At 43.1% G+C, this 41,510-nt stretch carries 33 protein-coding genes, 9 tRNA genes and 2 other RNA genes; 25 read left to right on the plus strand and 19 right to left on the minus strand.

The features are described from left to right. A partial coding sequence (locus tag ACUNWA_RS16890) for an MBG domain-containing protein (protein WP_445593109.1) occupies positions 1–1,865 on the plus strand: 1,865 nt, incomplete at its 5' end. A gap of 559 nt (positions 1,866–2,424) precedes the next feature. Here ACUNWA_RS16890 and ACUNWA_RS16895 read toward each other — a convergent pair. From ACUNWA_RS16895 to ACUNWA_RS16905, 3 genes are all read right to left on the minus strand, one after another. Next, positions 2,425–2,595: a DUF362 domain-containing protein gene (locus ACUNWA_RS16895; protein ID WP_082326626.1), complete on the minus strand. Its 171-nt coding sequence runs from the start codon at positions 2,593–2,595 to the stop codon at positions 2,425–2,427. A 216-nt stretch (positions 2,596–2,811) separates the two neighbouring features. Continuing rightward, positions 2,812–3,468, minus strand: coding sequence for an endonuclease III (gene nth / locus ACUNWA_RS16900; RefSeq protein WP_445593110.1), 657 nt, complete (start codon positions 3,466–3,468; stop codon positions 2,812–2,814). Positions 3,469–3,915: 447 nt separating this feature from the next. Beyond that, on the minus strand, positions 3,916–4,287 hold the full coding sequence (locus ACUNWA_RS16905) for a heavy-metal-associated domain-containing protein (RefSeq protein ID WP_445593111.1): 372 nt from the start codon (positions 4,285–4,287) through the stop codon (positions 3,916–3,918). Positions 4,288–4,358: 71 nt separating this feature from the next. Between ACUNWA_RS16905 and ACUNWA_RS16910 the strand changes: the two genes are divergently transcribed. After that, a tRNA-Thr gene (locus tag ACUNWA_RS16910) sits at positions 4,359–4,431 on the plus strand. A gap of 220 nt (positions 4,432–4,651) precedes the next feature. Here the strand turns inward: ACUNWA_RS16910 and ACUNWA_RS16915 are convergent. The 5 genes from ACUNWA_RS16915 to ACUNWA_RS16935 form a co-directional block, all read right to left on the minus strand. Continuing rightward, positions 4,652–5,188, minus strand: a complete 537-nt coding sequence (locus ACUNWA_RS16915; RefSeq protein WP_445593112.1) for a hypothetical protein — start codon at positions 5,186–5,188, stop codon at positions 4,652–4,654. 73 nt (positions 5,189–5,261) lie between these two features. Then, the gene (locus ACUNWA_RS16920; protein ID WP_445593113.1) at positions 5,262–7,046 is read right to left on the minus strand and encodes an efflux RND transporter periplasmic adaptor subunit; all 1,785 of its coding nucleotides are present in this window, start codon (positions 7,044–7,046) and stop codon (positions 5,262–5,264) included. A gap of 2 nt (positions 7,047–7,048) precedes the next feature. Further along, positions 7,049–8,281 carry a TolC family protein gene (locus ACUNWA_RS16925; RefSeq protein WP_445593114.1) on the minus strand — a complete coding sequence of 411 codons (1,233 nt, stop codon included), beginning with the start codon at positions 8,279–8,281 and terminating at the stop codon, positions 7,049–7,051. After that, positions 8,278–12,165, minus strand: a complete 3,888-nt coding sequence (locus tag ACUNWA_RS16930; RefSeq protein ID WP_445593115.1) for an efflux RND transporter permease subunit — start codon at positions 12,163–12,165, stop codon at positions 8,278–8,280. The genes ACUNWA_RS16925 and ACUNWA_RS16930 overlap by 4 nt, the downstream gene beginning before the upstream one ends. Positions 12,166–12,297: 132 nt before the next feature. Next, positions 12,298–12,678 (minus strand): HYC_CC_PP family protein, encoded by a 381-nt coding sequence (locus ACUNWA_RS16935; protein WP_445593116.1) that lies wholly within the window; start codon positions 12,676–12,678, stop codon positions 12,298–12,300. A 110-nt stretch (positions 12,679–12,788) separates the two neighbouring features. Between ACUNWA_RS16935 and ACUNWA_RS16940 the strand changes: the two genes are divergently transcribed. Both ACUNWA_RS16940 and ACUNWA_RS16945 read left to right on the plus strand, forming a co-directional pair. Further along, complete coding sequence (locus tag ACUNWA_RS16940; RefSeq protein ID WP_445593117.1) at positions 12,789–13,934, plus strand: aldose epimerase family protein; 1,146 nt, start codon at positions 12,789–12,791, stop codon at positions 13,932–13,934. A 253-nt stretch (positions 13,935–14,187) separates the two neighbouring features. After that, positions 14,188–14,985 carry a hypothetical protein gene (locus ACUNWA_RS16945; protein WP_445593118.1) on the plus strand — a complete coding sequence of 266 codons (798 nt, stop codon included), beginning with the start codon at positions 14,188–14,190 and terminating at the stop codon, positions 14,983–14,985. A gap of 147 nt (positions 14,986–15,132) precedes the next feature. Here ACUNWA_RS16945 and ACUNWA_RS16950 read toward each other — a convergent pair whose 3' ends face one another. Beyond that, on the minus strand, positions 15,133–15,708 hold the full coding sequence (locus tag ACUNWA_RS16950) for a pentapeptide repeat-containing protein (RefSeq protein ID WP_445593119.1): 576 nt from the start codon (positions 15,706–15,708) through the stop codon (positions 15,133–15,135). 116 nt (positions 15,709–15,824) lie between these two features. Here ACUNWA_RS16950 and ACUNWA_RS16955 point away from each other — a divergent pair, with 116 nt between their 5' ends. Together ACUNWA_RS16955 and ACUNWA_RS16960 are read left to right on the plus strand one after the other, a co-directional pair. Next, positions 15,825–16,631, plus strand: coding sequence for a phosphatase PAP2 family protein (locus ACUNWA_RS16955; protein ID WP_445593120.1), 807 nt, complete (start codon positions 15,825–15,827; stop codon positions 16,629–16,631). 161 nt (positions 16,632–16,792) lie between these two features. Continuing rightward, positions 16,793–17,950, plus strand: coding sequence for a hypothetical protein (locus tag ACUNWA_RS16960; protein WP_445593121.1), 1,158 nt, complete (start codon positions 16,793–16,795; stop codon positions 17,948–17,950). 120 nt (positions 17,951–18,070) lie between these two features. Here the strand turns inward: ACUNWA_RS16960 and ACUNWA_RS16965 are convergent, their stop codons facing one another. Then, positions 18,071–19,276: an L-serine ammonia-lyase gene (locus ACUNWA_RS16965; protein ID WP_445593122.1), complete on the minus strand. Its 1,206-nt coding sequence runs from the start codon at positions 19,274–19,276 to the stop codon at positions 18,071–18,073. 188 nt (positions 19,277–19,464) lie between these two features. Here ACUNWA_RS16965 and ACUNWA_RS16970 point away from each other — a divergent pair, with 188 nt between their 5' ends. The 5 genes from ACUNWA_RS16970 (at position 19,465) to ACUNWA_RS16990 (ending at position 24,032) form a co-directional block, all read left to right on the plus strand. After that, entirely contained in the window at positions 19,465–20,919 is a 1,455-nt protein-coding gene (locus ACUNWA_RS16970) for an aminoacyl-histidine dipeptidase (RefSeq protein WP_445593123.1), read from the plus strand. A 179-nt stretch (positions 20,920–21,098) separates the two neighbouring features. Next, positions 21,099–21,671 carry a YceI family protein gene (locus ACUNWA_RS16975; RefSeq protein ID WP_445593124.1) on the plus strand — a complete coding sequence of 191 codons (573 nt, stop codon included), beginning with the start codon at positions 21,099–21,101 and terminating at the stop codon, positions 21,669–21,671. Between the two features lie 41 nt (positions 21,672–21,712). Continuing rightward, positions 21,713–22,876 (plus strand): hypothetical protein, encoded by a 1,164-nt coding sequence (locus ACUNWA_RS16980; RefSeq protein ID WP_445593125.1) that lies wholly within the window; start codon positions 21,713–21,715, stop codon positions 22,874–22,876. Positions 22,877–23,018: 142 nt separating this feature from the next. Then, positions 23,019–23,594 (plus strand): YceI family protein, encoded by a 576-nt coding sequence (locus ACUNWA_RS16985; RefSeq protein WP_445593126.1) that lies wholly within the window; start codon positions 23,019–23,021, stop codon positions 23,592–23,594. 18 nt (positions 23,595–23,612) lie between these two features. Then, positions 23,613–24,032, plus strand: coding sequence for an RrF2 family transcriptional regulator (locus ACUNWA_RS16990; RefSeq protein ID WP_445593127.1), 420 nt, complete (start codon positions 23,613–23,615; stop codon positions 24,030–24,032). On the opposite strand, the gene ACUNWA_RS16995 is transcribed toward ACUNWA_RS16990, so the two are convergent. Beyond that, positions 24,033–24,407, minus strand: a complete 375-nt coding sequence (locus tag ACUNWA_RS16995; RefSeq protein WP_445593128.1) for an STAS/SEC14 domain-containing protein — start codon at positions 24,405–24,407, stop codon at positions 24,033–24,035. Between the two features lie 319 nt (positions 24,408–24,726). Between ACUNWA_RS16995 and ACUNWA_RS17000 the strand changes: the two genes are divergently transcribed. Beyond that, positions 24,727–26,379, plus strand: a complete 1,653-nt coding sequence (locus ACUNWA_RS17000; protein WP_445593129.1) for a SulP family inorganic anion transporter — start codon at positions 24,727–24,729, stop codon at positions 26,377–26,379. Positions 26,380–26,531: 152 nt separating this feature from the next. Here the strand turns inward: ACUNWA_RS17000 and ACUNWA_RS17005 are convergent, their stop codons facing one another. Then, entirely contained in the window at positions 26,532–27,674 is a 1,143-nt protein-coding gene (locus ACUNWA_RS17005; RefSeq protein WP_445593130.1) for an ATP-binding protein, read from the minus strand. A 201-nt stretch (positions 27,675–27,875) separates the two neighbouring features. On the opposite strand from ACUNWA_RS17005, the gene ACUNWA_RS17010 reads away from it, so the two are divergent. Continuing rightward, a complete protein-coding gene (locus tag ACUNWA_RS17010) occupies positions 27,876–28,310 on the plus strand; it encodes an arsenate reductase/protein-tyrosine-phosphatase family protein (RefSeq protein ID WP_445593131.1) in 435 nt (144 codons plus the stop codon). Between the two features lie 29 nt (positions 28,311–28,339). Here the strand turns inward: ACUNWA_RS17010 and ACUNWA_RS17015 are convergent, their stop codons facing one another. Further along, positions 28,340–29,725, minus strand: coding sequence for an aminopeptidase P family protein (locus ACUNWA_RS17015; protein ID WP_445593132.1), 1,386 nt, complete (start codon positions 29,723–29,725; stop codon positions 28,340–28,342). A gap of 184 nt (positions 29,726–29,909) precedes the next feature. Between ACUNWA_RS17015 and ACUNWA_RS17020 the strand changes: the two genes are divergently transcribed. Continuing rightward, positions 29,910–30,632, plus strand: a complete 723-nt coding sequence (locus ACUNWA_RS17020; RefSeq protein ID WP_445593133.1) for a cytidylate kinase-like family protein — start codon at positions 29,910–29,912, stop codon at positions 30,630–30,632. Here ACUNWA_RS17020 and ACUNWA_RS17025 read toward each other — a convergent pair. Beyond that, positions 30,629–32,110, minus strand: coding sequence for a family 16 glycoside hydrolase (locus tag ACUNWA_RS17025; RefSeq protein ID WP_445593134.1), 1,482 nt, complete (start codon positions 32,108–32,110; stop codon positions 30,629–30,631). The genes ACUNWA_RS17020 and ACUNWA_RS17025 overlap by 4 nt on opposite strands. A 55-nt stretch (positions 32,111–32,165) precedes the next feature. Further along, positions 32,166–33,506: an MFS transporter gene (locus ACUNWA_RS17030; RefSeq protein WP_445593135.1), complete on the minus strand. Its 1,341-nt coding sequence runs from the start codon at positions 33,504–33,506 to the stop codon at positions 32,166–32,168. A 167-nt stretch (positions 33,507–33,673) separates the two neighbouring features. Between ACUNWA_RS17030 and ACUNWA_RS17035 the strand changes: the two genes are divergently transcribed. Beyond that, on the plus strand, positions 33,674–34,804 hold the full coding sequence (locus ACUNWA_RS17035; RefSeq protein WP_445593136.1) for a hypothetical protein: 1,131 nt from the start codon (positions 33,674–33,676) through the stop codon (positions 34,802–34,804). A 53-nt stretch (positions 34,805–34,857) separates the two neighbouring features. Here ACUNWA_RS17035 and ACUNWA_RS17040 read toward each other — a convergent pair whose 3' ends face one another. Together ACUNWA_RS17040 and ACUNWA_RS17045 are read right to left on the minus strand one after the other, a co-directional pair. Then, the gene (locus tag ACUNWA_RS17040; RefSeq protein WP_445593137.1) at positions 34,858–35,811 is read right to left on the minus strand and encodes a glycosyltransferase family 2 protein; all 954 of its coding nucleotides are present in this window, start codon (positions 35,809–35,811) and stop codon (positions 34,858–34,860) included. A gap of 6 nt (positions 35,812–35,817) precedes the next feature. Further along, entirely contained in the window at positions 35,818–36,366 is a 549-nt protein-coding gene (locus tag ACUNWA_RS17045; RefSeq protein WP_445593138.1) for a DUF4199 domain-containing protein, read from the minus strand. Between the two features lie 210 nt (positions 36,367–36,576). Here ACUNWA_RS17045 and ffs (ACUNWA_RS17050) point away from each other — a divergent pair. From ffs (ACUNWA_RS17050) to ACUNWA_RS17080, 7 genes are all read left to right on the plus strand, one after another. Next, positions 36,577–36,676: signal recognition particle sRNA small type (gene ffs, locus ACUNWA_RS17050), an RNA gene on the plus strand. A gap of 2 nt (positions 36,677–36,678) precedes the next feature. Continuing rightward, a tRNA-Thr gene (locus tag ACUNWA_RS17055) sits at positions 36,679–36,752 on the plus strand. A 67-nt stretch (positions 36,753–36,819) separates the two neighbouring features. Then, positions 36,820–36,902: transfer RNA gene (locus ACUNWA_RS17060), tRNA-Tyr, on the plus strand. Between the two features lie 80 nt (positions 36,903–36,982). After that, positions 36,983–37,055 (plus strand) — tRNA-Gly (locus ACUNWA_RS17065). Positions 37,056–37,144: 89 nt separating this feature from the next. Further along, positions 37,145–37,218: transfer RNA gene (locus ACUNWA_RS17070), tRNA-Thr, on the plus strand. 66 nt (positions 37,219–37,284) lie between these two features. Continuing rightward, a tRNA-Tyr gene (locus tag ACUNWA_RS17075) sits at positions 37,285–37,367 on the plus strand. Positions 37,368–37,447: 80 nt separating this feature from the next. Beyond that, a tRNA-Gly gene (locus ACUNWA_RS17080) sits at positions 37,448–37,520 on the plus strand. A gap of 372 nt (positions 37,521–37,892) precedes the next feature. Here ACUNWA_RS17080 and ACUNWA_RS17085 read toward each other — a convergent pair. Together ACUNWA_RS17085 and ACUNWA_RS17090 are read right to left on the minus strand one after the other, a co-directional pair. Then, positions 37,893–38,984: a glycoside hydrolase family protein gene (locus tag ACUNWA_RS17085; RefSeq protein ID WP_445593139.1), complete on the minus strand. Its 1,092-nt coding sequence runs from the start codon at positions 38,982–38,984 to the stop codon at positions 37,893–37,895. Between the two features lie 111 nt (positions 38,985–39,095). Further along, a complete protein-coding gene (locus ACUNWA_RS17090; RefSeq protein WP_445593140.1) occupies positions 39,096–40,451 on the minus strand; it encodes a sulfatase family protein in 1,356 nt (451 codons plus the stop codon). Between the two features lie 683 nt (positions 40,452–41,134). On the opposite strand from ACUNWA_RS17090, the gene ACUNWA_RS17095 reads away from it, so the two are divergent. The 3 genes from ACUNWA_RS17095 to ACUNWA_RS17105 all read left to right on the plus strand — a co-directional run bounded on the left by ACUNWA_RS17095 (position 41,135) and on the right by ACUNWA_RS17105 (position 41,498). Next, a tRNA-OTHER gene (locus tag ACUNWA_RS17095) sits at positions 41,135–41,207 on the plus strand. A gap of 115 nt (positions 41,208–41,322) precedes the next feature. Then, positions 41,323–41,422, plus strand: an RNA gene (gene ffs, locus ACUNWA_RS17100) — signal recognition particle sRNA small type. A 2-nt stretch (positions 41,423–41,424) separates the two neighbouring features. Beyond that, a tRNA-Thr gene (locus ACUNWA_RS17105) sits at positions 41,425–41,498 on the plus strand. The last annotated feature ends 12 nt before the right edge of the window (positions 41,499–41,510 follow it).

Below are 41,510 nucleotides of genomic sequence, written 5' to 3' on the forward strand. Positions count from 1 at the left end.
CCATCAAGCAAAACACGCTGGACAATGCCAACTATAACATCGCTTATACCAGTGCGGATTTGACGATTGGGCAACTGGCGGTTACCGTTACTGCTGATGCACAAAGCAAAACTTACGGTGAACTTGATCCGGCGCTGACTTTCGTTTCGGTGCCGGCTGTTGGAAGTACTCTTCCAAATGGTGAGGTGATTGCCTTTACCGGTAAGCTTTCAAGAGATGCTGGCGAAACTGTTGGGAACTATGCCATCAAGCAAAACACGCTGGACAATGCCAACTATAACATCGCTTATACCAGTGCGGATTTGACGATTGGGCAACTGGAGGTTACCGTTACTGCTGATGCCATGAGCAAAACTTACGGAGAACTTGATCCGGCGCTGACTTTCGTTTCCAATCCGGCTGTTGGTACTGTTCTTGCAAATGGTGAAGTGATTGCCTTTACAGGAGCACTTTCAAGAGATCCTGGTGAAACTGTTGGCAACTACGCCATCAGGCAAAACACGCTGGATAATGCCAACTATAACATCGCTTATACCAGTGCGGATTTGACGATTGGCCAACTGGCGGTTACCGTTACTGCTGATGCCAAGCGCAAATATTGCGGTCAAATTGACCCAACTTTGACCTTTGTTTCAGACCCGGCTATTGGTACAATTCTGATAAATGGTGAAGTTATCGGGTTTAGTGGCGCCATAGACCGTATGCCTGGAGAAGATGTTGGCTCGCATACGATACTTCAGGGAAGCTTAGAGAACACCAATTATGCCATCACCTATATCCCTGCAATTCTTTCGATTGCTCCTGTTGCTATAGATGCCAGCGCCAGCAGTCAACCTGTTGCCGTTGGGTCTTCTGCCACCTTGAGAGCGACAGTAGTCGATGAAAACAATCTTCCGATTGAAGGGGTTGCTGTCACCTTTATAGTGACTTCATATGATGAAAACAACCAGGAACAGCTCGAACGAGAATCAACAGTGCACACCAACACGAATGGAATTGCAGCCATACCAAACGTTTCTGTTCCCGAAGTTAAAGTGTACAAGGTAACGGCTATGGCAGGTGAAGGTTGTAGTGAGTCAGTAGCTTATCTCCCTGTTTACGATCCTTCAGCAGGTTTTGTCACCGGTGGTGGCTGGTTCTGGTCACCGGAAGGAACATTGGCTGCCGCCCCCACTGCTGTAGGGAAAGCAAACTTCGGATTCAATGCCAAATACAAAAAAGGCAACAAAGAAGTCGATGGTCATACCGAATTCCATTTTAAAGCTGGTGAGTTGAAGTTTAATTCGTCATCGCACGATGCCATGACATTGGTAATTGCCAATTTCAAAGCCACCTATAAAGGAAAAGGATCCATCAATGGAGAACCCGGTTACGCTTTCATGGTTTCAGTTATTGATGGTGACGTGAAAGCAAAAGGAGATCCTGATTTGTTCAGAATAAAAATCTGGGTTGATGGATCACCTTCCGATGTTGTTTATGACAACCAGCTGGGTGTGGATGAAAATGCTGATGCAACGACCCTGCTTGGAGGTGGTTCTATTGTAATTCACGAAGTGAAGAACAATAGAAAAACGGCCGAGATTGCCGTTGCTCCAAACACAGTAACGTCTAGCTTCCTGGCCTATCCGAATCCATTTACCGACCGGCTGAAATTTGAATTTAGCTCGCCGGTAACGACCACAGCCCGACTGGATATGTACGATGCAAACGGTCGCCTGGTAAAGGTCGTATTCGATCAGCCTGTTGAAGCCGGGGTGAATTACAATGCTGAATTTGCTCCGAACTCGAACATGAGCAACCTGTACATTTACCGCCTGACCATGGGATCTGAAGTGATTAACGGCAAGGCGATGTACACCAGGTAATAACGATCAATCATTGAGTTATTTTGGAAAGGCGCACTTCGGTGCGTCTTTTCTTTTTGTGTGGGGAAATGCATTCAGCCTTAAAAATCAAAGCCACTTCAACTCATCGAAAATCTTCGGGAAGCCATCTTCGGCATGCCAGTATCGGGTTTGCAGCCGGGCAAGTCCGAATATCCCATGTAATTTCTATATATTTTCTAAGTATATTCTCTGTATTTGAACACAGAAGCAATACAGAAGATACCCAGAAGCAACGCAGAAGATCCGGAGATGAACCGGAGCAACTCCCGATAAAAAAACAGGAATGGAAGATTGCACATTACTGGAGTTTAATCACTTTGCAAGTGTACGATTGATTGATTGGATTGACCAATTAGCCGGAAACAATAGGCCCAACTGCCAGTGATTACCAAGCTGGCTTCAAAGAGTAGCAAGTTAACAGGATCTGTGCGTCAATTTTTTTCGTTCAATTTTGGAAACAGCGCACCTAAATCCGATTCTGAAGAGCAAAAAAGCCCGCTATCGAACGATAGCGGGCTAATAATTTTATGCTGTCCGATTATTCGGCAATCGAAATTGCATCAACCGGGCAAACCTCGGCACATGAGCCACAATCAGTGCACAGATCTGCATCAATTGTATAGATATCACCTTCTGCGATTGCGTCCACTGGGCACTCATCGATACAAGTTCCGCATGCGATACACTCATCTGAAATTACATAAGCCATAACACTTCTTTTTTAATAAGTTAGAGAATACAAGCAAAAGTACAAAGTTTGCTATAAAAACAAAGTACTCGATTACTAAAATTAATGCTGCAAAATTAAGAGATAATTTGAAATTAATATAGCTGGAAAATCAATTTATAATTGAACTAAATAAGTAGGCTTCATCCCGGCTTTTCCTGAAACACAGAATGAAATCACTCCCCTTTTGCCCATCCGCTATTTCGGCAGCTCTGTTTTCCGAAGCTTTTCATAGTACTTACACACTTCGGTTAAACCACACTTGCCACACTTCGGGTTTCGTGCCAGGCAAGTGTATCGTCCGTGCAAAATAAGCCAATGATGCGCCAGGGGCACAATCTCTTCCGGGAAATACTTCATCAACTCCCGCTCGGTTTGCAGGGGCGATTTGGAATTGGTGGTTAAGCCAATACGGTTGGCCACCCGAAAAACATGGGTATCGACCGCAAAGGCCGGCTTTTCATAAACCACCGAAGCAATTACGTTGGCGGTTTTTCGTCCCACCCCCGGCAGCTTCTGCAATTCGGTGATATCGTCAGGCACAACACCCTTGAAATCATTCACCAGCATCGTAGCCATGCCCACCAAGTGCTTGGCTTTATTGTTGGGGTACGAACACGACCGGATGTATTCAAACACCTCGGCTGCTTCCACCTCGGCCATCAATTCAGGCTTTGGGAAACGCTTAAATAGTTCGGGCGTAATCTGGTTCACTCGCTTGTCGGTACACTGCGCCGACAAGATTACGGCAACCAACAACTCGTAAGGATTGCCATACTCCAACTCCGTTTCCGCAATTGGCATGGCTCTCTGGAAATAGTCAATCACCCGTTGATAACGTTCTTTTTTTTGCATATCCGTAGTCTATTCTGAATTGAAGAAAACAAAAATAGCTATCCTGATTCAGAAAGCAACCCTGTGAATTTAGTTTTTGGGAAAGACCAGTCGTAAATCGCTTCAAGCATTTAGTTTCCCTGCATTCTGGCTCGATCGAAAAAACGGTGGTTGCCTTACCGTATGATTAGATCGGATGGTAAGCCACTTACCCTTCAACAAGCGATGCTAACGCGGAAGTAGGAGGCATTCTTATTTCATAGCTCGCTCAACTTCTCTTATTAGGCGAGCTAACCTGTTGTATCCATTTCTAAAAGGAGTATACTTCCAAAATCTCAGGCAGGTATCAGTCGGACTAGTTGGTAGAACTTATACCTCGCCCTAAAATAACAAAGCAGGCTGTCGAGAATCAACAGCCTGCTCCATAGTTAAGGGTTCATTAAACCACTCACAAACAAGAGTTCATCATTAATGGTCGTGATTATGATCGTGCTTTTCAGCGGCTTTTTCACTGCGATCGTATTGACAGCAACCGGGAAGTTCGCTGTACACTTCATCTTTTGCCTTGTGCATGGGGGTGTCGTGCCCCACTTTGGCAATAGCCATCTGTACTTTATGAACATCCGTTTTGCTTTCGTCAAAGCTTACGTCCATCATCTTGGTTTTCTTGTCCCAATCGGCCAGGGTCACTCCTTCAACCGATTTGGCTGCCTTTTCAATGCGTTTTTCACACATACCGCAGTTTCCTTTTACTTTAAACTTCTCGGTTTTGTTTTGGGCTAAAAGCGTTCCGGCCCCCATCATCATCAGGATTGCCAGCATCATCACTTTTGTTCTCATTACTTTCAATTTTAATGGTTATTACTTCTATTATTTCATCGAATAAAAAACTAATTTTATCCTTTACATTTGCCTCTTTAGCTCAGCTGGTAGAGCAGCTCATTCGTAATGAGCAGGTCGTGGGTTCGAGTCCCATGAGAGGCTCACTAAGAAGTTTTCAACACCAACTCACTAAAGATTCGTTGCTGTATTGTTTGTCCGCTTCTTTAAGCTTTGCCCTTCCCTTTAAATATCCAATAACGAATATTCAATTTCCAATTTTGAAAAAGAACACCTGCTGTCTCTAACATGCTATTTTACGAACATTTTAACGCGCGATGCCACGCTCTCAACATTCTCATTCCCCAAAACATCCTTACCGATATTATTCCTTAGCACCATGAAAATTCAGGAAATGGGTTGAATTCTGTTCAGTTATTTCAAATCGGTAACTGAAAGAGTGATTCGGCATATCAAATCCTCCGAAATGCTCATCTCCTTCCTGATGTTCATCAGACATGTGGTGCTCCCACTCGGTTTCTCCCTCATGCATATCACCCATCATGCCACCCATCATATGGCCTTGTCCTATGGAATGTCCATACCTATGTTCAAAGTCATCGCCGGTAAGGCACACCATCACACTGTCGTGATCTTCGAAATAGTTGAGCATGAACGTGGTGTCAAAGTCAACACTGTAACAATGCACTTCAATTTGTTCATCGTTGATTTTTGTCACCTCAGCTCTAGCATTACCGCTACCGGTCGACTCTGCCGAAGCGCTTTTTACCCCATCGGCAGTTAAAGTACCCACATACGTTCCTTCAATTGAATTATCAGTTGGTTCATCCGTTTTGTTGCAGGCTGTAAATCCGAAAACCACAGCTACCATTGCAATAAATAATTTTCTTATCGTTTTCATTTTTCTGTATTATTAAAGATTCATTTTAAAAAAGAACCGGAAGGAGCGGAAGCCCCTTCTCTGTCAATTTCTCCTATTTCAAGGTCTCCCTGTTCTCTCCGCATCCCAACATCATATCTCCAAAATAGGGATTGCGGATTTCCTCTGTTTCGCTAAACCAGTAAGCCCCTTTGTCTTCAATAGCCATCGGGCAATACTGAAAATAGGCGGTTGTGTTTACCAGTCCGAACATTTTCAGGCTTTTGTAAAAAGCCAGGTTGAACCGGGCAAATTCGGCTCGTTGTTTTTTAATGTCCATTAATTTGCTGATCGTGTTTATTGTACTCTCAAGTGTTTTCAACTGCTCCATCCAGGCCTTGTGAGCATCGCCTTTGAGTAGTCCCATGTCAACTTTTTTGAGCGATTTTTCGGCATTCTGAGCCGCAAGCATGACCTGATGTGCTTCAGATGCAACAAACGCGTCCTTCATTTTAAGGTAATCTTCATATACATTGGTCAATTGTTCCTTAAAAGCAGGATCGGTATTAACCGGTTCAACAGGCTTTGTTTTCTCAACCGTTGTTTCTGTTTCCATTTCCATCCCGCCATGGTTGTGGCCCGTCATTGCAGGCCCACCCTCAGGGCTCATCATGCTTGGTTTTCCGGCCAATTGGGCGGCGGCATCAATGCTAAATGTACCGTTAACAGCAATCTCCTCGCCTTCCTGTAATCCATCTTCAACAATAAAACTCTCGCCCAGGGCAGGTCCTAGTGTCACATTGCGCATCGTAAAATTCACGCCCTGTTCGGTGGTGTTTTTCACATACACGACCGAACGTTTGCCCGTCCACATCACAGCGGTTTTCGGAACCACAACCGCATTAGACTGATTGGGTAATTTTGCTTCTACCGTGCCCGAAGCAAACATCTCGGGTTTCAATTTTAACCCACGATTAATGACTTCAACCCGCGCTTTGGCCACCCGCGTTTTCTGATCGATTACAGGGTCGAGAAAGGAGATGGTTCCGGTAAACGATTCACCCGGAAGCGAGGCAATGGTAAATTCTACTTTGTCACCTTTGTTCACCCAGGGCACATCCGATTCATACACATCAAAAAGCACCCATACCTTTGACAAATCAGCAACTTCGTATAGGGCTTCCCCCTTGCCGATATAATCACCGGGATTGAGCATTTTTTTGGTAACATAGCCTGAAACATCGGCCTGCACATCAAAGGTTTCCATTGCGACTCCCGACTGTAATATCTGGTCAATCTGCCCCTCCGATAGTTTCCAGTTCTTTAACTTTTCTTTGGCTGAACTGAAAAGCTGTGGTTGTGATTCCTTTATTTTTTGTGCTTCAAACAATTCTTCCTGGGCAGTCATCAAATCGGGTGAATAAACGCTTGCAATGGCTTGTCCCTTGTTGACATATTCGCCTGTGAAATTCACCAGTAACTTTTCAACCCGCCCGGGAATGTGCGACGACTGAGAAAAAACCAGACGCTCATCGGATTGTACCTTGCCGTTTAAACGAACTGATTTTACAGGGGCTACCTCACCAACCCTTGCCGTACTTACACTGGCCAGTTTCATGGCCGTTGCCGACATACTGATAGCCATCGGGTCAATATCGCCATCGTTTTCATCTTCCAATGGAATTAAATCCATACCGCAAATGGGGCAATCGCCTGGCTCGCCTTGGCGAATCTGAGGGTGCATTGAGCAGGTCCAGGTTGTTTCGCCTGCCACTTCTGTTTCATGCTGGTGTTCATCTGTTGTTTCATTTCCCGACCCACCAAATATCAACCACCCCAGCAATAAACCTACTGCCAGCGTTAAAATGACTATGATTATTGTTTTTTTATCTGTTTTCATCGTTAATATGTTTTTGCAGTGATGTAATTCAATTTGGCCAAAGCGGTTTGATACTGAACTTGAGCTGTAGCTTTCATTTTTTCGTATTTCAGCAGTTGCTGCTGCATGCGCAGTACTTCTTCAAATTCCTTTCCCGAATTCCCGTAAGAAGTAAACAGTAAATCCAAAGATTGTTGTGATGTTTGAATTTGTTGTTCATAAAGCGATAAAAGCTGCTTTTGCTGCTGAATCTGAAACCAAACCATTTCATAGTTTGACAACAACGAATTCTCCATTTCATTTTTTTGAAGTATGTAGCTATCCCGCATCAATTGCGCTTCTTTTTTGGCCGCATCATACTTTTTCCTGAATATTGGGATACTCAATGACACCATGGGCATTAACACGTTTTTGCCATTATCGGCCACATCCATATCCGTTCGTTCACCAACCAGTACATAGTCCAGGCCAACACCTACCTTGGGAAGTCCCTGCTTTTGTGCTGTAATTTCACTAGCCTCGCTCGCTTTTATTTTGAAGTCAAGCGCATCCACCATCGGATTACCGGTCAGCAGGGAATCTTTTCGGAAATTATCCGGTAAAGATTCTGCAGGCAGAGAATCATTTATTGCTACCACCTCGTCTTCGTCCCTGTTCAGTAGTTTATTAAACGTGGTGCGAAGAGGTTTCTCCTTCTCATTCAAAATACTTAAACTGGTTTTAGCATCCTTCAGCATAATATCCACCCGTAATACATCCACCATCGGTGCAGACCCGTTTTTAAATTTTGAATTGGCAATGGTTTTATACGATTGTAGAATGTCAATGTTTTCCTGCTCAATCTGTTTCCACCGGCTGAGTTCGTAAAGCGGATAGTATGCCGCAGCCACCTGATAATGTAATTGGTTGCGGGCATCCAGAAACGACTGGTATTTGGCTTCCGCCATCAAGGTAACAACATCGCCCTGAGCTTTCAATGCTCCAAACCAGGGAAACATCTGGGTGAGTGAGAATTTGGCCCGTTGCGCCCCTACACGCGTTTCAACCGGCGAAACAAAATAGCCGAAAGAAAAAGTAGGGTCAGGCAATGTACTCACTTGCGGCACTTTTTGAAGTCCCGCTTCAAACTCCTTGTATTTGGCCTGTAATCCGGGGTTGTTTTCGGCCGCAGTCCTGAAATAATCATTCAGCGTTTGGGCTTGTCCGGCTGTAACCCCCAGAATCATTAATATGATGATATTTACTACGAACTTCATGATTGTATCTTTTTTAATTTTCTTTCTTCTCTCGTACTATACAATACCGGCACAATAAAATAAGTAATGGCGGCAAAAATCATCCCTCCGAAGGCGGGTATGGCCATGGGAATCATAATGTCAGCCCCGCGCCCGGTAGAGGTAAGAATTGGAAGCAGCGCGATAATAGTCGTAGCCGAAGTCATAGCTGCTGGTTTAATCCTTCGATAGCCCGCTTCCACCACTGCCGCCCTTATTCCTTTCAGGTTATCGGTTTTATTCCGGGCAAAACTTTGGTCGAGGTATGTTGCCATCAGAACACCGTCGTCGGTCGCAATTCCAAACAGGGCAATAAAACCGACCCACACCGCTACACTCAGGTTCACCGTGTGCATTTGAAACAGGTCGCGCATATTGGTTCCGAATAGGGAGAAATCGACAAACCAACCCTGACCGTATAGCCATATCATCATAAACCCACCGCTAAACGCCATGGCTATTCCAGAGAAGACCATGAAGGAGGTCGTTACTGACTTAAACTGGAAGTAAAGAATCAGGAACACAATGACCAAAACCAAAGGAACAATAACGGAAAGGCGTTTTTCAGCCCGCAGCTGATTCTCATAACTTCCGGAGAACTTGTAACTTATTCCTGAAGGCACATCTAAATCTCCGGCGTCAATCCTCGCTTGAATAGCATTCTGCGCATCATTGACCACACCAACTTCTGAAAAGCCCTCTCGTTTGTCAAACAGGACATAACCTACCAAAAAAGTATCTTCACTTTTTATAGCCTGCGGCCCTCTTACATACTCGAAATCAACAACCTGAGAGATTGGTATTTGTACGCCTGTTGGAGTTGGGATTAAAATTTGCCCCAACGTTTCCGGGTCGTCACGAAGTTCACGCGGATAGCGAACCCTGACTGGAAAACGCTCACGGCCTTCGACCGTAGAAGTGATTTTCATTCCGCCAATGGCGGTTTCAATGGTTTGCTGGACATCTTCCACGTTTAAGCCATAACGCGAAATCTCATCCCGGTTGATGTTTAGATGCAGGTAGGGTTTGCCAACAATTCGGTCGGCAAACACCGCTTCGGCTTTTACCGAAGGAACTTCTTTCAATATCTCCTCCAGTTGCTTCCCAAATGTTTCAATGGTTGGTAGGTCGGGGCCATACACCTTTATTCCCATGGGGGCGCGCATGCCGGTCTGTAGCATCACCAGTCGCGTTTCAATGGGCTGTAGTTTGGGCGCCGAGGTTACTCCGGGGATTTTGGCCACCTTCACAATCTCGTTCCAGATATCGTCAGGCGATTGGATTTGTTCGCGCCAGTTGCGGAAATAATTGCCCCAATCGTCCGGCACCAATTCTTCGCTGGTCACCCCGCGTTTCAGGGCTTCCTCATTGTTAAGCGTGTCTCCGCTGGCCAATATAAAACGGTCATCCTTATCCACCTTAAACCGCACGCGGTGCCCTTTTTCGTTTAGCATGTACTCCGGACGATAGTTGATCACGTTTTCATACATGGAAATGGGTGCCGGGTCGAGCGCAGATTCTACCCTGCCTAATTTCCCCACGGTAAGTTCGACTTCAGGAATGTTGGTCAACAACATATCCAGCTGCCCCAAAACCTTACGGTTGTACTCAAAACCCGAATGGGGCATGGAGGTAGGCATCAGCAAAAAGCTACCTTCGTTAAGTGAAGGCATAAATTCTTTTCCTATTGCAGGAAAAGTATGTGTTAGACCTGACCACACTTTAGTGGTCCGGACGTTCCATCCTACAGCATCAAAACCTTTGGCTACAAAGCCAAACAAAGAATTAAAACCGATAAAAGTTGTTGTTCCGAAGAGAATTAAAAAAGTAGGGATCAGCAGAAAGGTGACCTTATGCTCCAGGCACCATTTCAATATTGGTTTGTAGAAATACTCCAAAACGGTGAAGAACCCTAAAATAAGTATCACAATCAACGCGACGAAAACCACATTCATCACCAAACTTTTGGAGGGTCCCAGCGGAAGCCAGTATTTGGCCAGCAGCCAAATCACACCAATAACTACGAGGATGATTTCAGCATGCTTAAGCATCCAATAGACAAATGATTTTGCTTTTTGTTGAACTGATGTGGGGGTCGAAGTGACAGCTTCGTTGCCTGTTAATTTCTCATTCCCCGCGTCCAACTTTGCTCCGCTAAGCTCTTTAAAGGTACCAACAAGCCCAAAAGCAAGCAACATCATTCCGCCCCAGGTATGTCCGAATACAAGGGCAGCAATACCAACGGGAATTAGGATGATATTCAACCATTTCCTAATTTTTTGATTCTTGATTCTTGCGCCAAAAAACCAGTGGGACAGCATGGGCAAAATGAATAAAGAGACAATAAGTGCAGCGATCAGCGCGAAAGTTTTGGTAAAAGCCAGCGGCCCAAAGAGTTTTCCTTCGGCAGCCTGCATAGTAAATACCGGAATGAAACTCACAATGGTGGTCGAAACTGCAGTAAGTATTGCAGAGCTTACTTCGGAAGCACCATTATAAATGGTGGTGATTAGTTTTTGTCCGGGCGGAGCTTCATCCACGTGCTTGATGATATTTTCCGAGAGAATCACCCCTAAATCGACCATCGTTCCAATCGCAATGGCAATACCGGATAAAGCAACTATGTTGGCATCGACACCAAAATAGCGCATGGCGATAAACACCATCAGCACGGAAATGGGCAACAAACTGGAGATCAAAAATGAAGCCCGCAAATTATACACCATGACAATGACCACCAGAATCACAATCAGAATTTGAAGTGAAATGGCCTCTTCCAATGTCCCCAATGTTTCTTTTATCAATCCGGAGCGATCGTAAAAAGGCACGATCGTCAATTGGCTAACCACGCCATTCTCCAATGTTTTTTGTGGCAGTCCGGGTGAAATCTCCTTGATTTTGTCTTTCACATTGTTGATCACCTGCAACGGGTTGGCACCATAACGCGCCACCACGACACCGCCAACAACTTCGGCGCCATCTTTATCCAACGCCCCCCTGCGGGTTGCTGGCCCCAGGCTAACCACACCAATGTCCTGAATGCGAATGGGGACATTCTCCTGAACGGCTACCACCGCTTTTTCAATGTCTTCCACTTTTTTAATGTAACCCAATCCCCGCACCAGGTATTCTGCCTGATTGATTTCGATGGTTTTAGCGCCAACATCCCTGTTTGACTTTTGCACCGCCTGCATGACTTTATACAGCGGTATGCTGTAAGCCTTCAAGGCATCGGGGTTGACATCGATCTGATATTCCTGTACAAAACCACCAATGGAAGCCACTTCAGAAACACCTTCAGTAGCATTCAGTCCGTATTTCACATAAAAATCCTGAATCGACCGAATCTCATGCAAATCCCAACCGCCAGTTGGGTTTCCATTCTTGTCGCGGCCTTCGAGCGTATACCAATACACTTGCCCCAAAGCAGTGGCATCCGGCCCAAGCGCGGGCTGCACCCCTTCCGGCAGCAACCCCGAAGGAAGCGAACTCAGCTTTTCAAGAATGCGCGATCGTGACCAATAAAACTCAATGTCCTCTTCAAAAATGATGAAGATGCTGGAAAATCCGAAAATGGAAGAACTCCGGATGGACTTCACTCCGGGGATCCCCAGAAGATAGGTTGTTAACGGATATGAAATTTGGTCCTCAATATCCTGTGGCGAGCGCCCCTGCCATTCGGTGAAAACAATCTGTTGGTTTTCGCCAATGTCGGGAATGGCATCCACCGGAACCGGGTCTTTTGGTAAAATACCGGTATCCCAGCCAAACGGGGAAGTTACTACGCCCCATGTTACCAAGCCAGTTAAAAGCAGCATGGTAACCAACTTGTTTTCAAGAAAGTACTTTACAATTTTATTCAGCATACCGTCTCCTCGTTATGATATTCTTCAATGATGTTTATTCTAAAAATAAAAAAATAGCTTCACAGGTGAATCAAAAAAGCACCCGATCAACTCCGGATTTAAAAAATTCTAAACCCGGCAATCATTGAAAAATCATAAACGATAAACCTGAATATCGGCAAGAAAATGCAGCACATCCCTAGGAGGAGGCGATTCTCCCCTACTAGCCACACTTAAAAAATGGTTGGTTCCTCCCAGCGATTCGATCAGAAACTGGGGAACTTCAAAAATAACAAATGAAATGTAATTGACATGATTAATAACGACAGTAGAGGTGTACTCCTGATCCAATTGGTAGGTTTGCTCTTCATTGTGGCAGCAATCGCCTTCCGCTATATCACAGCATGTTTCTACATCGCCCGAAACAGAAAGATCAACTAAATCCTCTCCACAATAATGCTTTGTGATGGAAAACCCCATGGTGGAGACCATCATAATCACTAATATTGTAATATGAAGAATTTTCTTTATCATCTGTAGTAACAACGCAAAGCTATACAAATTTGTTTGGCTTCCTAAAAGTATTAACAACCTTTATCAAAATAACTCTTTATAAACAAGACTAATCAAAAATGAACAAACCGATGAAAAAACTCGTATTTCTTTTTCTGATCGCTGGAGTTGCCTGTCAGCAACCCGCTCAAAAAAAAGAGGAGCCTTTGTACTCCAAGGCCAATTTTGAAAGCACCATTGATGGCAAACAAACCACCTTGTACTCCTTGAAAAATGCCAATGGAATGAAAGTGACCTTAACCAACTATGGAGCAAAGATTGTTTCCATCCTGGTTCCCGATCGTGAGGGAAATCTGGCCGATGTAGCTTTAGGCTTCAAATCCATTGCTGAATACCAAACCCAGGATGCCGGGCAAGGCGCTGTGGTAGGTCCTTTTGCCAATCGAATTGCCAATGCTCAGTTTGAACTAAACGGAGAAGTGTACCAACTGGAAGTGAATAACCACAAGGCCAACTTACACTCCGGAACCCAAAGTTTTTACCGTCAGGTTTATGACGCTAAAGAACTAAAAACAGCTGACGGGCCAGCTGTTGCCATGACTTTAAACAGCCCGGATGGAGCTTCCGGATTCCCCGGGAATAAAGAGGTTACTGTAACTTACACCCTGACCGACAAGAATGAACTAAAAATCGATTATCAGGCCACAACCGACAAAGCCTGTCCGTTTAACCTGACCAACCATGTCTATTTCAATTTGAAAGGGGAAGGCAATGGCAATATTCTCGATCACATCATCGTAATTGATGCGGATTCGACCACCGAAGTCCTGAACAATGAGCTGATTCCAACCGGAAAAATTGTCTCCATCAAAAGTACCGATATGGATTTCAGTTCACCACACATCATTGGTGAGCGCATTGATTCAGAAATGCCTGCACTAGCCGTCGCCGGCGGATACGACCACAACTACATTTTGAATAAAGATCAGGAGTCTGACGAATTGACTTTCTGCGCCAGTGTATACGAGCCCAAATCAGGACGGTACATGGAAGTCTTCACCACAGAGCCTGCCGTCCAGTTTTACACCGGCAATTTTCTAAATGGCACTTTGACCGGACGCAGCGGAAAAACCTACAAGCGTCGTTATGGTCTGTGTCTGGAAACGCAGCATTATCCGGATTCTCCCAATCACTCCAATTTCCCCAATACAATTCTGGAGCCGGGTGACACGCTGAACTCAACAACGATTTACAAATTCGCAGTAAAAGAAGATTAAAACTCACATCGAGCATATGCAAAAAAGGCCGGAACTTTCATTCCGGCCTTTTTCTTTTTAGCCATTCCTTCAGCAAAACTTCTTTATTTCATGAGCACTAATTGCTTCCAATTTATCGCACCGCCAAGGCTTCTGGCTCGGGATACAACAGACAAGAGACGTAGAACATCCCACAATAAAAAGCAACATTGAATTTAACTTGACAAATAAAATTTTGTAAGTTTGGTCAGAAAATCAAAGATAACAATACATCATGCGAAAATTCCTCCTCCTTACTGGGCTGCTGGTTCTTAGTGTACTGGCATTTTCTCAGACCTCTTATAAGTATGTCATTATCCCAACCCAGTTCCCCGATTTTGCCGATGGCCTGAATCCCTATGGACTCAGCTCCTCCATTCAAAATGAATTGAATGCCAAGTCGATTGAGAACACCTTCCAGTCAGAACTAACCAACGACGATTTCTGCGACGTACTAACCGTGAGCCTGATGAAAGTAAACAACATGTTTAAGAACAAACTGAAAGTAGAACTCAAAGACTGCCGCAACCGCGTCGTTTGGTCACAGGAAGGAACCGGACGTTCAAAAGATTTTCAAAAAGGTTATGCTGAAGCGCTCGCCGAAGCCTTCAAGGATTTGGACAAACTGCCAATCAATCCCAACTCGGGCAGTCAAGCAGCGGTAGCTCCGGCATCCACTCCTGCACAAAAGATTGAACCAGCAGCTCCCGTGGCTCAGCCTCAAACAAACGAATCAGAAGCCTTATACAAGCCAGGCAACCTCTTTTACAACTACACCTACTTCATCGATTTGGTGGATCTTGATGGCGACCAAAAGCAATTGATCCTGCTCAATGGAAAACTGCTTGGCTACGATGATTTACAAGCGATTGGATCATTAGCACCTTCAGGAATCGCTGATGTTTATACGTTGGAATGGACAACCACCAATGGAGAAACCATCCGGGGGCTGGCTAACCTGACTGCTGGTGAACTGAAAATCTCGCTGCCCAAAGGCGACCAAAAAGAAGTGATCACACTTCATAAATATTAAACTCAGCTCGAATGAAGAGAAGATTCTAGTCGCTATCAGCTAGAGAAAAATTAAAAAATCCGTTCCCGTTTAAACCAGGAACGGATTTTTTCTATTTCGACGTTTAACTTAAGCTTATTCAAAATCCTCCGGAATGGAGGTTCTGGATTAATGCTCAATACGAATATTGTATTTCTGCAATAAGCCCGGCAAGCCATCTTTGGAAAAACGGGCCTTTTTTATTCGGTTTTCATCGGGATCGAAAGAAAAATCGGATGCTGTCCGGAAATCAGCTTTCTCCAGCTGGGTACGATAAAAAGTAGTGCCACTAAGCAGGCAATCGTCAAACACCGCTTCAGTTAAATCACACTCTGAGAAATCGGCCTGAACAATGGAGCAGCTAACAAAACGCGTTTTCCGCATTTTCTTCCCGGTAAATAAGGCATAATCCAATCGGCAGGAATCAAAGTCAAGCTGAAATAAGAAATCGTTACACAAACTAAAATCAAAGCCCGTCAGTTTGCAGCCTTTCATTCGAACATCTTTCAGCCCGGTCGCATTCAGGATAACCATCATAATCGTACAAGCTTCGAAACTGCAATTCAAAAATTCTGTTTGCGTCAAATCGCACTTCGTAAATGAACAATTGATAAACTGGCAGCCATCAAATTCTTTTCCCGCAAGAGTTTCTTCAGAAAAATCAACCTGCCGATAGATTTTATCGTAATTTGCGAATTCAAGCATATTGTTATTTTGGTGGCCAAAGTTACCCTAAATCAGTTGAAGTTCTGAAAATATCCGCGAAGATTTTAAATTTGCTTCCTACAGTAAAAGTTATCATCATTGCAACAGAATTCTCAATGAAGTTTATGCTAAAAAAGAATCTGCTCATCCTATTACTGCTAGCCCCTGTAGTCTTATCGGCGCAAATTGATACACTCAGGTTAAACCGCCAGTTTATCCAGAAAGGATGGCGTGATGCCAAAAACCTAGTGACAGCGCCGGCTCGATGGGATAGCCGCGACTGGGCAACAGCTGGTGTTTTAAGCGCTTCAATTGCCGCGATAACGCTGATTGATGAGCCGGTGCGTGATGCATTTCAAGACTGGCACGAACAAGCCGGCCGGTCAGGTGAGCGAATCACTGCGAATTTTCTGGAACCTCTGGGTGAAGAATATGCGCTGGCTGTCATTGGTGGCTTTATGGGCTATGGATTGCTGGCAAACAACTCCAAGAGTCAATCGACGGCACTACTGGCTGGCGAAAGTTTTGTATTGGCCAGCCTGCTTGCTCAAATCTCAAAACGCTTGATTGGGCGCGCCCGCCCTCACTCCGGAGCCGATCCTTTTCAGTTTAACGGACCATTCCAAGGAACTGGATTCCCTTCGGGACATACCACAGCCGCATTTGCCGTAGCATCCGTTATTGCCAACCAATATGCTGACACCCCTGCCGTCCCAATCATTTCGTATTCGATTGCTACAGCAGCAGGGCTGTCGCGTATCTACGACAACCGCCATTGGCTGAGCGATGTTGCAGGAGGGGCCGTACTAGGAATTCTTGTGGGGAACTTGGTCTCCGAAAAGCATAACAAAAGTTCACGTGTTGCGCTGACCCCTTTTCGGTCAGGATCCATCCAGGGACTGAAATTAGCTTATACCCTATAACACAAAAAGGAGTAAGGACAGAAAAAAAAGTTATTTTTGACAAAATTCAATAAAAATCAACTTCAACCGATTGAAGCAAACCGAAAAATCAAGCTGCAAATCAAACTTCTGCAGTTAAAAAAACGGACGTGGCATCGGTTACCATTGAAAATAAAAACATTATGTGGAAGAAAAACTGGGGATATTTAATTGTTGTTCTATTTTTGCTTGGCGCCTGTTCTTCAGGTAAAAAAGCACTGGAAAAGGGTAATTACATTGAAGCGATTGAAAAGGCCGTGAACCGGCTCAGTAGTGATCCGAACAATAAAAAAGCCCAGGCGGTTGTTCGCAATGGCTACTCTATGGGAATGGATTATTACCAGGAAGAGATCGATCATATACTTAGTGGAAATGATCCGTTTAAATGGGGTAAAACACTCAACATTATGAATCGGGTAAACCATTTGAGTAACTTGATCCGACGAGTACCTGCCGCTCGAAAAATTGTATCCTCCCCAAAAATGTATTCCTCTGAGCTGAGTGAGGCCACCAACCGGGCCGCGGAAGAACGCTATCAGGCAGGCTTGATCAGTTTAGCCAGACCTGCGCGCGAGGATGCCAAAGATGCCTATTACCATTTTGCCCAAGCCGACCAGCTAGTGCCTTCGTACAAAGATGTATTGGAAAAAATGTACGAAGCCAAAGACCGGGCAACCATTCATGTCATTCTGGAATCCATTGCCTTTCCGCTGCGGAAATATGAGTTGTCGGCAGAATTCTTTTACGAGCAGGTTATTAACCGGATGAAGCAACTTTACCCCAGCTCCAGCTTTGTAGCGTTTTACACGCCTATTGAAGCCGAGAAACAACAACTTGACTATCCGGATCTGGTGGTGCGGATGGAATTTTATGATTTTTTTGTGGGACAACCACAACACTTCGAGAAGCAGGAAAATCTCGATCGTATCGTAGAACGGGAAGTTGAAGTAAAAGTAGGTCGCGACTCGACACGCATTGAAAAACGGCAGGAGCGCCTGAAAGGTAAAATCAAAATTATTAGCGATGAAGTCGTGTCCCAAGGATTGTTGAATGTAAAAATTGAAGAGTTCCGGACACAAAAACTGATATTAAGCGAAGAAGTACCAGGTGAATTTTTATGGCGAAACCAGTACGGGATTTTTGTTGGAGACGAAGGCGTATTAACCAAAGAACAAATTCAAATTCTAAATAATAAAGCGGTTCCGCCGCCTGCTCCACAGGATTTGTTTGTTGAATTTACACGCCCCATTTATGCTCGGCTTACCGACCGGCTGAACAGCTATTTCAGAAAATATAACTAAGTATGAGTCTGGCAAACCAGGCTCATCTACTGACAAGCAGGAAGACCAACCACTTTAGGCAAGGATCAAAATCCGCCGGCATTACCGCTAAATCAGAAGTAATTGGTCTTCTTTTTTGCTCTAGTATTTTGGAAGGGCCTGGTAACGCGCCAAGCCACCTTTACTGGTTTCCTTATAGTGATTCGACAAATCTTTGCCGGTCTGGTACATCGTTTCCACCACCTCATCAAAACTGATCCGATGCTGCCCATCGCTCATCAGCGCATAGGTGTTATGAGCCAGCGAACGTTCAGCAGCCATAGCATTACGCTCAATACAAGGAATCTGCACCAGGCCGGCCACCGGATCACAAGTTAGTCCCAAGTGATGCTCCAGCCCCATTTCAGCAGCATATTCAACCTGATTTACCGTGCCCCCCATCAGCTGGGTGGCTGCGGCTGAGGCCATGGCGCAAGCTGTTCCTACTTCACCCTGGCAGCCCACTTCTGCACCAGAAATAGAGGCATTGTGTTTCACCAAATTGCCAATCAGTCCGGCAGTAGCCAATGCCCGCAGAATATGTTTCAGCTCCTTTTTATAAACTTTCTTATAATATTTCAACACCCCGGGAACGACGCCACAGGCACCACAAGTTGGAGCGGTTACGATTAGGCCACCACTGGCATTTTCTTCTGAAACGGCCAAGGCATAAGCAAACAACTGCGACCGCTTTTTAAACGGTCCGGTAAACTGGTCCGCTTTCTGCTTAAACATAGCTGCTTTGCGTGGCAGGTGCAATCCACCCGGCAAGGTTCCTTCTTGTTCCATCCCGCGCTTGATCGAATCATTCATTATTTTCCAGACCTGCTCCAGGTATTTCCAAATTTGAGGTCCCTCATTAAATTCGACGTATTCCCATAGATGCTTCTTATGAGTTTGGCACCAAGTCAATATATCATCGAGCTTCGTTAATTCATAAACCTTTCTCGTTTCCTTTTCCTGTCCTTCCTCCAACACAGCCCCTCCCCCAATACTGTAATAGATTTTCTCATTCAGTTTCTCACCATCCTCTTGATAGGCCTCAAACTTCATGGCGTTGGGATGAAAAGGAAGAAATGTATCGGGCTCCCAAAGAATTTCCAATGGGTAACTTTTAAACACCTCATCTACGGCAAAATCCGTCAGGTGTCCTTTGCCTGTAGCTGCCAGGCTGCCATAAAGCGTACATTTAAAGTTACCGGCTCCCGAATGGGCTGCCAGAAATTGCTCTGCTGCGATTCGGGGACCCATGGTATGGCTACTTGAAGGTCCGTAGCCCATGCGATATATTTCACGAATAGATTCCATAAACTGAATTTTGGGCAAAATAAGCGTTAATGAAAGGCTACAAAGCAAACAAAAATCAGGTTTTGCCAATTTCCTTCAACATGTTTCAAAAAGTTATGTTTTCAGAAAAGAGGTTCGTAATTATCCATTAACTTTGGGGATCGTTTAAAAATCAGGAAACTCCTTTCCGTTGTCAAATATAGTGAGCTATGAATAAATTGAAAAATCTGCATCCACAACCTCTATGGAATAATTTTGAAGCTATTTGCCAAGTTCCCCGTCCATCAAAAAAAGAAGAAAAAATCAGAGCTTTCTTGCTTGATTTCGCAGCCCAAAATGAGTTGGAATCCAAAACGGATACGATCGGCAATGTACTAATTTGCAAGCCTGCAACACCCGGAAAGGAAAACGTCCCAACCGTTATTTTGCAGGCACATATGGACATGGTTTGTGAAAAGAATAGCGATACCGTTTTCAATTTTAACACCGACGCAATCGTTCCGGTGGTGGATGGCGAATGGGTAAAAGCAGAAGGCACAACCCTGGGCGCTGACGACGGGATTGGCATTGCCGCGCAAATGGCCATTCTATCCTCAAAAACAATAGCACATGGTCCAGTGGAATGCTTAATAACGGTTGATGAAGAAACCGGATTAAGCGGGGCCTTTGCCTTAGAGCCAGGCTTTTTGACCGGCAAGATTCTGATCAATCTCGATTCGGAAGATGATGGTGAGCTGTTTATTGGTTGCGCCGGTGGCATTGACACGCTGGGAACGCTGACCATTGAAAAAGAAAAAACACCCGGCAAATCCTTCGCCTTAAAAATATTGGTCAAAGGATTAATGGGAGGTCATTCCGGCGACGACATTCACAAAGGACGTGGAAACGCCGTAAAAATCCTGACCCGCTTCCTATGGCAGGCCATTCGCAAATACGGAGTCCGATTGGCCGATTTCGACGGAGGCAACCTGCGCAATGCCATCGCCCGCGAAGCATCAGCAACAGTTATTGTGCCTCATGTTCAAAAAGAACAGCTGGTAGCCGAAATCAACATGTTTTCGGCCGATGTCGAATTTGAGTATGAGCGAACCGAGCCCAATCTGGTCGTCGATCATAACTCCACCATTTTGCCTGAACGGGTACTCACGCAAACCAGCCAGGAAAATTTGCTAAACTTGCTATACGCCTGTCCGCACGGGGTGTTGGAAATGAGCACCCGCATGAAAGACATGGTAGAAACGTCAACCAACCTGGCCTCGGTAAAAATGATGGATGAGACACAGGTATTGATAACAACCAGTCAGCGTAGCGAAATTGAAAGCCGAAAGTATTTCGCATCAGAAATGGTCCGATCGGTTTTTGAACTTGCAGGTGCCCAAATCAAAAATTCGGACGGCTATCCCGGATGGACGCCCAATCCATCGAGTAAGATTCTGAAAATTGCCGTCGATTCCTATGTCAAACTGTTTGAAGAAAAGCCCATTGTCCGCTCCATCCACGCTGGTCTAGAGTGTGGACTCTTCCTCGAAAAATACCCGGAACTGGATATGGTATCCATCGGACCAACCATTTTGGGAGCACACTCCCCCGATGAACGCATCAATATTCATACGGTCACCAAGTTTTGGAGCCATCTGGTTGACATATTAGAAAATATTTCCTAAATATTATTGTTTCATATCATAGATTCCAAACAACACTACTCACTTGTTTGATAAAGGATTACAGAAATAAGACTACTTAGTCTTTTTCTAAATTGATCCTATAGCTACCGCTGTCATTGGTAGGACTATAAAATGTTTTTATGTTTGTGCTACTTATTTAGTAGGAAAGGTAGGATGACATGAAAAGAATGATTAGAAATTTAACTTTCAGCGCTTTAGCAGTGCTTTTTTTAGTTGCCAATCACAGCGCAACGGCTCAAATTCAGTACAAACTAGATTCAAAGAATAGTTCCATGCTGGTAAAAGGAACCTCGACAATTCATGACTGGGAAATGGCAGTCGAGAACTTACAAGGAGCATTTACTCTTCAAGAAGACCAAGATTTGGATCAATTAACAACCGGTCATGTTTTACTGGATGTAGAGTCCATCAAAAGTGAACGAAGTTTGATGAATAAGAAAACTTATGAGGCTTTGAAAGAGGATGACTTTCCACAGATAAAAGCCAAGGTAAGCCAAGTGACTCCAAACGGAAACAGCGGATCGGTATTACTGGAACTAACCATTGCTGGGAAAACGCAAGAGGTCACGGATGATTTTGAGTTTAGCGCAGCCAATGGGACAATTACCGTTCAAGGCGTGCTTGATCTAAGAATGTCAGACTTTGGCGTTGAGCCACCAGTGGCCATGATGGGCACCATTAAAACAGGAGATGAGATTAAGGTAGAGTACAAGTTAGTTTATAACAAGTAGTCTAAGAGAGAGAGTAATATTTTAAATTTTAACTATCAATTATGAGAAAAATTACAGTCATTATTGCAAGTCTATTTATTGCAGTAACAAGTTTTGGTCAACAATTCGAAGCTGCAAAGATTAACGCTGAGGATTTTGACGATGTGAAAGTGAAAGTGGGTGGCGATTTTGCTATTCAACTTCAAATGTTAGACCACGAGGCGCCAGTAGAATTGAGCGACCTTAAAAATAATTTCAATTTACCTACAGCAAACTTAAATTTAACCACCGACCTGGCACCAGGAATCAGACTTTTCCTGCGTACCTATTTGTCTTCTCGTCACCACAATGAAGCTTGGGTTGAAGGAGGTTATTTGACCATTGACAAAATGCCATTTTTACCTGCTGCTGATGAGATTATGGAATACCTGACGCTTCGTGTTGGGGTAATGAATCCCAACTATGGTGATGCTCACTTTTACCGCAGCACCAATGCTTCGGTACTGAACAACCCATTTGTTGGCAACTGGATTATGGATTCTTACACCACCAACCCGGGCATGGAAGTGATGTTCCGCAAAGATGGCTTCCTGGCTTTGGTAGCCGCCAACAACGGTCGCTTAAACTACGGTCGGGGTAACGACCTAGGTGAAGATTTGGTTTTCAACTGGAAAGTTGGATACGACGCCGACATCAATGAAGACTTAAGAGTACGTGCCACCCTCTCAGGTTACCATGTAGGTGAAGGCCATAGCGGATCATACCTGTGGGATGGTGATCGTGCCGGAGCCCGTTACTACAATGTCATGTCTCTTCCGGGAGCTGATGATAACTTCCGTTCAGGACGTTGGAGCCCAAGCAGTGGTCAAAGCGAGATGAACAGTTACCAGGCTAACCTTTTTGTGAAATTTCACGGGTTGGAAGTGTTCGGCATCTACGAAAACATGAAAGGGATTAAAAAAGACGCTGATCAACACTTCACACAAACAGCCCTACAGGCACTTTATCGTTTCGGAAGTTTCTACGTAGGTACGCGTTTGAATAAAGTAGATGACAACGATGGTTCAGATGTAAGCCGCACCAACATTGGTGGTGGATGGTACATGACTCCGAATGTGTTGATGAAACTTGACTATGTAAATCAGGAATATGATGGTCCGGCTCACGGTGATATCGCTGGCGGGAAATTTGATGGCTTCGTTTTAGAAGCAGCCATTTCTTTCTAAGAAATAGTCCAACAAAAAGCTGCTCTGCATCTATTCAGAGCAGCTTTTTCTCTCAACAAACTCATACTCACTCACGACTCTCCTACTTCTTGTCCTGAATTAATTGTCCTGTTTCACCAGTTAGCGCAACAACCAATTAAAGATGATAATCCGATTGACCTATTTGGTTTTGTTTTTTTATTTGATAACTACAGCTGCATTTGCACAAATGGCTGCCAAAAAAGAAACTTTCAGCCGGTACATGTTCGACCAGGTTCATATTCAAGGAAAAACGAACATGAATGATTTTCGCATGGAGTATCGGGACGATAACTTCTGCCACGTTCCCAGCGATTTCAGCAAAACCAACTCCCTCATCGAGATTGAAATTCCGGCTGATCAAATTGAAGCCGATTCAAAAATAATGCTGCATGACTTTTTGAAACTGATCCATGCCAAGAAATACCCAACCATTGCCATTGAAATTGATTCCCAAGACATTGTATTTGATTCAGAAGGAAGCTACGAAGAGAAAACCATTGCCGTAAGCATGAATGGAATAAGCCGCCAGTTTACCTGTAGTACGTATTCTGATGCCTGTTTTGGCAACCAATGGTGCCTAACGGGCGAACTAACCATTAAGTTAACAGACTTCGACATAGAACCGCCAACTAAATTTCTGGGTTTGGTCAAGGTTAAGGATGAAATATTTATTAGTTTTAGGATTTTATTTTCATAAAAACCAAAAAACTAAAACTTGAGATTTAGTACAAAAACCAGGTATGGAATTCGTACGATGCTTGAAATTGCAAAAGCCGAATCACAGGAGGGAATTCTTCAAAAGGATATTGCTATCAATCAGGAACTGTCTGTCAAATACCTGGATCAAATTATACGTGGGTTGAAAACTGCTGGTCTAATCATCAATCGACGAGGCAAAAAAAGCGGCTACATCTTAACCCGACCGGCATCTGAGATTAGCATGCTCGATATTCACAATGCCTTTGAACCCGGGATTTGTGTGATTGACTGTCTGGCCAAGGGATTTACATGTGATCGGAAAGGAAAATGCAGTGCTAAAGGATTTTGGGGGACTTTAAACAATAAGGTGGTGGATTATTTTAAAAGTGTTAGCCTCGAAGATCTCCGAGACAATAAAGTAAGGCTGGACCAATAATTATACGCCAATATTTTCAAGCCATTTAAGAGCCGATTTCTTTTCAGAAAAAATATTCGTCTTGATTGACATCGATGACAATTTACTCTTCAACAACATGGCCAGAGCTATTCCCTTGGGGCGGTCGCTAACATAAGCGATTCTAACTTCCGTAAATCTATGCATGTATTGCTGAACCATTTCAATCATAAGATCTGCTTCCGCCGGATTCCAAGTCGGATCAGACTGCCTATGATCATGAAGGATTTTAATTTTATCCGGCAAATCCATCTGTGCGAGATAATTAAAATAATCGCTATAAACCTGCAAGTTCGTTTCTCCATAAAAACAGGCTTGAATAAGGCCCATCTTTTTCTTAACAATAAAATTACTCATCTTGCGCACACAATTAGGATGCAAAGCTAGGTATTTTTCTGAGATAAGCACTACCAACAAGTGTTAGAAAAAAACATATTGACAGCATAAGAGAATTGGGCTAACGCAAACATACCTCCACACACAGCCAACTCTATAATTGACAGTTAAAACAACACAATCTACAGACAGCATTTCAAATTCATATCACGTCCGACTTCCGGAAATTATTCGAAATAAAGACTCCTTTTAGGGAAAGTTTCAAAATATAGGTGGTTATGAGGATAACGACAGCGATTTGTCTATACCTTTGCGCGTTCAAAATTCAACCACAAATCTTATGGGACATTTGTTCAATCCAAAATTAGTTACTGTATTGAAACAAGGGTACAGTAAACATCAATTATCCAAGGATATTTTTGCCGGCATTATTGTTGGTATTGTTGCTCTTCCACTAGCGATTGCCTTTGCTGTTGCCTCGGGTGTCTCGCCCGAAAAAGGGCTGATTACCGCGGTTATTGCCGGCCTGCTGATCTCGGTTTTAGGAGGTAGCCGCGTGCAAATTGGAGGCCCCACCGGTGCCTTCATTGTCATCGTATATGGTATTGTACAAACACACGGCTTGGATGGACTGATCATTTCTACCATGATGGCTGGAGTCCTTCTCATCTTGTTTGGCCTGATGCGCCTGGGCTCCTTATTGAAATTTATTCCTCACCCTCTGGTGGTTGGTTTTACCAGTGGCATCGCGGTCGTTATTTTCACGACCCAAATTAAGGATGCGCTGGGCTTAGAAATCGCCAATCTGCCAGCCGACTTTATCTACAAATGGGGCAGCTACCTATCCGAAATTGGTTCATTCAATCCCTTTGCCATAGGCATTACTTTGGTGACCATACTCATCACTCTGTTTTTTAGAAAGATCACCAATAAAATACCGGGCTCATTTGTCGCCATTCTTTTTATTACAGCCATGGTGCAGCTACTCGATCTTCCGGTAACCACCATTGAATCTGTTTTTGGAGAGATCCCTCACAGCATCCAGCTGGCTTTTCCTACTATTCAATTCGATCAACTTGGAAACTACCTCGCTCCAGCCCTGACCATTGCTCTTTTAGGCGGTATTGAATCGCTCTTATCAGCGGTGGTGGCTGATGGAATGATTGGAGGAAACCACCGATCAAACACCGAACTAATTGCCCAGGGAATTGCCAACGTGATTACTCCAATTTTTGGAGGGATACCTGCAACCGGTGCAATTGCACGTACAGCCACAAATGTAAAAAATGGTGGGCGCACCCCTATCTCTGGAATTGTGCATGCCATCACCCTTCTGCTGATTATGCTATTTGTCGGGCAATGGGCCAAGCTAATTCCAATGTCGTGTCTGGCCGGAATCCTGATTGTCGTGGCTTACAACATGAGTGAATGGCGCTCATTCGCGTCTATTCTGAAGGGCTCGGGCTTTGATATTTTAATTCTACTGGTGACATTCTTACTAACCGTTTTAGTCGACTTAACCTACGCCATTCAAATTGGCATGGTACTTTCGGCTCTGCTTTTCATGAAACGAATGGCCGATGCCGGCACAAAAACCGAACTGGAAGTTGATAGTGATGTTTTGGAGAATTATGGTTCCCTACCTGCCGGACTTGCGATCTATGAAATTAGTGGTCCTTTCTTTTTCGCCTCAGCCAAGCAGTACTGTTCAACCTTAAAAAACATAGGACAGAAATCGGAGGTGCTGATTATCCGCATGCGCCATGTTCCATTTATTGACGCAACCGGCTTACACAACCTCAAAGATGTGATTACTGACCTTCACCATATCAGAACGAAAGTAATCCTTTCGGGAGTCAGAGCAGAAGTTCTCCAGGAACTAGAAAAGAACAATATTGTAGACTTGTTGGAACCCGGCATGATTTTATCCGGATTTGACCTTGCATTGCAAAAAGCCAACCTGTTTTTGACCTCAAAACAGATTAGCAACTAAATCACTTCAACCAGCCTGCATAGTTGCAACTTGTCATACAAAGCAGTAAAAGCTCGTTGATCAGAATTGGAACGAACCGCTTCTGATCAACGAGCTTTCTATTTATCCTTCGGACATTCAACAAATTAGCTAATTGCACATAAAGCGCACTCTCAAGAAACAGTAGCCAATTTGTTAGTAGGCAAGTCAATAAAAAAAGTGGTGCCTTCCTTTTCAGTACTGGTAAAGCCTACACTCCCTTCCAGGTATTTCTCGCCCAACAACTTCATACTGTACGTTCCAACGCCTCGGTTATCGCCCTTGGTAGAGTATGAACGCTGAAAAATCTGCATTTGAATATCATGCGGAATAAACGTATCATTATGCACACTAAACCGGAGATAATCGTCCGTATCCTTTGCTTTTAATACAATGCGATCACCTTTCGGGATGGCTTCCATGGCATTTTTAACCATATTGATTAACACCCGAATTAACAAAGTTTGGTCGGAATAAATCTTATCCAGCCTCGCTTGATTAATCAGGTCTATCCCTCTTTCAAGCGAAACATTATGACAACGAATCTGATCTGCAAGCTTTTTAAGCAATGCTTCAATCTCTATCATCTGATAGTTTGGAATCAACTCCCCGGATTCTGCCTTAATCATTTGCTGCTGCCCTTTTATCTCATCAATAATCTGCTCTGTCAAGGATCCCGCAATTCCCAGATACTCTTCTTTTTCTTTCTGCTCAAGTACCGGCAACAGTTCTAACACGCCACTCAGGCTCCCTGCAATATTCATGATATCATGAAAGAAAATACGCTCCAACAATACTTTCCTTTTCTGCTCCGTAATATCATTAATGGATACAATCAGGTATTCCTTGTCAAACTGAATAGGTGTTGCAGTAACTTCCAGGTCTAGCTGAAAAACCTCCTCCTCCTTTTGGGAAGTGATTTTACATTCATGAATGACTTTTTCTTTTTCTTCCCAAGCCCGATCAAATGCTCTTTTTGCACCACAATACTCACATTTTTCTGTCGTTCCGCAGCCCCCTGTGCTATTTTTAGCATTCACACAATTAAACATTTCTCCCGGACGAACACCCAATACCTGCTCCTCCAGATCGATATTATACCTTTCAAGCAAAGTGTCATTCAGAAAGACAATTTGATTCTTGTCATTGAGAATACACACAATGGAAGACATGGACGACAGTATATCACTGATATATTCTATTCTAGATATCTCTACCTTACTTTTTAGAACTTTTTCGAAAGGCTCCCGGGATGTTAAACGTTGTTTCGTGTTCATTTTTTTCAATCCACTTTTGGCGCAAGATACAAAAAACAATTAAACGCCATCAGCTTCTCAATTGCTTGCCATAAAGCAAATTAAAATTGGCTTAAGACTCCAGTTCGAAAAACAAAAAATATAGAGTAAAGGAAGAAGAATAAGTGTTATTTTTAAATTGCCTCGAAATTCGTAACTTATTCAAGACAAACCAAATAGACTATGAACATTCTTTTTATCTGTTCCGGCGGAGCCTCCTGTAAAAGTTTAATAGCCCAAGCAATTCTTCAATCAATCGCCCCTGATTTCCAGGTTTATGCTGCAGGAATACGTCCCGCACACCCCATCAACTCAGCAGCACGTAAGGCAATGGAAGAAGTTAATTTGCCGATAGACAGCCAAGAGATGAAGCCTCCAACGGCTTTTGAAGGCGAAACGATTGACTACATGATTACCCTTGGCGAACAGACCAAGGAAGAATATCACCATTTACCTTTTCAATATAAAAACAAGCTCCATCTAACCTTTGCCAATCCGAACAGGGCCGAACGTCCCTTTGTCAATCAGCAAGATGCTTACCGTCATTTACGTGACGAAATGAAAAACGAACTCAATTATTTTTACCATCGGATTTTAAAAGGAAAGGCTGCCCAATAGCAGCCTTTTATTCCTCTATTCTTTTCCCGCTATTTCATGGTTGCTTCTACTTCTTCCGGAGTAATCGGAATTCGTTCACCGATCAATTCGCAAGCATTTTCAGTTATCAGTAAATCATCTTCCAGGCGAATACCACCAAAGTCGCGGTATGCTTCCAGGCAATCAAAATTGATAAAGTCTGCATTTATTTTTTCAGCCTTCCATTTATCGATTAAAGCCGGAATAAAATAGATGCCGGGCTCGTTGGTTATAACAAATCCCGTTTGTAATTTACGACCAAGTCGTAACGAAGCTGCACCAAACTGCTCACTTGGGCGAATTTCATCATCGTAGCCCACAGCAGTCTGTCCAAGATCCTCCATGTCATGTACATCCAGCCCCATCATATGCCCAAGCCCATGCGGCATAAACAAGGCATGAGCTCCTGCCTCCACCGCCGCATCCACATCACCTTTCATCAATCCAAGAGCTTTTAATCCCGAAGCAATCACTTTGGCCGCTTCCCTGTGAACAGACATATAGGTGACTCCAGGTTTTGCTAAAGCTGTTGCTTGGTTATTGGCTGCCAAAACAATCTCATATACTTCGCGTTGCTTTTGCGTAAACTGCCCCCCTACCGGAGAAGTTCGCGTAAAATCTGAAGCATAACACATATCCGTCTGTGCACCGGCATCCACCAACATCAGTTTGCCTTTTTGCAGCACGCTGGAGTGGTCGTGGTTATGAAGCGTTTCGCCATTTTGCGACAAAATGATCGGGAACGAAGGAGGGTTGCCATTCGCCAGCGAAATCCCTTCGATGGTTCCTGCAATTGTTTGCTCCCATACTCCTGGCATAGCCATTTTCATGGCAGCTACATGCATTTCATAACCAGCTGCTGCGGCTTTCCTGAGCTCTTCAACTTCTCCTTGATCTTTAATTGAGCGCAGTTCGATGATGGCCTTAATTAATGGCAACGAGGCTTGCTCCTGCTGCAGAGCAGGAGCCAAACCTGTAAGTTCGTGAAGAAGTATTTTGTTTTCGGCCCGGTAAGGAGGAGCAAAATGAATTTTTCGTCCTTGTTTAACAGCCTCTCCAACATAAGTGAACAGTTGCCGGGTAGGCATCGTTTTTTTCACACCCACCTTAGCTGCTTGCTCCTGCATGCTGGCTTGCGGCCCCATCCAAATAATATCATCAATGGTAAAATCATCACCAAATAAAATCTCTTCACCTGAATTTAAATCAATAATCCCTGCCAGGTTTTGAATATCGAGGCCAAAAAAATAGAGAAAATTACTATCCTGTCTGAAATGATAGGTATTGTCTTTATAATTCATTGGAGAATCCGTATTGCCTAAAATAAGGACCACCCCATCATCCAGCTTTTCCGTTAACTTCTGACGTCTCTGAATATAAATATCTTGACTAAACATAGCGTTACTATTTACAATTAATATCTAAGACCGAAAGGTAGTAACTATTCTTTTGGCTAGTTATGACTTTTTGCAAAGCTCCACTGAATTTACAAAAAAAAACGGATCGATTTTCTACTAACAAACATATAACTGATTTATTATGAATCCGTAAACTTGAATAAACCAGATAAATTAATCGATCATGGAAAATTCATTATTAAACTATATGAATAAGCGCTTTGGCGACATCAATCCCCCCCACCGTCGAGAAAAACAAATTGCAGGTCCGGTTATTACCATTTCGAGACAAGTAGGTTGTGGCGGAGTAAAGATTGCTCGGTTGCTAGCTGAGGCGTTGAATGAATTTGTTATTTGCAAAAAATGGGAAGTTATCAGCAAGGAAGTTTTGCACGAAAGTGCACGACAGCTAGAGCTTGATCCTCGAAAAGTCAATCGGCTATTCACGCCTGATGAGCACACTACCTTTGATGAAATCATCGAAGCCTTTAACGCCAGGATGTATAAAAGCGACCGGGTTATCCTGAAAACCGTGAAAGAAGTGATTAAGGGATTTGCCGTTGATGGCTGCTGCATTATTGTCGGCCGGGCCGGGCACATCATTGCAAAGGATATTGAACATTCCCTGCACGTCCGTTTTGAAGCTCCTTTGGAGTGGCGCATTGAAGAAATTGCCTCTCGCAAAAGCATTTCCACGGATGACGCGTTCAAGATCATCAACGAAACAGAAAAAAAACGGGCAGCTTTTCGCAAGCATTACACAAACAAAAAGCATCCCGAAGAACTATTTGACCTTACCATTAATGTTTCCAAATTTAAAGAAGACGAGGTCGTAAAACTCATTAAATCAGCTATCGAATTGAAAGGTATAACCGAACGTTTCCGGTCGAATATATCTTATTTCTAGCCAGTAATACCGGATGGCAACCCTTTTATCTGAACAGGCTTCTGCCCATCTGATTTAGGCATAAACATGTCTTTATAGGTTAATTTCAGTTTCTCAACCATTTTGAGCGAATAATCCAGTCGCCCAAAATCGGGGGTTACATTATTGGTTCCCAAGGTAAACTTCACACCTGCTTCCTTTGCCTGGCGCAAAATCTTTTCGGATGGAAGTTTCAACCTTGAATTGATTTCCAAAGCAACTCCATTCTCGACCAGCACCTTTACAAATCGGTCAATGCGTTCATCAGTCCACAACGCATCATACTTATCAGCCAACACTTCTGGTAAATAAGTCGGATTAACATGAATATCGATCGGCTCCTGCGACACAACAGCTTCAATACGCGTTAACAGTTGGTCCATAAAATACTGTTCATCATCCACAAACACCTCTTCAGGCATCCAAAGGCGCATACGTCGCCCTTTATTATCGGTCCAGGTCATGGCATCGGTAAACACATAATCGAAACGAGCAATCGCTGCCGGCGAAAACAAGGTAACCCATTCGCGACCTTCAGCCTGCATTCCTCTAAAAATTGGTCTCCCTTTAACCGTGTCCATATAGGCATACAGCGATTCATCATCGGTAACCGGAAATTTCAATCCGCAGTTGGGTGCAATTCCATAGTTGATTCCCAGTTTCATTGAATTCTCAGCGGCCTGTTCAACGGTCAATCCCCCTTTTAAATGCACATGAAAATCGATAACCGGAAAATTCGCCGTATGTAATTTCGTTATTTTTGTATCCCATTCCAGATCAACAGGAGGTCGCTGCTTCTCCCCTTCCGGAAGCACTTTCAACTGAATATCCTTGAAGAAAACCGTACTATTTGGGTCATGCGCCTGCAGGGCAAAACACCCACGATCCAATACTTTATACTGATCGTTGTAAGCTCGGTAAGGTTTTTCAGGCTGAATGTAGTCGACCACCTGAATGCCATTGACAAAAACCTGCACCTGATTTTCGACAACTTTAACCGTCATATCAAACCACTCGTTATCCTGAACCATGGGGTAATACACATTGCGGATACCATAAAGGCTCCCCGTTTTTTTCAATTCAATAAAATCGCCTGTTCCTTGGTATGAATTGTTGACCTGCACCTCGTAGCCTTTTAATGGCCAACCGGTTTCTTGTTTCTTCGAGTGAATGAATATTCCGGAATTAGAACCCGGTTTAGTCATCACCCGGGCTTTCAGTTCGAAGTTTTTATAAATCCCATGTTTTGCCCCGCCGGTGTAGAACAAATGCGCCCGTTTGCCCTGGCAAACAATAGCTCCATCTTCCACGCTGAAAGATTCCGGATGCTCCATGGCTTCCCAGCCTTCCAGGTTTTCACCATTAAATAAGGAGACCCATTCACCCTGATTTTTTTTCTGACAAGCAGAAACCAGCAGCAAGGCTGTTAAGGTAAAGACAGCCAGAAAAGTATTTCTCATGATTTAGGTTTTGTTGGTTGTTCCAACAAAGATAAAATTTCAGCTGAGAAACAGACTATTTACCTGCCAATTTCTCCTGCGGATTTTCAGCCTTAAATGCCGCTACAAAATTGATGGAGACAATAGTCAGACACCAATAAGCCGCCCAGGAATAAGAACCTAATTTGGTAAATGAAAAGCTGAACAGCAAGGGCCCCATCGCACTAAAAAAAACCAAGGCACTCATGGCAAATCCGCTGATTGCTCCCAAATGCTTACGCCCATAAAAACGAGGCCAGACTACCGATGACAACACGCTGAACAAACCGCCAACAATTCCATTTCCGATAATTAAAAAGAAATATGGCAAGCCCGGAGATAAACACGAAAGGCTAATCATGGAAACCATCTGTCCGAACAAAAAAACCAACAGTAAATACTTCATTTTGATGTGGTCACTTAGCCACCCTCCGGCCATAGAAATGAAAACAGAAATAGCGGCCGTAGGCACAAAAACGGCCAAAGCAATGGTTTTATTCATATTAGCCGATTCGAAAATAGACACCAGATTAAACGTGAATCCGGTAATGTAAAGTGCCTGCATGGACAAAGCCACAACCAGCACCCAGAAGGGAAACGATCGCTGAGCTTCTTTAAGTGTAAATTGCTTCTCCGCTTTATGCATCACCCGTTGTTGTTCCTCTATTCGCTCTGCACTGTCACCATCCTGCTCCAGCCCACAATCCTCCGGATTATCACGAAAAAAAATGAGAGCCACAATACTGAACCCGAAGCCAGCAACCAAAGCCAGCAAGATCCAAGCCCACCGCCAGCTATAGCTTTCAATCAAATAATCGAAAATAAGTGGTGCAACAGCAAATCCGAGTGACACAAACACGCTACTAATCCCATTAGTCAGCCCCCGCTTCCGGTTAAACCACTTCATCATCATGTTGCGCGAAACCATCGTCAGCACACCTTGCCCGGTAAACCGCAGTAGGAAAAAACCAGTCATAACCAGAAAAAAGCTCAGGTAAAACTGCACCGAATCCATGCTCAGCAGGTTTCCCAAACCAAAAGCAATGCGGTCGACCTGGCTCAAATAAATCAATACAAAGCCCATAGCAATCGTAATGATTGCACCCAACCACCTCGCGCCAATCTTATCATACACTTTCCCAGCACGGGTAAGCATAAACGAACTCGCAATGGTTCCGAGCAAATAAGCAGTACTCAACTCATTTCGGCTAAAGCGAAGTGCCTCAATCAAATGATCTGTAAAAGTTGATACGCCCACAGTTTGCCCTGGCACGCTCATAATAATCCCCAAGGTTCCGAATAACACAACAAACCACCCATAAAAAACAGGTGATTTAGCCGGACTAAACGGGACATTATTGTATGCTTGCTTATTCATTGTACAAAACTACCGGTAAATAAGGCAGCTTATTCGTTATCGTTTCACTGAAACCCACTTTTTACAATTTCTTAAAGGAGCTGAAAGTCTGTTTTTAGTTCATTTAGTACTTTTGCATAAACAAATCGAGTCAGCTTTCGTTGTTATTCAGAACAATCAAAAAAAGCATGAGCCGCATTCTATATATACTATTATTTAGCGCCCTTTTCTCCCTATCTGGGAAAAAACCTGAAACGCTTGAATATTTCCATTCGCCTACGTTCCAGGCAAAAAAAACAGTATTCACTTATGAATTAGTTGATTTCAACGATACGATCCCCAATGACACCCTGTTTATTATCAAAGATGAAGACAAGCTGATTCACTCCTATTATCGGAATATCCAGACTGGTGTTTGTATCGATAGGGAATGTCGTTTACTGGATATCACCTTATATTGGTCGGTTACGGGGCGCTACTTGGGATTTAAACTCCCCAAGGGTGAATTTCTGAGTAAAACCGAGCACGATCCTTTCAAGCCCGAGGACTATAAGCAATTGCATGCACTGTTGGCCGATCCTTATTCCAGCCTGGCCAATTACCGCATAGAAGAATTGGTACCGATGATTGATAACGAAGAAGTGGATGGAGTAAGTGCCGCCACCATAGCCGGAGTAAAGGACTATATTGTTGAAGATGCCGTTTATACTACCTATACGATTTGGCATATTGTGCATGGTAAGCCGCAACAAAAGATCGAAGCATATACTCAAAAAAATCTTCAGCCTGATTTAGTAACCAAAATCCTCAGCAGCTCAAACAATAGCGATGTCATCTGGGGACTGGAAAACATTCCATCCGACCTGGAATGGACCGAAGCGTTGCAGCATAAACTTTTCGACCTGATCGCGAATAAGGAATTTCGGATATCAAGCAAGGCCATTGAAAGTATTCCTCCTGCGCTGCTGGCAAATGAACAAAACCAACAAAAACTATTCATTGATTTTGAAAATAGTTCTTTCTTTAAGCAACGAAAAATCATCAGCAAGTTAGAAGAAGCGCCTTTTCTGGCTTCGTCCATCGAGTTGCCCTTGGCCGAAATGCTACCACTAATGAATGGTTCCATGATTAAAAATGTGCTGGACCTGTTTGCCACTCACCAAACAACGAATGTAGAAAGTGAAAAGATTATCGCCAACCTACTCAACCACGAAAATCAATTTATCGCCCGCAAAGCTTTTCAGTTTCTAAATCAATACTCGATTAACAGCAAAAAAGCCGCACGGCAATTAGAGAAATACGAGCGTAAACACAATTAGTTTTTTTACCCATTTGAAAAAATGAACTCCCAACGAGCGAAGGCTATACATTCTTAGTCCAGCTTTTCTTCTACCAAGTACTTGTTTCGTTCCGAGGCATTGCGCGACACCAGTTCTCCAATAAAGCCGGCTAAAAACAGCTGAGTTCCGATAATCATAGCAGTCAGAGCCAGATAAAAATAAGGTGTATCGGTCACACGTGGTGCTGCAACATGATCAGAGAGTGCCATCAATTTATTCACTCCCACCGTAATGGTGGCAATGAAACCAATCAGAAAGACCAGTGACCCCAGTACTCCGAAGAAGTGCATCGGCTTTTTACTAAAGCGCGAAATAAAAATCACAGAAAGTAGATCAAGCGGCCCGCGAATAAACCGTTCAATACCAAATTTGGTTATTCCATATTTTCGCTCCTGGTGCTTCACTACTTTTTCACCAATCTTTCTAAAACCGGCCCATTTGGCTAAAATGGGAATGTAACGGTGCATTTCACCATACACTTCAATCGACTTAACAACTTGACTCCGGTAGGCTTTCAAGCCACAATTGAAATCATGAATCTTGATCCCCGTTGCCTGACGGGCAATCCAATTGTAAAATTTACTGGGAATATTTTTTGATAAAACCGGATCATACCGTTTCTTTTTCCAGCCCGAAACCAAATCGTAGCTTTCATCGACCACCATCCGGTACATCTCCGGAATTTCTTCCGGATTATCCTGAAGATCTGCATCCATGGTAATAACCACATCGCCCGAAGCATCGGCAAACCCAGCATACAAAGCCGCTGATTTTCCGTAGTTCCTCCTAAACTTAATACCTTTGATTTGCGGATTTTCCTTATGCAAATCCTGAATAACCTTCCATGAAAAATCATTACTACCATCATCTACAAAGATGATTTCATAGCTAAACTGATTGTCAGCCATTACCCGTTTAATCCAGAGAGCCAACTCCGGCAACGATTCTTCTTCATTAAATAGAGGAATAACTACGGAAATATTCATATGTTATCAGTCTTCAGATTTAACTTCGCCCATCGCTTCATCAAAAGCGTTTTCATTTCTTCTTTTTACAAATATGGAAGTGACCAAAGATATAACAAATCCGATGAAAGCAAAGGTTAGCAAACTTGAAAGCACAATGATCAAGGGGCTTTGCATCTTTGACATCATCTCTCCTGCCATTTCAATCTGCTCATCAGATAAACCTTGCTTCATCATGGCTTCTTCCTGTAAAATACGAACTTGCTCCATGATGGTCGGGTCAATTTTCATTATAATAACCGAGTAAAGGGCATTTAAAACACCTGCAAACAGCATGACAGAAACTCCAAAACCAAGCGCTTTGCTGTACTCAATGTATCCGTTCAATTCCTTATCTCGGTATCCTTTTTGACACAAGAAGATGCCGACAGCCATAATACCCCAGGTAACCAGCCCCAGGCTTGTATTCATATTTTCACCAGTAACATAAAGGATGACATTGTAAAAAATTATTGCAACAGCCAGGTAAATACCATAGGTCATTGCCGATTTCCAAAAGGTCGATTTTTCTTCCATGATTAATGTGATTTATTGGTACCAGACAAATATATTGGATTTTTCAGAAGTACACTTTACAATGCCCTTGTTTTGTTTAAACAAATTATTCAGATTTTTTTCCAAAACATATAGCTGATCAATAATTGGTTAGAAAATCGAACAAAAAAAAGATCCCTCTGAGCGCGACTTTCGTTTGCCGGGAATACATTTTTTTCTACTTTTGTCGCCGGGTAAGTCCTGTGCGACCAGCTCCTACTGAATCCCCCCAGGGTCGGAAGGCAGCAAGGGTAGGTGGTCGTAGCGGTGCGACACAGGTAGCTTACCCACTTTGCCGAATTAGCTCAGTTGGCCAGAGCACGTGATTTGTAATCTCGGGGTCCTCAGTTCGAATCTGAGATTCGGCTCATCAAGTTTCAAGTTCAACAAGCTTGAACTTGAAACTAAAAGCAACAACGTTCTAACAATAAGTTTGGGGAGATACCAAAGTGGCCAACTGGGGCAGACTGTAAATCTGCTGTCTCATGACTTCGTAGGTTCGAATCCTGCTCTCCCCACAACATGTGAAATTTCAAGTCGCAAGAATCACATTCCAAACTCTTGGACGTTGAAACATGGAACTTGAAATTTTAGTATTGCGGGAGTAGCTCAGCTGATAGAGCATTAGCCTTCCAAGCTAAGGGTCGCGAGTTTGAATCTCGTCTCCCGCTCAAGTCACGGGTTGTCAATTTATTTTGACAACCTTCTTTTTTGTTTTTTAGACAAAAAACGACTTTAAGCAAATTTATTTGCGGCCGTTGCCGAATTAGCTCAGTTGGCCAGAGCACGTGATTTGTAATCTCGGGGTCCTCAGTTCGAATCTGAGATTCGGCTCATTAAGTTGAAAGTACAACAAACTTGAACTGGAAACTAAAAATAACAACGTTCTAACAATAGTTTGGGGAGATACCAAAGTGGCCAACTGGGGCAGACTGTAAATCTGCTGTCTTATGACTTCGTAGGTTCGAATCCTGCTCTCCCCACAACAAGTGAAATTTCAAGTCGCAAGAATCACATTCCAAACTCTTGGACGTTGAAACATGGAATTTGAAATTTTAGTATTGCGGGAGTAGCTCAGCTGATAGAGCATTAGCCTTCCAAGCTAAGGGTCGCGAGTTTGAATCTCGTCTCCCGCTCAACTTAAAGGTTGTCAATTCATTTTGACAACCTTTTTTTTGTTTTTCGACAAAATGGGGACCACGAAGGACGGCTCACCCGTAAAATCCGGTGGATTTCCATTTTTCAAGCAAAAATTTTAGCTACTCTAAAAAGAAAGTATTTAATATCGCTCACTCCTCTAAGAGCTGCCCTGAATGCTTTTAGTTTTGCATTGAAGCTTTCGTCCAAAGCATTTGTGTTCTATGCTCAACGAAATTGAGTATTAACCTCCCTTTTTTGAGTACAAAAAAAGATGGGATTTAGTAATAGCATAAGAAAAGCTATTTTTATCATCTTTTGTTTTTCATTTTACAACTTCAAAAGACTGTTGACTAAATAAATTTCATACTCTAATAATGTTTTATAGGGATATGTACATTAAAAGGAAGGTTTATACTGTCTTTACTTTCTTTTAGCATAGCTGCACAAAACAACATTGCCGGATTCCCATTCTTATCCAGCCAGATCTGGGGTCTTTCCAGAAACCTTAACTTGCTGCGGCTTCCGTCTTCCCAGATTAATACCGGTTTCATAACATTAGGTGTTTTAGCAACATCCCATACCTGACCATCTGCAGATGAAAACAGTGCCAGCCCATGTGACCCCGTATAAAGACCTCGCTGGTCGTCGAGCACAGCATAGTATTTTCCATTCTGGAACCACAGAAACGGATCTTCTGCTTCTTTTTCTGTTAGAATTGGTTTTTCTGAAATAACAAATGGCCCATCAGGATTCGGCGATGTGGCAGTGCATTGTATCATCCGCTTCTCAAACTCGGGTATATTTGAGCGTGTTTTAAAGATCATAAGATAGGAGCCGTCTGTATTCTTGCAAACACTTGGATTTACCATATAGCCTTCCGCTCCTTTCCCTTCCTGATAATCAATTAATGGTTTCTCTGACACCTTCCAAGGCCCTGTAGGTTTATCGGCAACAGCAACGCCTATCCTTTGCCCCCAACGATGATTTTCAGTTTCATTTTTTTTTCCAAAATCATCATTTACATGAGAGATAAAATAGAGGTAATATTTATTTCCGAATTTATTTATGTGCGGATTGTGAGCACTTTGTTCGTTCCAATGTCCTTTTCCAAATCCATCCAAAATTACTTTCTCGTGAGTGTACGGTCCTCCAGGAGAATCTGCAGTAGCATAAGCTATAACCGAATGATCTAACCAGCCTCCAAACCCCGTTGATTTGGGCCATCTGGAATAAAAAAGGTGGTAACGTTGATCTTCTCCCTGAACCATGGAAGCTCCCCATATGTAATAATTAGGATCTTTAAGTACGGAATAAGAAGGAACAGGCATAATTAATTTACTTAAATCCAGCTCCTTACTTGTTTCCTTTGTTGCTCGTTTTTCTTCTTTCTTTTTCTTCCCTACACACGAGAATAATAAAGTTGAAAAAACAAGCAACATAATTAAAATATGTCTTCTCATTTGTTAGCTAACTCTATGTATTATCATTATTTTATAAAGAAATAGTATTTGACATTATTTGCTGCGCAGTTCTTCAGTGCCTGCCCTAACTCATAAACCTTCTATTGAATACTATAATGTCCCAACAGGTCGCGCCTCTTCGTTCAGTTTCTGATCAAATTTCGTGATCATTAAGCTTAATTTCTTTACTACTTTTGGATAAAAATCAGCTACATTATTTTTTTCTCCCACATCATCCGTCAGGTTATAAAGTTTTAGCTCAAATTCTCCATCTTTTTTATCCCAGCCTCTTACTTTTGCTATATGCATTTTCCAATCGCCAACTCTTATGGCTTCAACTTTTCCATTTCGTGCATAGTAGTAAAAAGGTTTTACAGATTTTCTTTTCTTTTTCGGATTGAATAATAATTTGCTAAAATCATTACCATCAATTTTAGATGTGGGCAATTTACTTCCCGCAATTTTTGCAAAAGTAGGAAGAATGTCCATTGATGTAACCACCTCATCACAAACCTCTCCTGCCGGGATCTGCCCCGGAGCCCATGCAATAAAAGGAACACGTTGTCCACCTTCCCAGGTTGTGGCTTTTGCCCCACGCAAAGGTCCTGCCGAGCCTCCATTCTTATGCCATGTAGCAGGTCCATTGTCTGATGTAAACAGAACAATTGTATTTTTATCCAATCCTGTTTCTTTTAATATATTGAGTATCTCTCCAACACTCCAGTCGATTTCATGAATCACATCGCCATATAAGCCAAGCTCACTTGTTCCTCTGTAGTTTGGCGAAGCGTGCCATGGAGTATGTGGCATGTTATGAGCCAGATAGAGAAAGAAAGGCTCATCTTTTTTATCTTTAATATATTTCACCGCAGCATCAGTCCACTTTTTGGTTAAATAATCCTGATCGGTTCCATTCTCTACCAGTTTTGTATTTTCATAAACAGGTAATGGTGGAGATTGGAAGTTATTGTGCTTATAAAAATAATTATCCATATCGTTTGAGTAGGGCACTCCATAAAAATAGTCGAAGCCTTGATTATTGGGCATAAATTTCTTCTTATGTCCCAAATGCCATTTCCCGATCAATGCCGTTTGATATCCTTGCGGTTTCAATACTTCAGGGAGTATTGTTTCTGCAGGATTAAGTCCGGTTTCGGAAAAAGGAGAAAGAACACCATCATGAAGCCCAAGCCGTTTTGGGTAACATCCGGTCATTAACGATGCACGCGATGGAGTACATACAGTTGCAGCCACGTAAAAATTGGAAAAATGTGTCCCTTCATCTGCCATCCGGTCAAGATTCGGTGTCTCAAAACCTTTTGCACCGAAGCAGCCCACATCACCATACCCCTGATCGTCGGTGAATATGATGATGAAGTTAGTTTGCTTATTCTCTTTTGCCTTTTGTTTTGCCTGAATTGCAGTAGTTATTGCTAAAATAAGACAGGCACTAATAATAAATTTCATAATCTATTGTATTTACTTGTTGTTTGGTATTATTCACAAAGCAGGTCTCTGTTATAACCCAATCTTAAAGGCATCCCCATTCTCTGTCGAAAACCCCTCTGGCATAAAAACGGTTAGCCTGTTTCGTCAAATTCATCTAAGATATGCCGTCTCAGTTTTATTAAGTCCTTTTGAAATTCATCTCGCTTGGCAAAACCACTAATATTCAGAACTGTTACAGATTTATTATTCCAAAGTTTTGGGTTAATTTGTTTTGCGGGTTTTGCATTAATATCAAACTGTCTGCCATTGGAAAGTCTGGCTAAAAGGGTTACCTCTTCTTTCCTTTTTATTTTCTTCTTGAGTGGTTCGGCTTCCTTGCCCTCCTTTTTTTCGTCGGAATATTAAAAATTTGACTTTTGCTACCATGGTGATCTATTTAAAATCCTGTAGTAAAAGTATGAAATATCCCGGCATTTGTTAAATCTATTGAAAAGTTATGAAATATTAGAAACTGTAAAATATCGACATAGTTCTTTTAATATTCAGTCGTAAAGGTTCATAGTGGTGGTGGTTTTCTTTAAATGTAATGACGCTGCATGTTTGTGAGTTCTGCTCTCCCGACAATAAGTGAAATTTCAGATCACAAAAATCAAAATCCAAGCCTTGGAATTTGAAACATAGAATTTAAAATTTCAGTATTTGCGGGAGTAGCTTAGTTGATAGAGCATTAACCTTCCAAACTAAGGGTCGCGAGTTTGAATCTCGTCTCTCGCTCAACTTATAGGTTGTCAATTCATTTTGAGAACCTATTTTTTTTTGTTTTTCGATAAAATGCGTCAAAACGCAAATTTCGTTTGCGGGGAATACAATTTTTTCTACTTTTGTCGCCGGGTAAGTCCTGTGCGACCAGCTCCTACTGAATCCCCCCAGGGTCGGAAGGCAGCAAGGGTAGGTGGTCGTAGCGGTGCGACACAGGTAGCTTACCCACTTTGCCGAATTAGCTCAGTTGGCCAGAGCACGTGATTTGTAATCTCGGGGTCCTCAGTTCGAATCTGAGATTCGGCTCATTAAGTTGAA

This window comes from Sunxiuqinia sp. sy24 (assembly GCF_052677165.1).

What these genes read in the sequence shown, in the direction of transcription:
- ACUNWA_RS16895 (WP_082326626.1), bottom strand. Translation starts at nt 2,595, where the DNA reads ATGGCTTATGTAATTTCAGATGAGTGTATCGCATGCGGAACTTGTATC.
- nth (WP_445593110.1), bottom strand. Translation starts at nt 3,468, where the DNA reads ATGCAAAAAAAAGAACGTTATCAACGGGTGATTGACTATTTCCAGAGA.
- ACUNWA_RS16905 (WP_445593111.1), bottom strand. Translation starts at nt 4,287, where the DNA reads ATGAGAACAAAAGTGATGATGCTGGCAATCCTGATGATGATGGGGGCC.
- ACUNWA_RS16915 (WP_445593112.1), bottom strand. Translation starts at nt 5,188, where the DNA reads ATGAAAACGATAAGAAAATTATTTATTGCAATGGTAGCTGTGGTTTTC.
- ACUNWA_RS16920 (WP_445593113.1), bottom strand. Translation starts at nt 7,046, where the DNA reads ATGAAAACAGATAAAAAAACAATAATCATAGTCATTTTAACGCTGGCA.
- ACUNWA_RS16925 (WP_445593114.1), bottom strand. Translation starts at nt 8,281, where the DNA reads ATGAAGTTCGTAGTAAATATCATCATATTAATGATTCTGGGGGTTACA.
- ACUNWA_RS16930 (WP_445593115.1), bottom strand. Translation starts at nt 12,165, where the DNA reads ATGCTGAATAAAATTGTAAAGTACTTTCTTGAAAACAAGTTGGTTACC.
- ACUNWA_RS16935 (WP_445593116.1), bottom strand. Translation starts at nt 12,678, where the DNA reads ATGATAAAGAAAATTCTTCATATTACAATATTAGTGATTATGATGGTC.
- ACUNWA_RS16940 (WP_445593117.1), top strand. Translation starts at nt 12,789, where the DNA reads ATGAAAAAACTCGTATTTCTTTTTCTGATCGCTGGAGTTGCCTGTCAG.
- ACUNWA_RS16945 (WP_445593118.1), top strand. Translation starts at nt 14,188, where the DNA reads ATGCGAAAATTCCTCCTCCTTACTGGGCTGCTGGTTCTTAGTGTACTG.
- ACUNWA_RS16950 (WP_445593119.1), bottom strand. Translation starts at nt 15,708, where the DNA reads ATGCTTGAATTCGCAAATTACGATAAAATCTATCGGCAGGTTGATTTT.
- ACUNWA_RS16955 (WP_445593120.1), top strand. Translation starts at nt 15,825, where the DNA reads ATGAAGTTTATGCTAAAAAAGAATCTGCTCATCCTATTACTGCTAGCC.
- ACUNWA_RS16960 (WP_445593121.1), top strand. Translation starts at nt 16,793, where the DNA reads ATGTGGAAGAAAAACTGGGGATATTTAATTGTTGTTCTATTTTTGCTT.
- ACUNWA_RS16965 (WP_445593122.1), bottom strand. Translation starts at nt 19,276, where the DNA reads ATGGAATCTATTCGTGAAATATATCGCATGGGCTACGGACCTTCAAGT.
- ACUNWA_RS16970 (WP_445593123.1), top strand. Translation starts at nt 19,465, where the DNA reads ATGAATAAATTGAAAAATCTGCATCCACAACCTCTATGGAATAATTTT.
- ACUNWA_RS16975 (WP_445593124.1), top strand. Translation starts at nt 21,099, where the DNA reads ATGAAAAGAATGATTAGAAATTTAACTTTCAGCGCTTTAGCAGTGCTT.
- ACUNWA_RS16980 (WP_445593125.1), top strand. Translation starts at nt 21,713, where the DNA reads ATGAGAAAAATTACAGTCATTATTGCAAGTCTATTTATTGCAGTAACA.
- ACUNWA_RS16985 (WP_445593126.1), top strand. Translation starts at nt 23,019, where the DNA reads ATGATAATCCGATTGACCTATTTGGTTTTGTTTTTTTATTTGATAACT.
- ACUNWA_RS16995 (WP_445593128.1), bottom strand. Translation starts at nt 24,407, where the DNA reads ATGAGTAATTTTATTGTTAAGAAAAAGATGGGCCTTATTCAAGCCTGT.
- ACUNWA_RS17000 (WP_445593129.1), top strand. Translation starts at nt 24,727, where the DNA reads ATGGGACATTTGTTCAATCCAAAATTAGTTACTGTATTGAAACAAGGG.
- ACUNWA_RS17005 (WP_445593130.1), bottom strand. Translation starts at nt 27,674, where the DNA reads ATGAACACGAAACAACGTTTAACATCCCGGGAGCCTTTCGAAAAAGTT.
- ACUNWA_RS17010 (WP_445593131.1), top strand. Translation starts at nt 27,876, where the DNA reads ATGAACATTCTTTTTATCTGTTCCGGCGGAGCCTCCTGTAAAAGTTTA.
- ACUNWA_RS17015 (WP_445593132.1), bottom strand. Translation starts at nt 29,725, where the DNA reads ATGTTTAGTCAAGATATTTATATTCAGAGACGTCAGAAGTTAACGGAA.
- ACUNWA_RS17020 (WP_445593133.1), top strand. Translation starts at nt 29,910, where the DNA reads ATGGAAAATTCATTATTAAACTATATGAATAAGCGCTTTGGCGACATC.
- ACUNWA_RS17025 (WP_445593134.1), bottom strand. Translation starts at nt 32,110, where the DNA reads ATGAGAAATACTTTTCTGGCTGTCTTTACCTTAACAGCCTTGCTGCTG.
- ACUNWA_RS17030 (WP_445593135.1), bottom strand. Translation starts at nt 33,506, where the DNA reads ATGAATAAGCAAGCATACAATAATGTCCCGTTTAGTCCGGCTAAATCA.
- ACUNWA_RS17035 (WP_445593136.1), top strand. Translation starts at nt 33,674, where the DNA reads ATGAGCCGCATTCTATATATACTATTATTTAGCGCCCTTTTCTCCCTA.
- ACUNWA_RS17040 (WP_445593137.1), bottom strand. Translation starts at nt 35,811, where the DNA reads ATGAATATTTCCGTAGTTATTCCTCTATTTAATGAAGAAGAATCGTTG.
- ACUNWA_RS17045 (WP_445593138.1), bottom strand. Translation starts at nt 36,366, where the DNA reads ATGGAAGAAAAATCGACCTTTTGGAAATCGGCAATGACCTATGGTATT.
- ACUNWA_RS17085 (WP_445593139.1), bottom strand. Translation starts at nt 38,984, where the DNA reads ATGAGAAGACATATTTTAATTATGTTGCTTGTTTTTTCAACTTTATTA.
- ACUNWA_RS17090 (WP_445593140.1), bottom strand. Translation starts at nt 40,451, where the DNA reads ATGAAATTTATTATTAGTGCCTGTCTTATTTTAGCAATAACTACTGCA.